General features: G+C 44.5%; 63 protein-coding genes and 5 pseudogenes (2 of these 68 cut by a window edge). 55 read left to right on the top strand and 13 right to left on the bottom strand.

What is annotated here, in order from left to right:
- The 22 genes and pseudogenes from ONZ52_RS12040 to ONZ52_RS12145 form a co-directional block, all read left to right on the top strand.
- On the top strand, positions 1 to 149 hold the 3' portion of the coding sequence (locus ONZ52_RS12040) for a hypothetical protein (RefSeq protein WP_265218864.1). It extends 88 nt beyond the left edge of the window; 149 of the gene's 237 nt are visible here — the last part of the coding sequence; its start codon lies beyond the left edge, outside the window; the stop codon is at positions 147 to 149.
- A complete protein-coding gene (locus tag ONZ52_RS12045; protein ID WP_265218865.1) occupies positions 146 to 898 on the top strand; it encodes a major capsid protein in 753 nt (250 codons plus the stop codon). Before ONZ52_RS12040 ends, ONZ52_RS12045 begins: the two co-directional genes overlap by 4 nt.
- A 49-nt stretch (positions 899 to 947) precedes the next feature.
- Positions 948 to 1,301 carry a head-tail joining protein gene (locus tag ONZ52_RS12050; RefSeq protein WP_265218866.1) on the top strand — a complete coding sequence of 118 codons (354 nt, stop codon included), beginning with the start codon at positions 948 to 950 and terminating at the stop codon, positions 1,299 to 1,301.
- Positions 1,302 to 1,304: 3 nt separating this feature from the next.
- Complete coding sequence (locus ONZ52_RS12055) at positions 1,305 to 1,874, top strand: hypothetical protein (protein ID WP_265218867.1); 570 nt, start codon at positions 1,305 to 1,307, stop codon at positions 1,872 to 1,874.
- On the top strand, positions 1,875 to 2,396 hold the full coding sequence (locus ONZ52_RS12060) for a hypothetical protein (protein WP_265218869.1): 522 nt from the start codon (positions 1,875 to 1,877) through the stop codon (positions 2,394 to 2,396). It abuts the gene before it with no gap.
- Positions 2,396 to 3,013, top strand: coding sequence for a phage baseplate assembly protein V (locus tag ONZ52_RS12065; RefSeq protein WP_265218870.1), 618 nt, complete (start codon positions 2,396 to 2,398; stop codon positions 3,011 to 3,013). The genes ONZ52_RS12060 and ONZ52_RS12065 overlap by 1 nt, the downstream gene beginning before the upstream one ends.
- A gap of 23 nt (positions 3,014 to 3,036) precedes the next feature.
- Positions 3,037 to 3,234, top strand: a complete 198-nt coding sequence (locus ONZ52_RS12070; protein WP_265218871.1) for a hypothetical protein — start codon at positions 3,037 to 3,039, stop codon at positions 3,232 to 3,234.
- Entirely contained in the window at positions 3,234 to 3,593 is a 360-nt protein-coding gene (locus ONZ52_RS12075) for a hypothetical protein (RefSeq protein ID WP_265218872.1), read from the top strand. Before ONZ52_RS12070 ends, ONZ52_RS12075 begins: the two co-directional genes overlap by 1 nt.
- Positions 3,565 to 4,437, top strand: a complete 873-nt coding sequence (locus ONZ52_RS12080) for a baseplate J/gp47 family protein (RefSeq protein WP_265218873.1) — start codon at positions 3,565 to 3,567, stop codon at positions 4,435 to 4,437. The genes ONZ52_RS12075 and ONZ52_RS12080 overlap by 29 nt, the downstream gene beginning before the upstream one ends.
- A 90-nt stretch (positions 4,438 to 4,527) precedes the next feature.
- Entirely contained in the window at positions 4,528 to 5,190 is a 663-nt protein-coding gene (locus ONZ52_RS12085; RefSeq protein WP_265218875.1) for a phage tail protein I, read from the top strand.
- Positions 5,177 to 5,553: pseudogene (locus tag ONZ52_RS12090) on the top strand (phage tail-collar fiber domain-containing protein); the annotation flags it as partial. The gene ONZ52_RS12085 and the pseudogene ONZ52_RS12090, both read left to right, overlap by 14 nt.
- A gap of 45 nt (positions 5,554 to 5,598) precedes the next feature.
- The gene (locus ONZ52_RS12095; RefSeq protein ID WP_265218877.1) at positions 5,599 to 6,804 is read left to right on the top strand and encodes a hypothetical protein; all 1,206 of its coding nucleotides are present in this window, start codon (positions 5,599 to 5,601) and stop codon (positions 6,802 to 6,804) included.
- Positions 6,750 to 7,190, top strand: a complete 441-nt coding sequence (locus tag ONZ52_RS12100; protein WP_265218879.1) for a hypothetical protein — start codon at positions 6,750 to 6,752, stop codon at positions 7,188 to 7,190. Before ONZ52_RS12095 ends, ONZ52_RS12100 begins: the two co-directional genes overlap by 55 nt.
- A gap of 15 nt (positions 7,191 to 7,205) precedes the next feature.
- Positions 7,206 to 7,526, top strand: a complete 321-nt coding sequence (locus tag ONZ52_RS12105; protein ID WP_265218880.1) for a hypothetical protein — start codon at positions 7,206 to 7,208, stop codon at positions 7,524 to 7,526.
- A 207-nt stretch (positions 7,527 to 7,733) separates the two neighbouring features.
- Entirely contained in the window at positions 7,734 to 7,925 is a 192-nt protein-coding gene (locus tag ONZ52_RS12110) for a hypothetical protein (RefSeq protein ID WP_265218882.1), read from the top strand.
- A gap of 65 nt (positions 7,926 to 7,990) precedes the next feature.
- Entirely contained in the window at positions 7,991 to 9,094 is a 1,104-nt protein-coding gene (locus ONZ52_RS12115; protein ID WP_265218883.1) for a phage tail sheath protein, read from the top strand.
- Positions 9,094 to 9,252, top strand: coding sequence for a hypothetical protein (locus ONZ52_RS12120; RefSeq protein WP_265218884.1), 159 nt, complete (start codon positions 9,094 to 9,096; stop codon positions 9,250 to 9,252). The genes ONZ52_RS12115 and ONZ52_RS12120 overlap by 1 nt, the downstream gene beginning before the upstream one ends.
- The gene (locus ONZ52_RS12125) at positions 9,240 to 9,602 is read left to right on the top strand and encodes a phage major tail tube protein (RefSeq protein ID WP_265218885.1); all 363 of its coding nucleotides are present in this window, start codon (positions 9,240 to 9,242) and stop codon (positions 9,600 to 9,602) included. The genes ONZ52_RS12120 and ONZ52_RS12125 overlap by 13 nt, the downstream gene beginning before the upstream one ends.
- Before the next feature lie 83 nt (positions 9,603 to 9,685).
- Complete coding sequence (locus ONZ52_RS12130; RefSeq protein WP_265218886.1) at positions 9,686 to 10,261, top strand: phage tail assembly protein; 576 nt, start codon at positions 9,686 to 9,688, stop codon at positions 10,259 to 10,261.
- Positions 10,262 to 11,397: 1,136 nt separating this feature from the next.
- Positions 11,398 to 11,988 (top strand): annotated as a pseudogene (locus ONZ52_RS12135) (phage tail tape measure protein); the annotation flags it as partial.
- A 16-nt stretch (positions 11,989 to 12,004) separates the two neighbouring features.
- On the top strand, positions 12,005 to 12,601 hold the full coding sequence (locus ONZ52_RS12140; protein ID WP_265218887.1) for a phage tail tape measure protein: 597 nt from the start codon (positions 12,005 to 12,007) through the stop codon (positions 12,599 to 12,601).
- A 212-nt stretch (positions 12,602 to 12,813) separates the two neighbouring features.
- Positions 12,814 to 13,491, top strand: coding sequence for a hypothetical protein (locus ONZ52_RS12145; RefSeq protein WP_265218888.1), 678 nt, complete (start codon positions 12,814 to 12,816; stop codon positions 13,489 to 13,491).
- A gap of 52 nt (positions 13,492 to 13,543) precedes the next feature.
- Here ONZ52_RS12145 and ONZ52_RS12150 read toward each other — a convergent pair whose 3' ends face one another.
- Both ONZ52_RS12150 and ONZ52_RS12155 read right to left on the bottom strand, forming a co-directional pair.
- Positions 13,544 to 15,151 (bottom strand): hypothetical protein, encoded by a 1,608-nt coding sequence (locus tag ONZ52_RS12150; RefSeq protein ID WP_265218889.1) that lies wholly within the window; start codon positions 15,149 to 15,151, stop codon positions 13,544 to 13,546.
- Between the two features lie 6 nt (positions 15,152 to 15,157).
- Positions 15,158 to 15,388: a helix-turn-helix domain-containing protein gene (locus ONZ52_RS12155; protein WP_265218890.1), complete on the bottom strand. Its 231-nt coding sequence runs from the start codon at positions 15,386 to 15,388 to the stop codon at positions 15,158 to 15,160.
- Between the two features lie 89 nt (positions 15,389 to 15,477).
- Here ONZ52_RS12155 and ONZ52_RS12160 point away from each other — a divergent pair, with 89 nt between their 5' ends.
- The 14 genes from ONZ52_RS12160 (at position 15,478) to ONZ52_RS12225 (ending at position 25,730) form a co-directional block, all read left to right on the top strand.
- Positions 15,478 to 16,578: a DNA cytosine methyltransferase gene (locus ONZ52_RS12160; RefSeq protein WP_265218891.1), complete on the top strand. Its 1,101-nt coding sequence runs from the start codon at positions 15,478 to 15,480 to the stop codon at positions 16,576 to 16,578.
- Positions 16,579 to 16,929: 351 nt separating this feature from the next.
- Positions 16,930 to 17,520 carry a Rha family transcriptional regulator gene (locus tag ONZ52_RS12165; RefSeq protein WP_265218892.1) on the top strand — a complete coding sequence of 197 codons (591 nt, stop codon included), beginning with the start codon at positions 16,930 to 16,932 and terminating at the stop codon, positions 17,518 to 17,520.
- A gap of 106 nt (positions 17,521 to 17,626) precedes the next feature.
- Positions 17,627 to 18,202, top strand: a complete 576-nt coding sequence (locus ONZ52_RS12170; RefSeq protein WP_265218893.1) for a hypothetical protein — start codon at positions 17,627 to 17,629, stop codon at positions 18,200 to 18,202.
- A 165-nt stretch (positions 18,203 to 18,367) separates the two neighbouring features.
- A complete protein-coding gene (locus ONZ52_RS12175; RefSeq protein ID WP_265218895.1) occupies positions 18,368 to 19,183 on the top strand; it encodes a potassium channel family protein in 816 nt (271 codons plus the stop codon).
- A 98-nt stretch (positions 19,184 to 19,281) separates the two neighbouring features.
- Positions 19,282 to 19,674, top strand: a complete 393-nt coding sequence (locus tag ONZ52_RS12180) for a phage tail protein (RefSeq protein WP_024022801.1) — start codon at positions 19,282 to 19,284, stop codon at positions 19,672 to 19,674.
- A complete protein-coding gene (locus ONZ52_RS12185; RefSeq protein WP_137169409.1) occupies positions 19,658 to 19,867 on the top strand; it encodes a tail protein X in 210 nt (69 codons plus the stop codon). The genes ONZ52_RS12180 and ONZ52_RS12185 overlap by 17 nt, the downstream gene beginning before the upstream one ends.
- A gap of 32 nt (positions 19,868 to 19,899) precedes the next feature.
- Entirely contained in the window at positions 19,900 to 20,874 is a 975-nt protein-coding gene (locus ONZ52_RS12190; protein WP_265218901.1) for a contractile injection system protein, VgrG/Pvc8 family, read from the top strand.
- 91 nt (positions 20,875 to 20,965) lie between these two features.
- Positions 20,966 to 21,739: a hypothetical protein gene (locus tag ONZ52_RS12195; RefSeq protein WP_265218903.1), complete on the top strand. Its 774-nt coding sequence runs from the start codon at positions 20,966 to 20,968 to the stop codon at positions 21,737 to 21,739.
- Positions 21,740 to 21,892: 153 nt separating this feature from the next.
- Positions 21,893 to 22,045, top strand: coding sequence for a hypothetical protein (locus tag ONZ52_RS12200; protein WP_265218904.1), 153 nt, complete (start codon positions 21,893 to 21,895; stop codon positions 22,043 to 22,045).
- Between the two features lie 1,077 nt (positions 22,046 to 23,122).
- Positions 23,123 to 23,881 (top strand): hypothetical protein, encoded by a 759-nt coding sequence (locus ONZ52_RS12205; RefSeq protein ID WP_265218905.1) that lies wholly within the window; start codon positions 23,123 to 23,125, stop codon positions 23,879 to 23,881.
- A 410-nt stretch (positions 23,882 to 24,291) separates the two neighbouring features.
- The gene (locus ONZ52_RS12210) at positions 24,292 to 24,522 is read left to right on the top strand and encodes an antA/AntB antirepressor family protein (protein WP_265218906.1); all 231 of its coding nucleotides are present in this window, start codon (positions 24,292 to 24,294) and stop codon (positions 24,520 to 24,522) included.
- 23 nt (positions 24,523 to 24,545) lie between these two features.
- Entirely contained in the window at positions 24,546 to 24,905 is a 360-nt protein-coding gene (locus tag ONZ52_RS12215) for a hypothetical protein (RefSeq protein ID WP_265218909.1), read from the top strand.
- 253 nt (positions 24,906 to 25,158) lie between these two features.
- Positions 25,159 to 25,437 (top strand): type II toxin-antitoxin system RelE/ParE family toxin, encoded by a 279-nt coding sequence (locus tag ONZ52_RS12220; RefSeq protein ID WP_169459543.1) that lies wholly within the window; start codon positions 25,159 to 25,161, stop codon positions 25,435 to 25,437.
- Positions 25,437 to 25,730: a HigA family addiction module antitoxin gene (locus tag ONZ52_RS12225; protein WP_265218910.1), complete on the top strand. Its 294-nt coding sequence runs from the start codon at positions 25,437 to 25,439 to the stop codon at positions 25,728 to 25,730. Before ONZ52_RS12220 ends, ONZ52_RS12225 begins: the two co-directional genes overlap by 1 nt.
- Positions 25,731 to 25,782: 52 nt before the next feature.
- On the opposite strand, the gene ONZ52_RS12230 is transcribed toward ONZ52_RS12225, so the two are convergent.
- Entirely contained in the window at positions 25,783 to 25,935 is a 153-nt protein-coding gene (locus ONZ52_RS12230) for a hypothetical protein (RefSeq protein WP_265218912.1), read from the bottom strand.
- A 692-nt stretch (positions 25,936 to 26,627) separates the two neighbouring features.
- A complete protein-coding gene (hglS, locus tag ONZ52_RS12235) occupies positions 26,628 to 28,034 on the bottom strand; it encodes a 2-oxoadipate dioxygenase/decarboxylase HglS (RefSeq protein ID WP_265218913.1) in 1,407 nt (468 codons plus the stop codon).
- 442 nt (positions 28,035 to 28,476) lie between these two features.
- Between hglS and ONZ52_RS12240 the strand changes: the two genes are divergently transcribed.
- The 8 genes and pseudogenes from ONZ52_RS12240 to ONZ52_RS12275 form a co-directional block, all read left to right on the top strand.
- A complete protein-coding gene (locus ONZ52_RS12240; protein ID WP_265218914.1) occupies positions 28,477 to 29,385 on the top strand; it encodes a Bug family tripartite tricarboxylate transporter substrate binding protein in 909 nt (302 codons plus the stop codon).
- A gap of 153 nt (positions 29,386 to 29,538) precedes the next feature.
- Positions 29,539 to 30,030, top strand: coding sequence for a tripartite tricarboxylate transporter TctB family protein (locus ONZ52_RS12245; protein ID WP_265218915.1), 492 nt, complete (start codon positions 29,539 to 29,541; stop codon positions 30,028 to 30,030).
- Between the two features lie 32 nt (positions 30,031 to 30,062).
- Positions 30,063 to 30,518, top strand: coding sequence for a tripartite tricarboxylate transporter permease (locus ONZ52_RS12250; protein ID WP_265218916.1), 456 nt, complete (start codon positions 30,063 to 30,065; stop codon positions 30,516 to 30,518).
- 67 nt (positions 30,519 to 30,585) lie between these two features.
- On the top strand, positions 30,586 to 31,536 hold the full coding sequence (locus ONZ52_RS12255; RefSeq protein WP_265218917.1) for a tripartite tricarboxylate transporter permease: 951 nt from the start codon (positions 30,586 to 30,588) through the stop codon (positions 31,534 to 31,536).
- 132 nt (positions 31,537 to 31,668) lie between these two features.
- Positions 31,669 to 33,061 (top strand): annotated as a pseudogene (locus ONZ52_RS12260) (FAD-binding oxidoreductase).
- A 31-nt stretch (positions 33,062 to 33,092) separates the two neighbouring features.
- Positions 33,093 to 33,842: an electron transfer flavoprotein subunit beta/FixA family protein gene (locus ONZ52_RS12265; RefSeq protein ID WP_265218918.1), complete on the top strand. Its 750-nt coding sequence runs from the start codon at positions 33,093 to 33,095 to the stop codon at positions 33,840 to 33,842.
- Positions 33,843 to 33,852: 10 nt separating this feature from the next.
- Positions 33,853 to 34,784: pseudogene (locus ONZ52_RS12270) on the top strand (electron transfer flavoprotein subunit alpha/FixB family protein).
- A 41-nt stretch (positions 34,785 to 34,825) separates the two neighbouring features.
- Positions 34,826 to 35,162, top strand: a pseudogene (locus ONZ52_RS12275) (NAD(P)/FAD-dependent oxidoreductase); the annotation flags it as partial.
- 18 nt (positions 35,163 to 35,180) lie between these two features.
- Here ONZ52_RS12275 and ONZ52_RS12280 read toward each other — a convergent pair.
- Positions 35,181 to 36,095 carry a LysR substrate-binding domain-containing protein gene (locus ONZ52_RS12280; protein WP_265218919.1) on the bottom strand — a complete coding sequence of 305 codons (915 nt, stop codon included), beginning with the start codon at positions 36,093 to 36,095 and terminating at the stop codon, positions 35,181 to 35,183.
- An 817-nt stretch (positions 36,096 to 36,912) separates the two neighbouring features.
- Between ONZ52_RS12280 and ONZ52_RS12285 the strand changes: the two genes are divergently transcribed.
- From ONZ52_RS12285 to ONZ52_RS12315, 7 genes are all read left to right on the top strand, one after another.
- Complete coding sequence (locus ONZ52_RS12285; protein ID WP_265218920.1) at positions 36,913 to 37,536, top strand: response regulator transcription factor; 624 nt, start codon at positions 36,913 to 36,915, stop codon at positions 37,534 to 37,536.
- A 6-nt stretch (positions 37,537 to 37,542) separates the two neighbouring features.
- Complete coding sequence (locus ONZ52_RS12290; protein WP_265218921.1) at positions 37,543 to 37,776, top strand: pirin-like C-terminal cupin domain-containing protein; 234 nt, start codon at positions 37,543 to 37,545, stop codon at positions 37,774 to 37,776.
- A 492-nt stretch (positions 37,777 to 38,268) separates the two neighbouring features.
- Positions 38,269 to 39,873 (top strand): glucan biosynthesis protein G, encoded by a 1,605-nt coding sequence (locus ONZ52_RS12295; RefSeq protein WP_265218922.1) that lies wholly within the window; start codon positions 38,269 to 38,271, stop codon positions 39,871 to 39,873.
- Between the two features lie 2 nt (positions 39,874 to 39,875).
- Entirely contained in the window at positions 39,876 to 40,418 is a 543-nt protein-coding gene (locus ONZ52_RS12300; protein WP_265218923.1) for a glycosyltransferase family protein, read from the top strand.
- A 113-nt stretch (positions 40,419 to 40,531) separates the two neighbouring features.
- Positions 40,532 to 40,915, top strand: a complete 384-nt coding sequence (locus ONZ52_RS12305) for a glycosyltransferase family 2 protein (RefSeq protein WP_346433238.1) — start codon at positions 40,532 to 40,534, stop codon at positions 40,913 to 40,915.
- Positions 40,894 to 41,574 carry a glycosyltransferase family protein gene (locus ONZ52_RS12310; protein ID WP_265218925.1) on the top strand — a complete coding sequence of 227 codons (681 nt, stop codon included), beginning with the start codon at positions 40,894 to 40,896 and terminating at the stop codon, positions 41,572 to 41,574. Before ONZ52_RS12305 ends, ONZ52_RS12310 begins: the two co-directional genes overlap by 22 nt.
- Positions 41,549 to 42,028 carry a hypothetical protein gene (locus tag ONZ52_RS12315; protein ID WP_265218926.1) on the top strand — a complete coding sequence of 160 codons (480 nt, stop codon included), beginning with the start codon at positions 41,549 to 41,551 and terminating at the stop codon, positions 42,026 to 42,028. The genes ONZ52_RS12310 and ONZ52_RS12315 overlap by 26 nt, the downstream gene beginning before the upstream one ends.
- An 81-nt stretch (positions 42,029 to 42,109) precedes the next feature.
- Here the strand turns inward: ONZ52_RS12315 and ONZ52_RS12320 are convergent, their stop codons facing one another.
- From ONZ52_RS12320 to ONZ52_RS12355, 8 genes are all read right to left on the bottom strand, one after another.
- Positions 42,110 to 44,212: a TonB-dependent siderophore receptor gene (locus ONZ52_RS12320; protein WP_265218927.1), complete on the bottom strand. Its 2,103-nt coding sequence runs from the start codon at positions 44,210 to 44,212 to the stop codon at positions 42,110 to 42,112.
- 105 nt (positions 44,213 to 44,317) lie between these two features.
- Entirely contained in the window at positions 44,318 to 45,124 is an 807-nt protein-coding gene (locus tag ONZ52_RS12325; RefSeq protein ID WP_265218928.1) for an ABC transporter ATP-binding protein, read from the bottom strand.
- The gene (locus ONZ52_RS12330; protein ID WP_265218929.1) at positions 45,121 to 46,167 is read right to left on the bottom strand and encodes a FecCD family ABC transporter permease; all 1,047 of its coding nucleotides are present in this window, start codon (positions 46,165 to 46,167) and stop codon (positions 45,121 to 45,123) included. The genes ONZ52_RS12325 and ONZ52_RS12330 overlap by 4 nt, the downstream gene beginning before the upstream one ends.
- Entirely contained in the window at positions 46,164 to 47,189 is a 1,026-nt protein-coding gene (locus ONZ52_RS12335; RefSeq protein WP_265218930.1) for a FecCD family ABC transporter permease, read from the bottom strand. The genes ONZ52_RS12330 and ONZ52_RS12335 overlap by 4 nt, the downstream gene beginning before the upstream one ends.
- Positions 47,186 to 48,169, bottom strand: coding sequence for an iron-siderophore ABC transporter substrate-binding protein (locus tag ONZ52_RS12340; RefSeq protein ID WP_265218932.1), 984 nt, complete (start codon positions 48,167 to 48,169; stop codon positions 47,186 to 47,188). The genes ONZ52_RS12335 and ONZ52_RS12340 overlap by 4 nt, the downstream gene beginning before the upstream one ends.
- Before the next feature lie 134 nt (positions 48,170 to 48,303).
- On the bottom strand, positions 48,304 to 49,050 hold the full coding sequence (locus tag ONZ52_RS12345) for a helix-turn-helix domain-containing protein (protein WP_265218933.1): 747 nt from the start codon (positions 49,048 to 49,050) through the stop codon (positions 48,304 to 48,306).
- A 146-nt stretch (positions 49,051 to 49,196) separates the two neighbouring features.
- Entirely contained in the window at positions 49,197 to 51,647 is a 2,451-nt protein-coding gene (locus tag ONZ52_RS12350; protein ID WP_265218935.1) for a YbcC family protein, read from the bottom strand.
- A 37-nt stretch (positions 51,648 to 51,684) separates the two neighbouring features.
- A complete protein-coding gene (locus ONZ52_RS12355) occupies positions 51,685 to 53,259 on the bottom strand; it encodes an NADH-quinone oxidoreductase subunit L (RefSeq protein WP_265218936.1) in 1,575 nt (524 codons plus the stop codon).
- A 98-nt stretch (positions 53,260 to 53,357) separates the two neighbouring features.
- On the opposite strand from ONZ52_RS12355, the gene ONZ52_RS12360 reads away from it, so the two are divergent.
- From ONZ52_RS12360 to ONZ52_RS12375, 4 genes are all read left to right on the top strand, one after another.
- Positions 53,358 to 54,242, top strand: coding sequence for a LysR family transcriptional regulator (locus ONZ52_RS12360; RefSeq protein WP_265218938.1), 885 nt, complete (start codon positions 53,358 to 53,360; stop codon positions 54,240 to 54,242).
- 494 nt (positions 54,243 to 54,736) lie between these two features.
- Positions 54,737 to 55,705, top strand: a complete 969-nt coding sequence (locus ONZ52_RS12365; protein ID WP_265218940.1) for a hypothetical protein — start codon at positions 54,737 to 54,739, stop codon at positions 55,703 to 55,705.
- 20 nt (positions 55,706 to 55,725) lie between these two features.
- Positions 55,726 to 56,226, top strand: a complete 501-nt coding sequence (locus tag ONZ52_RS12370) for a hypothetical protein (protein ID WP_265218941.1) — start codon at positions 55,726 to 55,728, stop codon at positions 56,224 to 56,226.
- A 442-nt stretch (positions 56,227 to 56,668) separates the two neighbouring features.
- On the top strand, positions 56,669 to 56,747 hold the beginning of the coding sequence (locus tag ONZ52_RS12375; RefSeq protein WP_265218942.1) for a beta-ketoacyl synthase N-terminal-like domain-containing protein. Its footprint extends 2,540 nt past the window's final position; only the first 79 of its 2,619 coding nucleotides appear in the window; it begins with the start codon at positions 56,669 to 56,671; the stop codon falls past the right edge of the window.

A 56,747-nucleotide genomic window follows, 5' to 3' on the forward strand; every position in this document is an offset into this window, starting at 1 on the left:
TAAACATGTTTAAAGTGGAAAATGTCGAAAACCGTACTGTTATGATTGTGAAGTCTGGTAAACAACTTCAAGTCTTGATGCCCGTGAAATCGGCCAAAATCCAAACATTGACGAACACGATGCTGAGAACGCAGTACCAGTGCATTTGATTCGTTATCCATTTGATACGCGAATTGTTCCTAGTGACCTGTCACGCATTGGTTCACTTCGTGATAAGAAGATTAAAGCGCAAGAATTAGCGGCTTTGGTCAAGAGCCATATGGGTAAGCACAAAAGCAACCATCGTTATACTGCCGCATTTACTGCCTATTCTGCATTGAAAGGCAAAGTGAAAAACAAAAAAGGCGCGGTTCTGATTGATTTGCATAAAGTGCTGGGTGTGGAAGAACGTAAGCTGGACTTGAAGCTAGGTACTGCCACAACGGATGTGCCTACTTTGTTAAAAGCACTTCGTAAGCAGACGGTCGATAATGCCAAAAAGCATGGTCATTTAACGCTGCAAGGTGTTGAGTGCCGAATTGGTCAGGAACTGATTGAAAAGATCCTCAACCACGACAGCATCAAAAAATTCTACAGTGATGAAATTCATGCAAAACGCGTGGTGGCTTTCGCTGATGATCCAAGTCAAATCAACATTTGTGGTATTAAGTTTATTGCCGACGAAGCGGATGAAGTGGCTACAAAGGGCGCTTCTTACCCAGTTGGAGTCAATGACTTATGGTGCATGTTGCGCGCGCCAGCGGATGTGTTGCATGCCAGCTCCGCCAAAGCCCGTGAGTGTCATATCACGACCAAAGAACTGGACCATGACGAAGGCTTGGAAATCCGCTCCCGCGCGATTTACTTGCCAATCGCTCGTGATCCATCTTTGTTAGCTGAAATCTACAGCTCTAACTAACAGAGCTTTTTCTTTCCCAACTCCTTATCTTTTGACCTATGAGGCGCTTATGAATCTCAGTCATCGTGCTGTCTTAGACGCACTCAAAAGCGACATTGATAAAGAGTTTGGGCAAGACGTGATATGGATATCGCAAACTGGTACTACAGGCACCATAACAGGGACGTTCTCATTCATTGAACGCGACGTGAACACCACGTCGAAATCAAAAACAGCAGGGCAATTGCATGTTGATGTGGTCACCGCGACCTTTTGCGTATCACCCCACCATTGCCCCTGCGAAGAGGGGGATCGCCTCGAAATAGACGGCGTTCCCTATCTGATTTTACCCTTTCAACAGGGTGAATATGAAATCGTGCTTCCCCTAAAAGTGACGCAAAACAAAGACCACAACTGGCGGTAATGTATGAACCTACAAATCGATTTAGGGGAAGGTGTTGCCGAGTTAGAAGATCAATTAGAACTGTCTATCCGTCAGCTTCAGACAGCCGTGACGCGAACGCTTAAGAAAGTGGCGCGCTGGCTAGAGACCCAAACCAAACGTGAGTTAGGAGTGGCTTTGTCGGTTCCTCAGCGAGTGTTAGCAGCACGTTATTACAAAACCTTTTACATCAAAAACGGCCAACGCACGGTGAATGTTTGGTTTGGATTAGCGCCCATATCCGTAGCGGCCTTGGGCAAACCCAAGCAAACAGACATTGGCGTAAGAGTGGGAAAGCATCATTTTGTTGGCGCCTTTATCGCCACCATGAAAAATGGTCACAGCGGCGTATTCAAACGCAAAAATGACTCAGGTGGTAAGCGTTCAAAGCGAGCCGATGGGCAATGGACAGAACTGCCCATCGAAGAAGAGCGTTTCCTTATTAATGACATCGCTCAACCAATCATAGAACGCTATCACGTGCGAGCCGAAGCGCGCTTTCGCCAAATCTTAAAGCAAGAAATCAACTTTGCGATGAACGTCGAGGGGCAATGAGTGCTAACCAATATCAATTTAAGCGATGTACACCAAGCCATTATCGATGCTTTAAAAGGTCGTTTCCCTAAAGTCACCATTGACAGCTACGACCCAAGCGAAAACCTTGAGTCTCTCGCTCCAGCTTGCCTGCTCAACATTGAAGAGCTGCCCAAAGCGCCAGATGTTGGCGATGGTCGTTATCCCGTCGTGGCGCAGTTTGCCATTCATTGTGTGTTGGGCCGTGAAGTCCCAAATCTACAAATGGAACTCCAAGAGTTTGCCGTGGCTGTATCCCAGTTCGTTTATGAAAAGGGCATTTGGTTAAAAGGTTCCGTGTTAGAGAAGCCATTTAACGTCGAGGCGTACCCTGGCAATTTTCGCAAAGACACCTGTGGCGGTTTCGATTCGTGGGTGGTGAATTGGGAACAAAAGCTCTATCTCGGTGCATCCACTTGGCAACCTGAAGCCGTTAAAAGCGGCATTCGCATTGCGACCAACCCAACCAATGAAAACGACCAAGACGAATACCGGAGCCTCTAATGCGCCAACTGATTGAAGCTATGGTTCGGGATATGTTGCAACCGTATCTTGATCGAATCGAAGAGCTAAGTGAAGAAACCGAAGACCTAAGGCGACGCCTACAAAGCATCATTCGCCTTGGCCGAGTGATAGCCGTTCACGAATCTGGCAACTTGATTAAGGTGCAGCACGGCCAACTTAAAACGCCTTTTATTCGTTGGTTTGCTTACGCCGCTGGCGAGACGTCAGATTATCGATGTCCATCCGTGGGCGAACAGGCGGTATTACTTAACTACGGCGCAGGCAATAACGGCACCCAAACCGTCGCGTTGATTGGGTTATTTAGCGATGATTTCCCCGCGCCCAGTAACGACCCAAACGAGATTGTCCGCTTTTATCCAGACGGTTCGCTCGTTTCCTATCATGCGAAAAATCACCTTCTCAAAGTCGAGGTGAAAGGTGATGTGGTCGTCAATGTCGATAAAACTGCCAAGGTCAAAGCAGGTGGTGAAGTCACGGTCGACGGCAGCATGATCAAACTGAACAAAGGCACTGGCGTAGTCACCGGCGCGCACAAATGCATGGTAACAGGCTTACCCCACGCTGATTGTTCATCCACCGTCACTGCTGGCAAATAAGCGCTGGTAAAGAGGTATTCAACATGGCACTCAATCCCGAACAACTCGCTAAAGACATAGAATCCGCCATGCAAGCCAGAGGTTTTCAACCGCTAGCAGACAAAGCCGCAGGGCATGCTTGGTGGTTGGCGTTTGCGGAAGGCATTGTGAATCACATCACTCAAAATGCAGAGGTGCCGGTTAAAGGTGGATCTTCTGCAGGTACATACAAGGTGACTTAATGGTTGGTATCGACCGCAAAACAGGCCGCAAGATAGATGGCTTCGATCAACTTGTGAGCCGTATTACCCAAGTCATGACTACGCCCAAAGTAGGGCGAGCAAAACGCCCCACCTTTGGGAGTGAGGTTCGTCAATACATGGGCGCAAACATGGCCGACAGTATGCTTATTCGTCTGCAAGCGGCTGCGATTGGCGCCTTTTACGAACCAATCAACGGCCTAACGGACTTTGTGCCGTCGCGCTGTGTCGCCAAGCGATTAACCAATGGATTGGCCTTATATTTCGAAGGTCAGTGGAATGGACAGACTATTAAATTTGAGGTGCCGTTAGATGTTTCCCCATCAAAATCCACTGCCTAAACCGGAGATCATCACCACCCCAAATTTTGATGATCTATTCAAAACGGTTAAACAAAGCGTGCTGGCGTACTTGTCAGAAAACGCACCGGACGATGTGGCAGGTGTGAGTGAGACCTTTGAAAACGAAGCGGAGTTGTTAACCAAGTTCACCGAGGCATTCACCGTCATATTGCAAAGCCAATTTAGGCAAATGAACGCCCAGGCGTTACAGATGTTTGGCATGTATGCGACCGACGATGCCATGGTGGATTTGATCGCCAGCCAACTTGGGGTAGAGCGGCAAATAATCGATGAAGGCGACCCAAACGCCTTTCCCCCAGTGCCACCGACCGTCGAAAGCAACGAAGCGTTACTGACACGTTACTACCTAGCCGCCTATGCATTAGCAACAACTGGCACACGGTCGGGTTATCGATTTAACGCCATGACCTTAGGCGGACGCCCTAAAGTCACCGTGGAGAGCCCAAGTAAAAGCAAAGTCGTGGTGACATATGAATTCGAACCGCACGAGATGGCAGGACAAACAAAAGATGCTCAAGCACGACGCGTTGCACCAGGGGAAGTGGATTGCTTCATCTTGGCTCATGCAAATAACGGTGTCCCTGCTGAGGCATTGATTGCGGCAACACAGCAATACATGCAGCGGGACGACATCGCCCAAGAGACCGATTTACTCACCGTCAAAGCGCCAACCATCAAGCCTTGGTCTTGTGAAGCCGTGCTTTATATCCGAACGGAGTCCCGATGCCGATATGGTCAAAGCCGCCGCAGAAAAAGCCGTGCGAGAGTATGCCGAGCAACAACACAGACTGGGCGGCAGTATCGAGCTGTCTATGTTGTATAGCGTGCTCCTAAAAACAACCGGATCTACATCGAGGCGACATACTGCAACCCACAGAGCCATTGCGTTGCCAATTCAACGAGGCGCCTTACCTTGAGTCAGTCCAAATTACCGTCAACACTGAAAACCTATAGTGTTTTACCGGATAACCGCAGCCCGCTCGAGCGAGCATTAGAGCTTGCCTTGAGCGAAGCCCTGTACTCGATTGATCATCCATACCCAGAATTGCTGGATGCACAGAAAACACCAATTAAAGCAATTGCCACACTAGGAATTGATCGACAAGTACCCGTGTGGGACTCGACAGACACCGAACAAGTCAAGAGAGATCGTACACAACAGGCATGGCGAAACAGGCAGCTAAGCGGTACGCGAGCAGGGTTTATTAAAGCACTTGGGCAAATGGGTTTTGGGGCTGATGTTACGCCATGGTTTAAAAAGCCCAATGAGTTAGAACCGTATTACTTTCAAATTTGGGTTTATGCTTCCGATCGTGTATTGACGCCAGAGATCAATGCTCGAATAGATCAGCTTCTTACAGAAATGAAGTCAGAGCGAGATTCCTATGTTATGGATCTGGCGCGTGAGTCGATTGCCTCGCCGCGCATTGCCGTCGCCGCCGAGATCGGAGTCACCATCACCTCCGCGCCCTTTGTGCCAAGTGGTGGCGGGTCTAACGCATTAACGCATACGGGCATTGCCCAACACCTACGAATCATTTCCACATCGGAGCCAGCAAGAAATGAGCGACTATAGAACCTATGTGACGCAAACAGGCTTTGGCCTTGAGCGTGATGCAAAATTTAATAACAGCCACGTTGATTTAGCTGTTTTGGTCATTGGGGATGGTGCGTTAGCCGATTCCGCTTCGCCTGCCGAAAGAACCGACTTGATACATCAAGTTCGCGAATATGGATTAACCATAGAAAAAGATGAAAAAGACTCTAATGTCTGGATTGCCCGAGCAGAAATTCCAGCCAGCGATGGTGGTTTTTTATTAAAGAAGCGGGTGTTAAAACCAAAGATGGCTATCTATATGCCTATGCTCGACAGGCGGGGGATTACAAGCCTCTGCTAGAAGAAGGGCAGGGCAAAAGCTACACCATCCGACTCAAGTTTATTCCGGGTAATGCAGATTCAATTCAAATAAAAATTGATCCTTCTGTGCAGTTTGCTACACCTACGGACCTAGAAAATCTAAAAAAAGAGCACTCCGAAGACAGAGATCCTCACCCGCAATACGAAACGGACGAAGGTGCCGCAGCTAAAGCAAATAGTGCACTAAGTAGTGCAAAAAACTACACGGATAGTAAGACTGCAGAAATGTTAAGTTCTGCTAAATCCGATGCAACGACAAAATCAAATAATGCTATATCTAGTGCGAAAAGCTACACGGATAGCAAAGCCACTGAAACATTAAATTCAGCCAAAGCCGATGCAACGACGAAATCAAATAATGCTTTATCTAGTGCGAAGAACTACACAGATAGCACAGCAACTGAAACATTAAATTTAGCCAAAGCCGATGCAACGACGAAATCAAATAATGCTTTATCTAGTGCGAAAAGCTACACGGATAGCAAAGCCACTGAAACATTAAACTCAGCCAAAGCCGATGCAACGACGAAATCAAATAATGCTTTATCTAGTGCGAAAAGCTACACGGATAGCAAAGCCACTGAAACATTAAACTCAGCCAAAGCAGATGCAACGACGAAATCAAATAACACCTTATCTAGTGCGAAGAACTACACGGATAGTAAATCGGCTGAAGTGTTAAACTCTGCTAAAGTCGATGCATCTACAAAAGCAAATAGCACATTAAATAGTGCGAAGAACTACACGGATAGCAAAGCAAGTGAAACGCTAAGTACGGCTAAATCAGATGCTACATCAAAAGCAAATACCGCTTTGTCTAGTGCAAAAAGATACGTAGATAGGTTGCGGGGGCAAAAGCTGTTTTTCAGTGTATTAGGAGATGAAAACCATATTATTTTAATAAGCAAAGAAGGCGTAACTCCAATCACAGAGCTAAACGATTATGACGAATTTAGTTTTATCGTATCAGCAACAAATACAGCACCCACAGTAACCATCAAATTTGATGGTTTAGATCCTATAGCTGTTGCAAGTATAACAAGCGATACACAGCTAATAGAAACAGCATTAGCGACCGTGTGTTATATCGATGGATCATTACACCTGACAGGACAGATCAATCCAAAAACTGGAAATCCGGTTTCTTTAATTGGTCGATTGATTACGTCCCCATTTTCATTTCCGGTGCATGTAAAATGCAATATGACGGTGGTGAATTGCGTCGTGATTTACATCCTATTTTATTTGCGTTGGCGCGGAAAGATGGTCTAGTCAATCAGGCCACAAAAGATGCTGATTTAAAAAAGTATGGCGCACGGTTTGGTGATGGTGATGGTGTTACGACATTTACCATTTTAACGTTTGGAGGGGCATTTATTCGTTTTGGGAATGGCGATTTAACTGGGCTTGATAACGTTCGTGAAATTGGTAGCTACCAAGAACATGCTATAGAAAAAGGATCTTTTACTATTAGAAGTGACGCTGGAGGATCGAGTTTGGTTTCATTGTCTACTGGCTCTATTAGCATTACCTCATCATCTGGAAACATTTCGCTACTTGGACATTCAGGAGCGGCGACTCAAAACCTTGTGACTATAGGCTCTGAAATTGAAACACGTCCATCAAACTACTCCCAAAACGCTGAGTTTTTAATTTAAGGAGCAGGTCTAATTATGTCGGAACTAAATGTATTTGATAGATCAAAAATGATATGGCCATATGTCGGAAAGGTTCGACAGCAAATCGATCCGTTCGATCCAGAACAGAAGCCTGTCCCGCTTCGTAATGCAACAGATAAAAAACTGTTGCCGGAAAAGAAAGGCTTCGTTCAAGGCTTTGTTTCTGGCAACTGGGAATATTACCCAGCAAGCCAGGAATACTGGTTATCGGATGGTTCAAAACATAAAACGGAAGATGGCGAAGAGCTTCCCGAGGGCGCTTTATTGAAAGAACCCCCAAGCCAGAACCAACTTTTGACGAACGTCTGGCGTTAGCAATAGCTCAACGCGAAGCCACGTATAAAGCCGAATCCGACCCGCTCTACATGGAATGGCAATACGACAAAACGGACGAAGCAGAACAAAAGTGGCGCGATAAAGTCGCCGAGATCAAAGAGCGCTATCCCTTGCCAACGGAATAAAATCCTTACCAACCCCACTAAATAGCCGCGAAAGCGGTTTTTTTACGTCTGGAGAAAGCCCATGACCACGAAACAGCCGCCTAATCCTCGGCAAAAATACACCGTTCTCTCGCCTTACCAATGCCCGAACAAGAAGCATTGGCATGAAAAAGGCGCCACGGTCGATTTGCTTCCTTGCGAAGCAGAATACTTAATCCTCAGCGGTAAAGTCGCCCTTGCGACAACGACCGCTAAACCAAAAGGAGAGGCGTAATGCCAGAAATTGCATCCTTTGTACATAACGGAATCAGCGTCGAAACTCACTCCGCGCCGCCACCAATGGGGCCGTTGGGCAGTGTGGTCGTCGGTGTGGTTGGCACCGCGCCAGACGCCGATCCACAATGGCCAAAAAACAGCCCAATCCGCATTGCCAATATGGCCGCGGTTGCCAAGCTAGACATGGCAGGCACAGAACGCGGCACGCTTTACCGTACTTGTTACGAGCTGCTCCGCATTGTTTCCGTGCCGGTGTACGTCGTCATCGTGGAAGAGGGTACAGATACAGCCGACACCATCAACAAGGTAATAGGTAAAATCGATCCCGCCACAGGCCAACGAACCGGCATCCAAGCCTTAAGCGATTGCCAAGAAGTGCCAACCCACATTGCCGCACCGGGCTTCAATACCAAACCCGTAGCGGATGCACTCGCAGCAATGGGCAAACGCCTTTACGCGATCCCCGTTGGCGATGGTCCAAACACCAACGACAACGCCGCCATCGAATACTCAAAGTCATTAGGTGGCGAAGGCACGGGCTACGACGCATTCTATGTGGTCGATCCGTTCGTATCGGTTTACAGCCAAGCGGCCAAAGGCAATGTGTACTTTTCAGGCGCAGCCATTGCCTTGTCTTGCTTTGCACGAGTCAAACCATGGGAAAGCCCCGCCAAAGGCGGCATGGGCGCCTTGATCCAAGGCACAGCGCGAACAATCGACTACAACATCATGGACAAAGCCACCAACGGCGACCTGATGAACCGCTTCGGTATCTCGTATTTTGCGCGTACCTCCATGGGCGGCTTCTCGTTGATTGGTAACCGTTGCGTCATGGGGCGATTCGTCTCACAAGTGGGCTTGGAATACGCCATCATCCGCAAGCTAGCGAAAACCGCCCAGCGAGCCATGGCGCGCAACCTAAGCGAATCTTTCATGAACCAAGAGATTGAAAAGCTCAACTTCTGGCTCAAATCTCTTCAAGCCGACGAAACTATCATGGGCGCGCAAGTCTATCTGCACCCCACGCTCAACAACGTCGAAAACTACACCAACGGCGAATGGCACATTGCCATCAAATACCACGGTTACGCGCCAAACGAACACATGGTGTATCACCTAATTGAAGACGTTGGCATCGTCGAATCGTTCTTAGAAGGAGTTTTATAATGGCCGGACAACGTACCCGCATTACCCGCATGGCCATCATCAACGGTGAGCCACTAATCAAAGAGACTCGACGAGTTCACCCCGCCCGAAGTCAAAAAGACCATGCAAGACACCCGTGGCGGTTCCTTCATCCACTGGTGAAGTCATGGTGGGGCTAGAAAAGCTCACAGCAAAGTTCAAAATCAAAGGCGCGAGCCAAACCTTGCTGTCTGCGTTTGGGCTAGCCAATGGCGAAATGTGCCAAATCAACGTCAACGAATCCCACCAAGACGAAGACGGCAACAAATTCGCCATCAAATACAGCGTCACAGGCGAGATCACCAGCGTTACCGAATCCGCCAGTAAAATGGGCGAGCTACCCGACAACGAAATGGAAATGGCCGTCAGCGCCTACAAGAAAACCGAGTCCGGTAAAACCATTTACGAGATCGACCGCAACGCGCAAATCCTCGACCTCGGCAATGGCGACATCCTCGCCGAACACCGCCGCAACGTTGGTTTGCCGTAACGCTTAATAGTCAAAAAGCTTGAAGCCCCTTTGCCCGCTCCATCAAACGAGCGGGCTTTTTTATCTAATTGAAGAGAATCCAAATGTTTGAACCCAAAAAGCACACACTCGTCTGGCCTATCCAAAGCGACAAAAGCGAGCCAATCCAAACCGTCACCATCCACACCATCACCATGGGGCAACACCGTGACTTTTCCCAGCAAAACAAAAGTGAAAAACACAAAGCGAACAACGACACCAAGCTACTTCGCGCTTGTATTAGCGAAAGCACGGGCCTCACAGAAAAAGAACTAAAAACCCTCGTCACACCCGACTACACCAGCATTCAAAACCACGTGCTAGAGCTGATGAACGCCACCGCCAGCCAGCTAATCGAAGGCGAGTTCGACAAAGCCGCGCCGACGTTGCTCATCCCCATTCAAGGTGACGATGGCCAACAAAAAACCAGCTACAAACTCCGTCCGCCCACCGTCGCCACCACCGACCTAATGGACACCCACGAAGACGAATGGGAACGCACCATCTTCATTAGCTCAAGCTGTTCAGGTTTCACCAAAGCCGAACTAGCGCGCCTCAGCCTGCCAGATTGGAACCAGCTACAAGAGCGCCTTATCGATTTTTTGGAACAACCGGCGGACTACTTTCGCCCAAAGACGTAGAAGTCCTAACCGACATCATCCCGCTGGTTTACCACGTTCCACCGTCTGAAATACTAAACTGGCGCATCGACGAAGCCATGCGCCGCTACCACCTAGCCGCCGCCAAACTGGGTATTAAAAAGGGGTAAGCCATGGCCGACAAAAAAATATCCATCGCCCTGTCAGCGGTCGACAAATTCAGCAAACCGTTCCACAACGCCATGCAGACCGCTGGCAAACTCGAACAGAAAATCGTAGAAACAGACAACAGCCTAAAAAAGCTCGGTGACCAACAAAAAACCATTACCCGTTTCAAAACCCTAAGCACCCGCCTAGACGAAACGCGCAACGCCATGGCAAAGGCAACCCAAGAGACAAACCGCCTAAAACAAAGCGAGCAAAGCGCCAAAGTCGCCCTAAAGCAACACGCCACCGAACTGGCCAATGCCCAAAAAAACGCCCTAAAAGCGGCTGAAGCCTACGGTGTGCAATCGCAACAAGTCAGTGACGCTAAGGCCAAAGTACAAGCACTCACCAAAGCCAAATCGGCCGCCACAAAGCAACACGCGGCGGAACTGGCAAACGCGCAAACACAAGCCTTAAAAGCCGCCAAAGCCTACGGTGCCGAGTCTAAGCAAGCCAAAGCCGCCACGGCCAAAGTACAAGAACTTACCAGCGCAAAAGCCATTGCCGCTAAGCAACATGCCACCGCACTGGCCAACGCCCAAAAGAACGCCCAAAAAGCGGCAGAAGCCTACGGTGCGCAATCGCAGCAAGTCAAAGCCGCCACCGCCAAGGTGCAAGAACTCACCAAAGCCAAAAAAGCCGCCGAACAAAGCTACAAAAAAGAAAAAGTTGCCGCCAAAAATGCCGAAATCGCATCGAACCAACTAAAAACGTCTTACAGCAAACAAGCCCGTGAACTAGGTGGCTTACGCAAAGACATGAGCGCCGCAGGCTTAAAAGTCAACTCACTCGGTGCCCAAGAACTCAAACTCGCGCGCCAAACCGACCAAGCCAGCCAAGCCCTAGACCGCCAGCAAGCCAAGCTAAAAAAGATCCAAACGCTAAAAGGGCGCATTGCCGATCGTAACGCCCAAAAAGGCGAACTCGTCGGGCAAGCGGTCGGCCTAGCCGTTAAAACCGCGCCACTCATCATGGCCGGTAAACGGGCCGTCGAATACGAAAGCACCTTTGCCGACGTCAAAAAGGTTGTCGACTTTTCCGACAAAAAGGAAGAAGCCCAATACCGCACCGACATGATGAAACTCGCTGGCCGCCTTGGCGTACAGCAAGAAGGCATTGCCGACATCGTCACCGCTGCAGGGCAATCGGGCATAGAAAAAGACCAGCTCTTACAGTTTGCCGAAGCCGCCACAAAAATGAGCGTCGCGTGGGACGTATCCGCAGAAGAAGCCGGTTCAACCCTCGCGACATTCCGTGCGGCCATGGGCTTAACACAAAAGAACGCCCTAGACCTGGCAGACAGCACCAACTACCTAAGCAACAACATGAACGCCAAGGCAAAGGACATTGCCGCCGTCATGGTACGCCAAGGCTCCACCGCCATGGGCGCAGGGCTTAGCTACAACCAAACCGCTGCACTGTCTGCCAGCCTCATCGCAGGCGGTGCCACGGAAGAGGTGGCCTCGACCGCGTTGAAAAACATCACCGGAAGGCTCACCGCAGGCTTTGCCGCCACAAAAAGCCAACAAAGCGCCATGGGGCGCATTGGCTTCGATGCGGAAGAGGCTCGCGGAACTGATGCAGCAAGACGCCCAAGGCACCCTTGTGGAAGTCATGCGCGGCCTACAAAACGTAGACGCCACAGACCGAGGCGCGGTGATATCGCAACTCTTTGGGGAAGAAGTAAAAGGCGCGGTCGCCAAACTCGTCACCACACTGGACGATGACAAAAACGGCCTTGTTTCCGCCTTTGCCAAAGTCGCCAACCAAGCCGACCGAGCCAACAGCGTCAACGACGAATACGCCAACCGCGCCGCCACTCGTGGCCATATGCTTGGTCAACTGAGCGCCAAATTCGACCGCATGACCATAGTGTTAGGCGATCGCCTTTTGCCCGTGCTCGATGCCGCCTTACCACCACTAATGACCGCCATTGATTACGTGGCTGATTTAGCAGAAAGCAGTCCAGAACTGGCCACAGGCTTAATGGGCGTTGCCGCGGCGATTGCTGTCGTAAAAGCCGGAGCTATCGCCTTCAAACTCGCCAAACTCACCCTTGGCAACGGGCGCGATCGCTTCAATCTTGGCAAAACCAAACTCACCAATTCCACCGACCAAACCACCCAAAGCGCCAACCGAGCATCACGCTCCTCGACCGACTCAACCGCAAACTAAACGGACTCGGAGCAGGCGCACGACAAAGCCCCACGTCTTACGGTGGCGAACGACTCAGCAAAGAGGAACGCAAACGACGCAAAAAAGACTACCTGCAAGGCCGCACAACACAACGCGCCACACCCACAAGACCATCCCGACTAAGCGGACGCTTTCGTCTTGGCAAATACGGTCGACTCGCTGGCTTACTCGGCAGCGGCGCGGCCTTGTCCATGTTCTCAGGGTCAGCCAATGCGGGTGGCTTATCTAACGTAGCCGACCTTGCCATGACAGGGGCAGACCTAGCGGGCGCCGCAGGGGGATTGTCTTCTATGCTTCCCATGGGCGGCATGGCGGGTGGTGTACTAAAAGGCGCAGGGAAACTATTCAGACCATTAGACATCGCCCTACAAGGCGCAGGCCTTGCCTCCGCCATATCCCAAGGCAACAGCACCGAAATAGGCGCCACCGCAGGCGACATGGCAGGGGGCTTGGGTGGCGCGGCGGCGGGCGGCTTAGCCGGTGCCGCCATTGGTTCCGTCGTGCCCATAATCGGCACCGCCATTGGGGGAATCGTCGGCTCCATCGCAGGCGGCATGGGCGGTGGCTCTTTGGGCGAATGGATCGGCGGCAAAATTGGGGGATGGTTTGAAGACGACAAAACCGACCAACCCGCACCCGACGCCATCGCAAAGCAAAGCCAACAGCTACAAAACAACAACAAAAGCATGACCTTCGCGCCAACCATCCACCTAACACCGACAGGCAATCCAAGCTATGATCAACAAGTCAGCGACCAAGTGATAGAGAGACTCAAGGCCGAATTTGCACAGGGCATGATGGGCAACATGGACGTCGCCACAAGGGCAGATGGGAGCTTGACGGATAAGAGGGGAGTTAGGCGTAGGTGAAAAATATGATTCACTTACGCCTAAGTTTATCTCTTTTAAAAATGATTAAACATCATACCAGTAAATCTAGGAGTGTTTGCCTTACATAGGATGGCGTATTGTTTCTTGAAAGAGGTGCCAATAAGTGTCTATCTATTACTTCATTTATTGGCGTTTGTGTCGTCTGAGCAATCAAGTCATTATATGAAATAAAGGTAATGTTGAATGTTACTCCATCAATATTGATTTCTGCAGGAGGCTGTACATTGAACCTATGCGCCACAAAAATAATATTTACGTGCCAATCTGAAGCATTAGAAAAAGTCTTCCACTCATCTATTCTCGGCTGTGCAGACTTAGGTAGTGTTCTTAAATGTTCGTTCAGGTAGGTTTGGGTTAGCTCTCCACCATGAGCCTCATAAGCAACAGCTCTTCTATTTGCAATATGTTGAAAGTCGCAATCACCTAGTTTCTTTTTACTCAAATTAGAGGCATTTACAGAGTCACCGATGCCTCTTCCAACCCATCCATCACGTCCTAAATGCATTATCCCAGCTAAAGAGTCAACCAAGCGTTGTTCAATTATGCCTCTAGTTGATGTGTTTTCTCTCGCTATATTGTTGATAAGTGGAGAGTACAAATTGGCATCAAGGGTGTTAGGTAGGGGAGTATCAAGTGGTTCAGCAGTAACCATAAATTTATGAATAAAACATCTTATCCATAATGCTAATTCTTGTCTTGCTGCATAGCCCATCTCATCCAGTCCATCCAATATAGAGAATAGGGCTGAGGCGCCAGGGAACTCGTTATTTTTTTTGGCGGCTGCCCATGGAAAATTAATTTGCCCCACAGACTTTGCATTGTTAAGAAAAGGATTTCCTGCTTTTAGCATTGCGCTGGGGTAAGAGCTGAATAATCGTGCAGCGGCTTGCCCTCTTGGAGAAAACTCATAAAAGTCTTTCACGTTATGATCGTAGTATTCTAAAATTGAACATTGGTAGTGTAGAATTTGAACGTAAGGAGTAAATTTATCTAACTCTTCTTCAGTAAGTAAAGAAGACATGTATTCATTTAACTCACCTTTGAAGCCTAGATTATAAGCTACTCTACTTATAGTGATTGCACATTCATCTAATGTCGCATCACCAAAAAACTCAGAAATTAAGCTTTTATCGGTCTCAAAAAGATCGGTGATATTTGCAGTTGTTATTGATGGTGCCATCTTCATTTTTTTCAGAATGGCTTCAACAGAGCGACGTCCAAAGCCTGCTGATGGGTTCATTGCATCTAGGATTTTTGAGATTTGAGCACAGGACATCTTCTCTTCATCAGCAAGCCTAGTTATAAGTAGTAAATGACTTAAAAAGGACCTTGCTAACTTCGATGGTACAAGTTGATTGCTTACTAATTCTGTATGAGCATTAAAATAACTTTCACTTATTTTAGTAGCGTAATCTTGATTTCCATTTTCTAGTAAATTGTTTATTAATTCTTTTAATTGGATCGATGCGTTGCCTGTTTCATCCCAACTATTAACTTGACCATCTAGCCATACTGTATGATCATCGCTTGATGTTCCTGCAACTTGATTGAAGTATTGAGTCATCGTTTCAATGCAGTTTTGCTCTAATCTTAGATCGATAGGTAGTAATAATGTTCTTAGTAGACGTCTATATATCATTTTTGATTAATCCTCTTCCTTAAAGAGCAGCTCAGGTGAAACCTCAAGTGCTATGGCTAGTTTGTAGATGTTCTCAAGTCCAATGTTCCTGAGTCCTCTTTCACACCCACTGACATATGTCCGGTCTAAGCCAGCAGTTAACGCAAGACTTTCTTGTGAAACTCCCTTTTCTTGGCGGAGTTTTTTAAGACGCTTGCCGAATAGAATTTTATGGTTACATTTGATATTTTCACTCATGTGATGCATCATATGTTTGTGTTGACTATGAGACTACGGACTATGAGTCACATGTCTGGAAAGTCTATTTAATAAACTGAGGGTGTTAAGTGAGAGAAGTGTATTCAGCAGTTTCTTTATTTAGTGGCGCTGGTGGTATGGATGTTGGGTTTGCTAATGCTGGATTTGATGTTGTGTTTGCAAATGATATTAATAAAGCCGCTTGTGACACGTACAACCTGAATCACAGTATAACAAGCCTTTGCGGAGACCTTCGTGATTATAAAGATCACTTGTCTAAGTTTAGAAATGTGGATTTAGTCTTTGGTGGCCCACCATGCCAAGGTTTTTCTGTTGCTGGAAAAATGAACCCAGAGGATGAAAGAAGCCAGCTAATCTGGAGTTTTTTTGATAAAATACAACTTCTAAAACCAAGAGCTTTCGTTTGTGAAAATGTTAAAGCTTTGGCCGTTAACAAACGATGGAGTTTGGTTCGCGATGGTTTGATCGAGAAGTCTAATTCATTAGGTTATATAACAGCACTTATAGTATTAAATGCCTCTGACTATGGCGTTTCTCAAGCTCGTGAGCGTATGTTTCTCGTAGGTGTTGAGAAAGGAAAGGCAAAAGTGTCTTCATTAGAGTTTCAAGCTGCATTGATGGCTTCTCTTGATCTAAAAAAAGAATCTCCTATTGTTGTTTCAGACCTTATCAGAAGTTTGGGACCAGCTGGAAGTTTAAATAATAGCAGAACGTGCTCTGCTATTATTACATACGCTAAAAATCCAGTTCTAAGGAAGAGTCCTTATGCTGGAATGCTTTTTAATGGTGCAGGTAGACCAATAAATCCTAATGGAGTTGCTTTGACTTTAGCTGCATCTATGGGAGGAAATAAAACCCCTATTATTGATGAAGCTGAAATATTTAATGGTGAACCAAGTTATGTAGTTAATTATCATGGGCAGCTGCTAAAAGGCTTAGCTCCAAGAACAGGTATTGCTCCATCTAGATTGCGAAGAATTACCGTTGATGAAGCGCTAGCTATACAATCATTTCCACATGACTATAAAATGGCAGGAAGCCAGAGTGCCATGTACAGACAGATAGGTAATGCAGTGCCATGTCGTCTTGCCGAAGTAGTGGCTAAAACTGTTAGCGATGTATTAAGTGTTGGACTAAAGGGTTTTATAGGTAAAAAATTAGTCGCTTAATTTTGTGTTTTAATTTTATATATTTGTAATAACTTCATTAATTTCCAGTTATTTATACTCAGAAATCATGTCAATCTGATGTCTAACATTGACCCCACTCCAATCTTGATCTAACATTCTCCTTGCACTGGCAAAATCCAGTGCCGGGATTAGTACCCCGTTTACACAGCGGCCTAAAACACGCAGAGCGTGTTTTTTTGTGGCCGAGATTTGCCTGTTATGGTGGGTCTTTGTTGGGCTAGCTTCGGCTAGGCCGTTCCTGTGGCGGTAGTACTAACCTGATTTAGATCCACCACCTTACTGAGATTAGTACCTCACAAGGTGGTCAACTTCATACACAGGAGGCCAAACATGGCTACGGACATTATCTCAAGCATCGACGCACCCGTTGTACAAATCACCAACGATCAAATTACCACCACTTCAACTGATCTCGCCAAATTCTTTGGCAAACATCACAGAAACGTTTTACGCAAAATAGAAAGCCTTGAATGCAGTGCGGAATTTAGCGCGCTCAATTTTGAGCTGGCTGAATACAAAGATGAACAAGACAAGACTCGGCCTATGTATCGCATCACCCGCGACGGCTTCGTCTTCTTGGGCATGGGCTTCACCGGCACCAAAGCCGCCCAGTTCAAAGAAGCCTACATCAACGCCTTCAACCAAATGGAAAAACAGCTCAACGAGCAAAAACACCTTCCCGCCACCACAGACAACCTAGCCATAGCGGAAACCGACAAGTATCAACTGCTCAACAACATCGTCAAATCCATGCAGATACAAAGCGACCCCGTCGTCGTTCCATCAAAAGAACTCATCGACCTAATCCAAGCCGTCCGCATGTACCAACAGCAAATAGCACGACTACAAACACCAGACTGGGTAAACGACAACATCACCCGCGTCAAAGACTACGCCCAACGTAGCTTTGTAGACTTCTAAGCCGCAAGCAACTAAAGCTCACTAAGTTGGCTTTAGTTGTTGTTTTTATTGGGGTAAAGGGATAAGTTGAAAACAATTAACTTTTTTGATTAAGGACATGTTTTAAATGAGTTATGGCATTAGATCAAAAGATTACCTATTTCGTGCTAATCAGCTTTTAGCTGAAAATACTATTCCTTCTCTTTTCTATGCTGCATTTGAGATTCGTTGTGGTATAGAAATGCGTATGAGCGAATATTTAGAAGCTCAAACTCATATATCTGAAAAAAAGAAGAGTGGCTGGCAAGTAGCAAAACTAGCCAAAAATTTAGAGCAAGCTTTTAGGCTTGGTGAAAAAACTGCGGTAATTGAAATTATAGATCCAAACTCAAATGAACTGATTTTGAAAACTATATATACACCAGTAAGAAAAAAAGGGAGAGACGTAGCGCAAAAGCTTGGTGATTATCTGCATAAAGCAAAAAAATATCATCCTGATGATGATCAATATTGGAGTGAATTTAGGCGTTTGTTGAATGATGGTATTGCTGAATTAGAGTTTTCTAATTCAGGAGATCTACTAGGACCGCCAATACAAAAACTAAAAACTAATCAATATTCTATGTCTATGGAGGGTGGAGAAGAGATTCTTGAGTTATTAAATGGTGCGAGTGAGATACTTATGTCCGTACATTATGAGTAGACAACTAAAGCCCCAGTGTGGGCTTTAGTTGTTTTTTAGACTGGTAGGAAACGATAAAGTCTTTTAGTATCAAGGAATAGGAATTTACAAAGCTGAGATAACGCTTTGTGGGTAATTTTGTAAGCGCACTATCAAACTTTTAGCTTTCAAGGATGTACTACAATAATGATTTATGTTTTTCTTTTAGGTTTTATGAGTCCAACATTGTTTTTGGCAGCTTTTCTCAAGAAAGGATCAAATAAAAATAAAGTTATTAGAAGCTTTAATTGGCTTTACTTTGGTATATCAATAGCATCTTTTTTGATTATGCTGATATTTATGATCATTTACAGTGTGGAAGAAGCTAATAAAATAAGCACTTTATACCCTTTATTTGTCTGGTTATGGATGGTTTTTCTACTATCAAGGTGTTTTGAGATATTTTATGCTTTTCTGAGAGATGCTCTTGATAAAATCACAGGCAAAAGTTCTGTCGGGCGTGTAAATTTTCCAACTATCACCAAGTATTATATACTCTGGATAAAATTATCCTCTGATAAGGGTGAAGTAAGTAAGTTAGATTCCTTCCTCCGGTATTTATTAAATTTGAAAATTAGATTTTTGAGTTGGTTACCGTTCAAGGATAAAGTAAATGGAGCTGATCTTCGAAATCATGATCGGTTAATTCTTTCATTTCGAAGTTACTTTGAATTGATTTTGAATTTCGCTTTGATTTATAGTTTACTGCCAGCAGATAATTGGTCTGGTGAGAAAATTTTAAATATCATTCAAGCTACATACTTTAGTGGAGTCACAATTACAACTTTAGGGTATGGTGACATATATCCAAAGCAATGGTTCTCACAATTTTTGTCAATTTTTGAGGTGCTTTGTGGGTTCACTTTGATAGTTGTATGTTTAGCTATATATCTGAAAGACGATCCAGATCAGCAAAAAAAGGATTCATTAACGAGTCTGGAGCCAGATAAAAATCAACCCTGAACCTTTTTAAATAACCAAACCCAAACCCAAACACCCCAAGCCCACCCTTCGATGGGCTTTTTCGTTTCTGTTCTTCCATTTTTATCTAAGGAGTAATCATGCGTCAGATGATGTCGCTCGGTGGTTTTGTGTTTTCGCTGAGCGAAGGCACGCCATACGAGGGTTTGCAGCGCACTAGCGACGGCGGTTGGGTCGCGGTGGCGCGTTACGGTCAAAAGCCCATGAGCCAAAACACGGGCCAACAATTGGAAAACATCACGGTCACAGGCACGTGGTTTCAAGGCGATGGCATGGCGAATCTCAACGCCTTACGCGCCTTACAAAACCAGCGAGCGCCGTTGGTGCTGGCCGATGGCTACGGCAATAACTTAGGCCAGTGGACCATCAAACGCTTGCAAGAGAAGCAAGACAAGATAATCGACGACGGCACCGCCTTCGTCCTCGCTTTCACCCTAGAGCTAGAAGAGTACGCCAATGACAACCATCCGTAGCCGCGACGGCGACACCATTTCCAACATTCTGTGGATCGCCCTAAAACGCAACGACGACCAAGCGGAAGAAGCCTTGTTTGAACTCAACCCCGGCTTAGAAGCCTACGGGCCAGTGCTTCCCGCTGGCGTTGTTATTGAAATCCCCACCTTGCCAAACAAAGCAGCCGAGACGGTAACCAACATATGGGACTAGACAAACCATCCAACTACTTGCCAAGAGTCCGCGTGAGCGGAGCAGGCGAGCGCATCATCAACAACCGCTTGACCTCGTGGGAGCGCATCGACGCCGCAGGCACCCAAAGCGACCAACTCACCTTGCATATCGATACCACAGGGCAAACAGGCTTGCCGAAAGAGGGCGCGGTGCTCACGTGGCTAGAAGGCTACGGTGATAATCTGATCGATAAAGGCCAGTTCAAAATCACCCGTATCGTGCCGAAACTGTTTCCGCCCAGCGTGACGATCGTGGCCACCGCCGCGCCGTTTCAGGTGGAAGATAAGACGGGCTTTAAAGAGCGTCGCACACGCACCTTCGAAAACGTCAGCCTTGCCGACCTGTTCCGCCAAGTCGTCACGCCCCACGGATTCAGCCCACGGGTGGCCAAAGAGTTTGAAAGCGTCGTCCTCGAGCACATGGACCAAACCGACGAAACCGACAGCGCCTTTTTAACCCGCATCGCACGGGAACGGGACGCCATCGCCAAACCCGTCAACGACCTGTACGTGCTCGCCAAACGCGGCCAAGTAAACACCATCACAGGGCAAGCCATCCCGCCCGTTGTCGTCGGCGTACCGAGCCAGAACAAACCGAGCGAAGGCCAATTCATCAACTGCCAACTCGACCGACCCAGCCGCAGCGCCATCACCGGCGTTAAAGCCAACTGGACAAACAACAACACAGGGGAAGAACACACCGTACACGTCGGCACCGCACCTTATAAGAAACTCCGCCAAAGCTACGACAACCCAACCACCGCCCAACAAGCCTGCCAAGACGACCTCATCAAAAGCCAACGGCAAGGCACCAGCGTTACACTCGACTTACCAGGCAACCCCAAACTCGTCGCAGAAGGCATCCTCACCCTAAACGACACCTTCCCACCCGAAATGAAAGGCAACTGGAGCATAGACAAAGTCACCGCACGAGGCGACAGCAAAGCAGGGTACAGGTGTACCGTGGTGGCGAGTGAGGTGGTTTAGCGGTAAGTCTTAGTGGTTTTTTTCTTTGGTTTTATCCTAAAAGGTGTTAATTTCTCTTATATTCTCATATGTTTTAATAAGGATGTGGTAAATGTTTAGAAAAGTTTTAAATGATATTTATAATGCGAAAAATTTAGATTCATATATTCTTTTTATTACTGTCATTGTTTATGCTTTTTTTAAAGTAATCGATTTTTTCGAATTTATTGATATCGACATTGATTTTTCTAAATACGATTCAAATTTGATTCTTTCTTTGTTTGGTGTTATGGCTATATCTACTCTTAAAACACGACGGGCTGATGAAAAAATTCTAGATAGAATTAATTGCAATGATGAAATTTTTGTTCATTCATTTTCCCCGTATTTTAGAGAGAATATTAAAAAATCTGATAAAATACGAATAGTCTCAGTGACGTTAGATTTAATTAATCTTGATGAATTTGAATCGATCTTCAATGATAAACTCAAACTTGGTCATAAAATTGAGGTTTTACTTGTAAATCCTTTTAATGAATCCGCTTTGGATATGGCGTCAAAGAGAGCAAGGTGGGAGTCACAGGAAGCTCTTAAAAATCGAATTATAAGTAATCTTGATATATTGTCTGCAATTAACGAAGAAAATGAAGTTAAAATTTCCATAAAAGTGGTTGATTTTCCATTGTCATATTCTGCAATACTTGTTGAGCCTTCAAAGAGAAAAATTTCTAATTTAATATATATGGCTCATTATCCATACAAAACTGAAAAAGTAAGAGAACCAAAGCATACTCTACAAGAAGGATTTGATTCTTATTTTAATCTTTTTAACGAAGAGCTGAATAATCTTTGGGAGTCAGGAATGATATGGGAGGGTGCTAAGTAATAATTTTTGAGAGTTTGAGATTGATGAAAAATAACACTGAATCTTCATTGATCTCAAATAACTACGCTAACCCAACAAGCCTGCCAAGACGACTTCATCAAAAGCCAACGCCAAGGATCCAGCGTCACCCTAGACACACTTATTGGAAGGTACGTGCAACCTAAACTCGTCGCAGAAGGCATCCTCACCCTAAACGACACCTTCCCACCCGAAATGAAAGGCAACTGGTGCATAGACAAAGTCACCGCACGAGGCGACAGCAAAGCAGGGTATCGGTGTTCTGTGGTGGCTAGTGAGGTGGTATGAGTTGAGCGCTCTGTATTTAATTAGAGCGCTCAGGTTTGAGTGGGGTTGGGACTAAATCATTACAGAGCGAGATCGAGATCTAATTCGAGTTAGCATGTCCTCGATGTTATTTGATGTGTAGGCAAATGTTAGACCCATAATGAATATATAGACAGAAAGTTTAATATATTGAACGCTGATATTTTCATTGAGAAGGAAAAAAGGAGAAAATATAAAAACTAAAGCAGTAGTTTTAAATATATTAAGGGAAATTGTCGTGCACATTTCAGGTATTTTCAAAAAATCAGATGTCAAGAAAATATTCTTTTTCTCTGGTGATATTCTCCACTCACAATATAATAGTAATAATCCGTAAATAAACATTCCTGAGAACATTGTATATAAAAATCTCTCGCTATATGATAATAAATTTTTTATATCCTGTAGGAAGTCCGAATAACTTAGAATGTAGTAGAGCACAAAGTTTGAAAAGAGCGTCAGCCGATTTTTTGATAGGAAATCCATTAAAAAAATTTTCATTATTTCACTCCAGAGTGTTAGACCAATTTTAGTATACAAATGATACTAGCCGATTTTGATAGGAGGTTTCATGCGTTTAACAGGAAAAAATGGGGGTTAAGTGGATGTTAAGTAAAAAAACAACAGAATTTGGGGGCTGATGAAAAATAACCCTTAAACTTCATCGACCCCAAAAACTACGCCAAAGCTACGACAACCCAACAGGCCTGCCAAGACAACCTCATCAAAAGCCAACGCCAAGGCACCAGCGTCACACTCGACTTACCAGGCAACCCCAAACTCGTCGCAGAAGGCATCCTCACCCTAAACGACACCTTCCCACCCGAAATGAAAGGCAACTGGAGCATAGACAAAGTCACCGCACGAGGCGACAGCAAAGCAGGGTATCGGTGTACCGTGGTGGCTAGTGAGGTTGTTTGAGGTGGTACTTGGAAAATGTGTGCGCTTTGTACTGGTAGTAAATAAGAAAGTCTTTTAGTATCAAGGGATAAGGATCAACAATGCGGAAGTAAAGCGTATGCGCACTATTATAATACCATGTGTTTTTTTGGAGGTTGAGTGGAAATATTTGATGCTTTGTTGCAGTGGTTAAATATTAATTGGCGGGCAGTGATAGCCACTATAAGTCTAATTTTATCTGGGTACTTTGCTTATCAGAAAATAGGAAACAAAATTGGCTTAACATATCAAGTCACCATTGGTGGCTATTCCGACGAGCAAATTAGTAACTTAGTTATATCTAATAGAAAAGACAAGACAATATCTATTTGGTCAATTTATGCCGTTTTAGAAAACGACATAAAGTTTGAAGTATATAAACCTGTAGCACCCCTAATCTTGAAGTCTGGAGAGTCTGTCAGTGTTTCACCTGAAAAATACTCATATCTACACCTAGACGGCGATAGGTTTCTCCCTAAATTCTTATTCGGGAGAATTGATTTCTATGCAAACCTTGGTAATAAGATGGTTAAGTGTATAGACGAGAAAATCTCGGATAAACGAAATAGCTTATATCGAGTTGCTACTAAGTCCAAGGTTTCTCTTGATGGACATCTATATAATGAAAACGTACGTTTTGTCTTAATCTACTTCTTTGAAGGTGAGAAACAATTTGCTTTCTTCGAGACTAACGGTTTTATTGGCCATGAATGGGGGAAAACCCCAAATCATATGGGTGTAGATAACTATGATGCTAATAGCATCAAAGTAATGTTGGAGCATTACGGTTACGACCAAATGTTTTCTAATTATGTATGTCTTGAGAACTGTGGTCCTAAAGATGGCTTTAAAGTAGTATTCCGAAAAAGAAATACATAACAAGCTAGTTCATTTGACGCAGTTAAACGGTGCGGTCGCAGTTTAGAGTTTTCCACACATTTTATTTTCCATCGCTCTGCGCAATTGGCTGGAGCGTTAATTCTTCCCATTCCTCAAATAACTCATGTTTTGTTTTCTCCATTGACCCCACCTCAATCTTGATCTAGTATTTCTCTTGCACTGGCAAAATCCAGTGTCGGGATTAGCACCTCGTTTGAACCGAAGCGGCCTAAAACACGCACCGCGTGTTTTTTGTGGCTGGAGTCCGCCTGTTATGGTGGGTCTTTGTTGGGCAACCCTCGGGTTGGCCGTTCCTTCGGGCGGTAGTGCTAACCTGATTTAGACCCACCACCTTAATAGGATTAGCACCTTAATAGGGTGGTCAATACATTGACCGAAGGAGGCCATAGATGGCTACTCAACTTATTACACTTCACACTCGCTCTATCAACGAGCAAACCCTCGATACCGTAAACGCCCGTGAACTTCATGCTTTCCTAGAAGTAGGCCGCGACTTTTCCAATTGGATAAAAGCTCGTATTAACCGATATGGTTTTATTGAAGGTGAAGACTTTATGTGCGTTGAAAATTTGAGCCTCGCCAAAACGGGCGAGACTCAAAATCTAGGACGCAAAAAGTAATCGAATATTTCGTCACCCTAGACATGGCAAAAGAACTGGCCATGGTCGAACGCAACGACAAGGGCAAACAAGCCCGCCGCTACTTCATCGACTGCGAAAAACAACTCCACGAGCAAAAACAACTTCCCGCCACCATGCCCAACACGGCCCCCCTCAATACCAGCTTCCAAGAAACAGAAAAGTACCAAGTCCTCAATGACATGATCAAATCCCTGAAACTGGAAAGTGACCCTGTGGTTATCCCTTCAAAAGAGATTGTAGACATGGTTCATGCCATCCGCATGTATCAAACCCAAATCGCCCAACTCCGCACACCAGACTGGGTAAACGACAACATCACCCGCGTCAAAGACCTCGCCAAACGCAACTTCACAGATTTCTAATTGATAGATCGTTTTTAAGTGGTTGAATTATCATCTCCTCATTTTTGAGGGGGCGGTAATAGTCATTAAAGTGCCATAAGCTCAATTTTGAGCCTATGGCACTTTAGTAAACGTCACCACAATATTTTACGCAAGATAGAAAACCTTGATGCAGCGCGAATTCCATGCCCTCAATTTTGAGGTGATGGCGCATTAAGCCCACAAAGGTGGGCTTTGTATTGATTGTTGATGCGCACCACGCTACACTTCTTTTATGATCAAAACATTCAAACACAAAGGCCTTAAGAAATACTTCGAAACAGGAAGCGTTTCCGGTATTCAAGCAAAGCATCAGCGTAAAATACGTATGCAACTTGCTGCCATTGATACTGCCCATGAGATTGATGATATCAATTTACCTGGCTTCAACTTGCACCCTTTGAAGGGCAATCGAGATGGTATTTGGTCTATTACCGTGAACGGGAATTGGCGTATTACTTTCGAATTTATTGATGGTAATGCTTACATTCTCAACTATGAGGATTATCACTAATGAATATGCACAACCCTCCGCACCCAGGCGAATTTATTTACGATGTTTATCTTGAGCCAGCGGGTTTGAGTTGCCGCTTTTTGGCTAAGCAATTGGATGTCGCCTCGTCCACGTTAAATCGTGTCCTGAAAGGGCAGAGCGCGGTGTCGCCTGAAATGGCATTGCGTTTGTCTAAAGCGCTTGGTAGAACACCAGAAAGCTGGCTGGCCATGCAAGATGCCTACGACCTTTGGCAAGCCAAACAGCATCTAAATTTAGCGAATGTTCATCCTGTTAACTTTGCAGTGGCCTAGACCATTAATTCAGATCAAGTTTTTTGACTGGCCTAATGGTCTACCACCTAATCTAAATATCGCCTTTCTCTAGTACCGCTTTCAGCTCATCTTGAAGCTGCTCTAAATACTCGGCAATAACGTGCTGATTGGCCTCTGGTATCGCTGAGATATCAGCAAGGGAAATGCATTCTAGATCGGTGAGAAGTTGTTGTAAGTGTTCCATTTGAGAAAGTCCTTTTCTTTAATGTGGTTAATCTGATCGATTATAGTGACATAGACACTCAGGTGAATCAATCCGAAAAACCATGGCAAAGCCACTCAAAAAAAGATGCGTTATTCGCATTAAAAAGCTAAAATTTGATTTCCTTAAAGCTTGTAAGTTATTGATTTATATAGAAGTGAATCGATTGGAAAAACATTTATTTCACGTAATTATTTTGTTTTAAATCATATGGTTAGGCGTGCAATATATGGACTTTGACATGGTAGAGGTCAGCAGTTCGAATCTGCTTAGTCCTACCACCTAATTAAGTAATAAAATCAAGGGCTTACGTTAATTCGTAAGCCCTTTTTTTGTGTCTGTTTATCCTTACTTTATCCATTTCTTATCCTTTGTTATCCGTTTTTTGGTAGTGTTTTGCGGCTTTTGGGTGTGTTTTGTGTGCTTGAAAAGTTGTCGTTATTGCTGTCATTTTCGTGCAGGCATAAAAAAAGAGAGCGGTTAGCTCTCTTCTTCGTCTATTAGTACTAAATTGCAATTAGTTTAGAAGATACTTTTTAGTCAGATTTTCTAGCCGGTTTTTAGCACTAATTAGGATATATATATCATTTGGTCAGTTCTGTAGCTATATTAGGGAGGACTGTTTGCAATGTTCATGAATGCATTGCAAACAGATAGTTTGAGTTTATTTGAGACTAAGCCTTAAGCTCTGTAATATTGAGTGTTTGACCACATTTGATTATTGATCGCTTTTGCGTATTAGCGTAAAGAGCTAGCTCGTTAAGTACTTCTGCTCCAAGAAAATTTTGAAATTCTGTCTGATTGGATGAAATTTTGTAGTCTGTTTGAGCGTTATCTCCGAGATTTGACTGGAAGATTCCGGCAGCACTAACTGGTAAGAAGTCTTCATATACTAACGGTTCATACTCGATGTAGCCGGCATCAATTAAGTCCTTTAAGTTAGTTGGAAAAGTCGTATTGTTTAATGCTTCATAGCATTTATCCGTTACAAAATAGCGGAAGTAGGCGAGGTTCTGATCGTGCATTTCCTTAAGATTATCGGGAAACTGAGAGAAGTGTTTTTCTAGTATTTCTGTGTAGCGTTGTGCGTTTTCCTCATTAGGAAACTCTTTTAATTCAGACCGACTAGCATTCAGCAATTCATCATATAGCATTCTTCCCTTTGGAGTTAAAGCCGCACCACGTTGTTCAATCTCACCGAAACGTGCAGTGTGGCTGCCAGCTTCACTGTCTTGATCGCTGAACGCTACTTTTTCTTGTAAGGCTTTGAAGCTAGTTTGGCGTAGTAAAATAGGGCAATTACGACGTGGTGGGCCTTCAACAACAGCTTTCGGCGTAATGCTTCGAGTTGGCATTTGAGTTTGAACTTGGTCGATATCTAGTGTGCGGGGAGTCAGGTGGTTGATGTGAGGTCCCTTGAAGGCAACCACATCCGCAATTAATCTGTGCTGATCATGCAGTTTTATATATTCATCACTTGTGACGGTTGCGGTCTTGTGCCAGCGAAACGTTTCTAACGCTTCATTAATGAAAGTCTCAGAATCAACTTGGCTCAGTCCACCATTGAGTTCACACTGCTCGATTAGTTCTAATACTCTCGGAGTGAATATTTGTCGTTTAGCCAAAGTGTTTGCTGCGAATTTTTGTGTCTCTGCGTTATCTATCAATTCGAGTCTAAGTAACGATGTGAACACTCGAAAAGGACTGATTTGTAAGTCTTCCTCATGAACTGCGCGAAACGCTGTGGAGTGCACAGGTACACCCGCAGGTGTTAAATCGTAGTATCCAACTGGTTCCATTCCCATGACAGCAAAAAGACGACGAATCGTTGAAAGCTCAGATGGCGTGCCTACACGAATAGCACCATGACGTTCCATGGATAGGCGTTTCAACTCGCCTGTTCGTTCTAAATGAGCTTTAATATTTGGTGATTTTTCTAGTACTTCTTGATTGATGTCCTCCACCAAAGAGAGTAGGTCACCATAAAGAGGTACTTCTTCTCGATACATATCAGACATGTGCTTAGAAAACTGTGCACGGATTTCAGATGGGTTAACAAAACTCTCATTTTTTGGCTGCATGGTTAAAAACCTTTTGGAATTATGTAACTGGATTTTTTAATCTGCGGACGAGTACGCTCATTTAAACCTTTAACACGAATCAGTTTGATTTAGGTCAGCTTAAAACATAAAGCGATTTATATGCATAACATCATTCCAAATTTGAATGGAAGGCTTAGAGTTCAAAATTTTTTATTACGATAAGGGCATTGATCCTGAAGTTGTTTAAGTTTGGATAAGAGACTTTTTTGGTGAGATTTTTGTTTTTATTGATTTTTTTAATTTTTCTAAATGTATTTTTTTAGATGAGAGTAACGCATATAAAAATTATGCATTCATAAAACGAATGAAAGGTGTTCATATTTTGATGTTGTCTTGTGCTTTTCTTTTTAAGAGTATGTGTATGCGTATTGAACATACAAATAAAAACCCAAAGCCGAAATAAAAATAAAAGAGGCAAGAAATGAAGATTAAAAATGCAGTTATCGCGATTTCCCTTGTTACTTCAAGTGTTGTGATGGGGTTGGGGGCAAGTTCTGTTTATGCTGATTGGCCAACCAAGGACATCCACTTAGTAGTGCCGTATTCTGCGGGCGGCAATACGGATGTACTGTCGCGTCAGGTGGCGGATTTACTGCAAAAAGAACTGGACGTAAACATCATAGTAGAGAACCGACCAGGTGCCGGTTCAACAGTAGCGACGGGGCGACTTGCTCGTGGTGGTCGCGATGCTGATCACACTATTTTGATGGCATCCCCTGGGCATGTAATTGGAGCCTCCATCTATCCTAACCTTCCTTATGACGCTGTAAACGATTTTAAATTTATAGAAAAACTGCTTGATGCTCCAAATATTATGGTTGTGCCTTCTAGTAGTCCGTACAACACCGTTGCTGAATTTATTACAGCGGCTAAATCTAAGCCTATGACCTTCAGTCATCCAGGCGTTGGCAGTTCCATACATATGTCTGGGGAGTTATTTAAAACACTGACTAAAACAAAACTCACTGCTGTTCCATTCCCTGGCAGTGGTGCAGCACTTCCTGCTCTTTTAAGTGGTGATGTTGATGTTTCATTTGAAAACGCTTCTACCGTTCTTCCTCATATTCAGTCTGGTGGATTAAAAGCTCTTGCTGTCACTACAAAAAATCGTTTCAAGGCATTACCTAATGTGCCAACGGTTATAGAAACTGAAGGTTACGATTTAGGTGGATTTGTGACAACGGTGTGGAATGGCGTAATTGCGGGAAATAACTTCCCGGATGAAGGCGTTGAGGTATTGCAAGCGGCATTGCAGCGCGTGAAAGAAAGAAAAGAGTTTACTGAATTCATCGACAAAATGGGCGCTGAGACGAGGCTCTATTTCTGGTGAGGAGTTTAAGTCGTTCATCGCCTCAGAAGTTGAACGTTGGAAAATGGTTGCTGAAGAAGCTGGTGTTCGTCAGAACTAATATGGCTACCGAGCGAGAGAGGTAGGTTTTTTCTTACCTCTCTAAATATTAATAAGCTTAATAAGGTACCTAAAATGTTCAAAGGTTTTAAGCAATCATCTGCTGATATTTCGACAGTCTTGGTTGGCAGTGTGATGCTGGCCTTCGCTTGTCTGTTACTGTTTTATCTTGTCCCTCAATATGTGACTGAGCCGGCCATGGTTCAGAATCCTATGATGTCTCCAAGCTGGCTACCTCGTTATATGGGGTGGTTGATTTTTCTAATAGCGATTTTGCTCATTATCCAAGGTTTATTCCGTAATGATAAAGACAATAAGGAATCCGCTGGTTCTGAACGAGGCCCCGTTTTACGGTTTTTGTTAATGGCTCTGGCGTTGGTAGTCTATTTGTCTTTTTTTGAGTTAATTGGCGCCATATTTAGTGGCGTCCTAGCTACTCTTATACTTTTTGCTGCTCACCCAATTCGAAAAAAATGGGTATACAGCCTCGCATTTATTATTCCTGTTGTTATCACTTTATTGTTTACCAAGGTTCTAGGTGTGCCATTACCTGTAATGCCTTATTAAATAAGATTCTTGAGTATATTTAGGATTGTTTTATGGAAAATTTTTCAGAAGTTTTGTCACTCTTTTTAGTTTGGGATAACTTCATTGCAATTGCTATCGGTGTCTTTTTAGGTGTTGTAATTGGTGCTATCCCTGGGCTTACAACAACCATGGCTGTGGCGTTAGCGTTGCCTTTTACATTCTCTATGGAGCCTGTCTCAGCGATACTGCTACTAGTGGGGATATATAAAGGTGGTATGTATGGAGGGTCGATAACAGCAATATTGATCCGTACACCAGGCACACCGGCTTCAGCTTGTACGCTACTTGATGGCTATCCTATGGCGCAAAATGGCGAGGCGAAGAAAGCGCTAAAAATGTCCCTATATTCTTCAGTGATAGCCGATATTATATCTAATATTTCATTAATATTTTTTGCGGCGTATCTTGCGAAAATCGCTTTAAATTTTGGTGCTCCGGAATTTTTTGGCTTATCTGTTTTTCCCTGACCATCATCGTGTCTTTATCAGGAGCTTCTGTTCTCAAAGGCTTTTTAGCGGCTGCATTAGAGATACCATGATTTCCTTAGTAGGTTTAGACCCTGTTTATGGATCTCAAAGACTCACTTTTGATGACTACAATTTGATGGATGGGATTTCGTTCATACCCTTGCTAATTGGTCTTTTTGCTATCCCTGAAGTAATTGATTTTTACCAACGAAAAGTTGCATCAAAAATTGTTATCAATGCAAACGGTAAAGAGGTTTCTTGGAGTGAGTTCAAAAGATGTTTTAAAACGATTGTTCGAGGTAGCTTCATTGGTGTCATCATTGGTGCTATTCCAGGTAGTGGTGCGACCGCAGCAGCCTTTATTTCTTACAGTGAGGCGAGAAGAAAATCTCCAAATAGAGAAAATTTTGGTAAAGGTGAAATAGAGGGTGTTGCAGCAGCCGAAGCAGGAAACAATGGTGTAGCAGGGGCGACTATGATTCCTTTGCTTTCTCTTGGGATTCCTGGCGATGTGGTGACGGCGATTATTCTAGGGGCATTCATGATTCATGGACTGACACCTGGTCCTTTAATGTTCCAAGATAATCTCTCACTCATTTACGCGCTCTTCATAGGAATCATGGTCAGCTCCTTATTTTTATTAGTAGTTGGGCTTGGCGCTATAAAGTATTTCTCAAAAATCGCAGATGTTTCAAAGGAAATATTATTCCCAATTATTGTGATGTTTTGTGTCTATGGCGCCTATGCCGTCAATAACAACACGTTTGATATTTGGTTAATGATGGGCTTTGGTGTTCTCGGTTATATATTCAATAAAACTGGGATCGCTTCTGCTCCTTTTTTAATCGGATTCATATTAGGCCCTATGTTCGAAGATAATCTTAGGAGATCATTGTTAATTGGTAATTATGATATGTCTATTTTCTTTAGAGGGCCGATTACATGGTTCTTTATCGTGCTGACACTCGGGTCAATCTTCTTTTCTTTTAAACGATGTCTTGCTTATAGGAATAAATAGAAAGCTATTATTCTGATTTAAAGACTTAATTCAAAATTTAAAAAATATTTATTTCCTTCATTAGGCAAGGGTTAACTTTGTCTATTGATAAAGATTTTTACATTCAAACTTATTATAAGGTTGAGGGTTCATATGGATACTTTGTTGGATTTCATAGAAAAAGTGGTGGGTGCAAAAAATATCCTTCGTGGTGAGGATGTCCGTGCTCGATCTACAGATTGGATTACAAAAGAGCCGTGTTTGGCGTTAGCGCTTGTTAGACCAGCTAGTGCTGATCAGTTATCGCAAGTAATGGCTTTGTGTTACGAAGCGGATCAGCCAGTTGTGACACATGGTGGTTTGACTGGGTTGGTGCGCGGTGCTGTAGCAGCATCGAATGAGTTAGTTATCTCGCTTGAGCGTATGGCTGAAATTGAATCGGTCGATCCTGTGGGCGGCACTTTAACCGTTCAGGCTGGGGTGCCACTTCAAATCGTTCAAGAGGCTGCGGAGCAAATCGGTATGCAGTTTGCGTTGGATTTAGGGGCTCGAGGGTCTTGTACTATCGGTGGCAATATTGCGACGAATGCAGGTGGTATAAGAGTTATCCGCTACGGCATGATGCGTGATCAAGTGCTCGGCCTTGAAGTGGTTCTGGCTGACGGTTCAGTGGTCAGCTCAATGAACAATATGCTGAAGAATAACGCAGGTTATGATTTAAAACATATATTCATTGGGAGTGAGGGAACACTTGGAATAGTTACCCGTGCGGTTCTTAAATTGCAACCACAGCAGTCTGCGTCACAAACGGCCCTAGTTGCTTGCGACAGCTTTGAAAGTCTTGTTGGGTTACTGCAGCACATGAGACAAACATTAGGAGGAGAGCCTCGGCGCATTTGAAGTGATGTGGCGCAGTTATTATGCATTATTGACGAAAGAAAGCGGTCGTCATAATGCCCCTCTAGATACGGATGCGCCTTTTTATGTATTGATAGAGAGTTTGGGTAATGATCAAGCTGAGACAGCGCAACGATTTGAGCAGGCGATTACATCGGCTTTTGAAAAAGAGCTTTTAAGTGATGCCGTAGTAGCAAACTCCGATACACAACGTGATCGTCTTTGGGCTATTCGGGAGGATATCGAAGGGCTTTCTGAATTAATTGCTCCACGCTTTGTTTTTGATATTAGCTTACCGATTGTAGACATGCATACCTATGTTAATGAATTAGAAGTGTCGGTAAGAGAAATCTGGCCAGATGCCAAAGTCGTTGTATTTGGGCATTTAGGTGATGGTAATTTGCATGTCTCAATTTCGACAGGGGATTCCAATGAAGAAACGCGTATTAAAATTGAGGGTTTAGTTTATAAGCCACTGCAGGAAATAGGTGGATCTATTTCAGCAGAACATGGAATAGGATTAAAGAAAAAAGATCATCTAAGCATATCTAGAAACCATGGTGAAATAGCACTAATGATGAGGCTAAAAGAAGCGATGGACCCAAAGGGTTTATTGAATCGTGGAAAAGTTTTGCCGAACAAAAACTAAATTACTTAATAAATAATATCGAGACCTATTTATGAAAATAATTGTTAGCGTCAAGCGCGTTATTGATTACAACGTAAAAGTACGTGTGAAGTCTGATAATTCAGACGTAGATTTGAGCAATGTGAAAATGGCTCTTAATCCCTTTTGTGAAATTGCCGTTGAAGAGGCAATACGTCTAAAAGAAGCTGGTATAGCTTCTGAAATAGTGGTGGTTTCAATTGGTCCTAATGTCGTTCAGGAACAGCTACGTACTGCCATGGCGCTTGGTGCGGATCGCGCTATTCATATCGAAACTGACAGCCAACCTGAGCCACTAAATGTCGCTAAGCTGCTTGCCAAAGTGATGGAAGCTGAGGAGCCTGGGCTGGTGATCCTAGGCAAGCAATCGATAGACTCCGATAATAATCAAGTTGGCCAGATGCTTGCCGCTTTAACTCGTCGTCCTCAGGGCACTTTTGCCTCGAAAGTAACTGTTGAAGGAGACAAAGCCCTAGTTACCCGCGAAGTAGATGGTGGTCTACGTACCTTATCAATGACACTACCAGCGATTGTTACGACAGACCTTCGTCTGAATGAACCACGTTATGCCAAATTACCAGACATTATGAAAGCTAAGCGAAAGCCTCTAGAAGTGAAGACTCCAGCTGATTTTGGTGTGGAGTTCAAGCAGCATATTTCACAATTAAAAGTGGAAACACCAGCTCAGCGACAAGCAGGTACTAAGCTGGACAGTGTAGATGCGTTGATCGATAAGTTGAAAAACGAAGCCAAAGTTATTTAAGGAGAATGGGATGAGTATTTTACTGATTGCTGAACATGATAATAGCACACTCAATCCAGCGACTCTTAGTGCTGTGACGGCCGCGAGTCAGCTTGGCGGTGATATTTCAATACTGGTCGCAGGTAGCGGTTGCCAGAGTGTTGCTGATGAAGCTGCACAAGTTATGGGTATTAGTAAGGTTTTGTTGGCTGATAATGCTTGTTATGAGAAGGGGATGGCTGAAAATCTAAGTGTCTTGATTGTTGAGCTGGCGGCTGATTATAACCATATTATTGCAGCAGCGAGCAGTACCATTAAGGATACGATGCCACGCGTTGCAGCCCTACTTGACGTAGGTCAGCTCACAGAGATTGTTGCTGTGGAATCAGCAGATACATTTAAGCGCCCGATTTACGCGGGTAATGCTATTGCAACAGTGCAATCTTTAGATACGGTCAAGGTTATAACCGTTCGGGCTTCAGCTTTTGAGAAGGCTAAGGCGGAGGGTGGAAATGCAAACACTGAGGTTGTAGATGTTGTCTTCGATATAGGGGGCTTCGCGTTTCGTTAGTGAAGAGTTGGTTAAGTCAGGCCGCCCAGAGTTGACCGCAGCAAGTACAGTAATTTCCGGCGGACGGGGGCTGGGGCTCTGCTGAGAACTTTAGCTTGCTTGAAAAGGTTGCTGACAAACTAGGAGCCGCGGTCGGTGCGTCCCGTGCAGCGGTGGATGCAGATTTTGTAAGCAATGATCTGCAAGTTGGTCAGACCGGAAAAATAGTGGCGCCAGAGTTATATATTGCAGTGGGAATTTCTGGTGCGATCCAGCATTTAGCTGGAATGAAAGAATCTAAGGTGATTGTAGCTATCAATAAGGATGGAGAAGCGCCAATTTTCCAAGTGGCTGATTATGGTTTGGTAGGTGATCTGTTTGAGGTTCTACCTGAACTAGAAGCAAAGCTCTAAAACTGCCGTCAGAATTTCTAATCATACGTTTTAGAATCAATGTGGCCTACGGTGCTCGAGCTATAATTAAGGGTAGGTTTAATTTTCTACCAAGTATGATATTTCCTAGTGGCTTATTGATCGGTTGCAACGCCGGCACTCTCAATTTCAGTAAGATTAAAGGGACCCATACAGCCATGAAATCGGGCATGTTGGCTGGTGAAGCTGTGTTTGAAGCAATTGCTGAGGGGGAATGAAGGCGGCTCTGAACTGAATAGCTTCAGTGGCAAATTTAAGCCTAGTTGGGCTTATGATGAACTGTTTCGCTCTCGCAATTTTGGAGTATCGATGCATAAATTCGGACTGGCTCTCGGAGGCGCTTTTTATTTTGTTGGCCAGTACAACTGATGGGATTAATTATTGGGTCGACAGTTCTAGAAGCCACTCCCGTAAAGCCGACACAGTAGGAGATTGGTCTTGGTGAGGGGTGATGTGTAGAGAGTAATCATATTTCAGTGTATCTACTTTTGACGGACTGAAAGGCATAATTAATGATCCGTCTGTAAGCTCATCTTCAACAAGACAAGAAGGCACCAATGCAATTCCAATTCCAGCGATAGCGGCTTGGAGTACATGAGAAGTCATTTCGAATTGAGGGCCAAGACGTATATTGGTAGTTGAAAGGTCGTGGACAGAAAACCATTGGAACCAATCGTCAGGCCTTGTTGATACTTGTAAAAGCGTATGTAATCCGGCATCAGATGGTGTGTTAAAAGGCACTCTTTCATGCAATGCTGGGCTAATTACTGGAACTAGGTAGCCCTTGACTAGAGGGTAAGATGCCATTCCAGGCCAAGCTCGTCCACCACCACTTATAGCACAGTCCATTCCCTCTAATTCCATATTAAATTGGCGAACTTTTGCATGTATGTGTACTAGAATATTGGGATGTTTAACATAGAAATCGGCCAAACGCGGCATTAACCATTTTGCGGCGAAAGTTGGTAAGCAGGCGAGGTTAATTGATGTGGCCGTGGATTTATATGTGTTTAAATTTTGTGATGCATTACGTATTCGCTGAAGTCCGCTGCTCACTTCTCGCATGTACATCGCGCCAGCTTCGTTCAATTGTAACTGCTTGCCATTTCGGTGAAAGAGTTCAACTTCCAGTAAGTCTTCCAAAGATTGTATGTGCCTGCTTATAACGCTTTGTGTGAGAGAAAGCTCTTTGGCTGCTAATGTAAAGCTAAGATTTCTTGCTGCAGATTCAAAAGCTAATAGCCAAGGCATAGATGGAGTAAGTCGGCGTGGGTTTGTTGATTTATTAGTCATATATTTACTCTACAGAACTCTGTTCCATTTCCTAACGAATCTTGGGGAAGTTCAAATGTAATGGATTCCCCAGAGTTTATTAACTATTTTCTAACTCGAAAGTCCTCATTAAGCCTTTGCAAATGCGCTCTTAGCTGTTATTTGTGCACTTGTTGCATTGGTAGGTTACTCAAAGCATTAGGCTAAAAGCTTTTGGTTTTTTTTCCATAGTATCATCCAATAAAACTTTATTTTTCGGCATGAGATATCGGCTTTAGTTGTCCAATACATGAGACATCGTACCATGCTTTTGCTTTTGCCTTTGCAAGGTTAGGATGAAAGTGTTGTTTAAACGGTAAGCGCCCTTAAATCAGCATTATTGTAGCTTAACCTATTTTGTGTAAGTGCAATGAATAAGTCACACTTTTACCTTGGGAAATGAGCCATTATGACCCGTTTCCTGATACCAAAAAAGGAATGGCAGGACGGCATTAGGCAACTCGTTCAGCAGCTAGAACACGGAGCCTATTTATGAGTAAGTTTGTGGGGATACCTCAGAGTTTGATTAGAATGTTGTGAGTAATAATCTTATCACCACCTTTATGAAGACTAAGTTAGTGAAAGTCGTTACAGGGGGAATTGAGCGTGAATAGGGGCGTTTCCAGCAAATTATTTCGTGACGTGGTCTACAAAATATTACTTTTAAAGTGTTTTTTTGTAGACCTCTTATGATAGCAAAATCAGATTAATCCTATGGTTGTAATTAGAGTGATCTGCATATGCTCTCTGGTCCGTAACTGTCCATGCTGTATAAGATAAATTATCGCTGGAGTAAAACATGTTACCCATCTCTGTTGCTGTCGTGGATTATCATCCGTTTTTACGTTTGGCAGTAAAAGCTGTGCTGGAGCGGTATAACTTTGTGGTACTGGCTGAAGCGGATAACGGCATAGACGCCATTCAATTACTCAAAAACACCTCTTGCCAGCTGATGATTTTGGATTTGGATATTCCACAGATGAGTGGCTTGGAAGTGATTCGCCGCGTCAAGCAGCGTTACCCTGATACCCGTATTTTAGTGCTGACGGCTCAGGATCCATCGATGTATGCCGTGCGCTGCATTGAAGCTGGGGCCTATGGCATTATCTCTAAAGCGCAGCCGTTGGAAGAATTAGCAGAAGCAGCACGTTTGGTGCTGAAAGGCAAAAAAGTATTCCCACAATCAGAGTTCTATGGTGAACAACTGGCAGGCTCTGAGAGCGTATTATTAGCCAGTTTAAGCAACAGAGAGCTGCAAATCGTTGAGCTCTTATGTAAAGGTCATGCCAATAAAGATATTGCAGAAACGATGGCCATTAGCCATAAAACGGTAAGTACCCACAAAACCAATATTCTTGCCAAACTAAACTTAGGCTCGTCTATGGAGCTGTTTGATTTTGCCAAAAGGCATAATTTGTTATGAGACACTGTGATACCTGAGTTTGCCATGGTTATTGTGACGGCCGCTGATGACATAGTGGTTGAAGCGACAGCGGATTCACGAATCGCGCTGATCGGTGGTGAAAAAATCGGTAAACGCCTTATTGAGTGGAATTTTATCTCTAGCCGTAAAGAGCGCGTCGAGCAAGCAAAACGAGACTGGCAGGCTGGGGCCTTTCCGAAAGTCATTGATGACGAAGAGGAATTTATTCCGTTACCTTAAACGCTAAGTTTCGTTATTTTAGCAGGCTTTTGGGGTTTTCATCGCCACTTAAGGTATTGGAATCAACCCGTACAAACCTCAGTGTCACAGGATAGCCAGCGGTTATCCTGTCTCATTGAGAATCCATATCATATGGTTGAAAATGGTTGTTACTTCATCGTTTTTTTTAAGGTTTTTATAGGGCAATTTGTGGTCTAGTTGCACATGGTTCTTATCTGGGTTAAATCAATGAATTATTTCTATATTTAGTATGATGATAGCCATGTAACATTTGTATATCTTCTATTATGATAGGCGCGGCTGGCCTAGTTGAGCGACGATCGAGTAGTGTGAAACCTCTTCAAACACAATTTCTCCTTAGTTTTTATGAATTCCTCCGACTTTGCTGCCTTAATCTCACGCAAGTTTGATTATATGATAAGTGTCAAATTTATGACGTCATCCCTATGTTGGGGCTTGGTTAAGTCCAATTAAGCAACGAGAGAGCTTCTTTTGAAATTATTTACTTCTTTATCTCACATGCCTACCCATTCACTTTTTCTGATAAAATTGCCGTTGTTAACCTCGCTGTTAATCAACTTTATTGGATATGCGCAGGCGGAAGAACCCAATGTTAAGGTGGATGCTGTTCCTACGGTGGAAAACGTTCAGCCAGATCAAGAGGCAAAAGGTTATGCTTTTACTAACCAGACAGTGATTGAATTAGCCAGGACGTTGGCACAATCGCCTATGACGCCAGCGGAAAAGGCGCCTCAAGCGTTAACAACGATGGACTATCCAACCTACCAGCAAATTAACTTTCAGCAAAATCAGGCCGTGTGGGGAAATTCGCCAACCAAATTTTCCGTACAGCTATTTGCTCCAGGATTTATTTTTAAAGATCTCGTGTCTATCGATGTGGTGGAAAGCGGCCGAGCTTTTCCGTTGACCGTGTCAGCAGACTCTTTCAAAACGCCTAACCCAGAAATAAGCGCGTTGATTTCTCAGGTTGGCAAATACGCTGGATTGCGTTTGCATTACCCAATAAACAAAGCCGATGTGAGTGATGAGTTTGCTGTTTTTCAAGGCGCCAGTTATTTTCGCGCAGTTTCCAAAGAGCAGACTTATGGTTTGTCTGCCCGAGGGCTTGCGGTTGATGTGGCACAGCCTAAAGGTGAAGAGTTTCCAATGTTTAAGCACTTTTGGATTGAGCGCCCTTCATCTAGTCAAGACGCCATTGTGGTTCATGCTTTGTTAGACAGTAAAAGGATTACAGGCGCTTACCGTTTTGGTATTTATCCAGGAAAACCAACCCGTATCGATGTGAAAGCAACGTTGTTTCCAAGGGCTGATCTGAAAAATGTGGGTATTGCCCCGTTGACGTCCATGTTTATGCATAATAGTTCTCTTGATGTATCGGACGTGCCGGATTACCGTCCCGCGGTGCATGACTCGGATGGACTTCAGATTCTAACAGGCAATGACGAAATGATTTGGCGTCCATTAAACAACCCCAATTCATTACAGGTGAGCGCTTTTAGTGATACCTCTCCAAAAGGGTTTGGTTTAATTCAGCGGAAGCGTAAATTTGAAGATTATCAGGACTTAGAAGCCAATTATCACACGCGGCCTTCTGCTTGGATTAAGCCAACGAATGATTGGGGTGAGGGCCATGTTGAACTGGTGGAAATACCATCAAAGTCAGAGACCAACGACAATATTGTTGCTTATTGGCAGCCCAAAGACGGCCTTAAAAAAGATCAATCTTATACTTATCAGTATTTGATAACCTGGTCTAATGATACGCCCGTATCCTTGGAGTCTCCTCGTGTTGTTCGTAGCGCTAAGGGCGTGAAACTGTTTAAGACTAACCCAGAGGTGGTGATCGATTTTAATAAAATGCCGGATGTAAATGTCAATGATTTAAGCGTTGATGCCAGCATCAGTAATGGGGAAATACTCGAGACTATCGTGGTGAAAAATCCTCATAAAAACGGTGTGCGTGTTTACCTCTCTTTTGACCCACAAGACGCCGACTTGGCAGAGTTACGGGTTCAACTTAAACAGGGAGATACTGCCGTTGCTCCTACTTGGCTATATCGTTGGATTAAGGAATAACCATGTTATTAAAGGATAGTGCTACTCAGTTCGCATTGCCGCAAACGTCCCCTTTGAATATGCCGCGTCATGCGGTTAATGAAGCGTCTCAACCGCGTAAGAAGAGGCAACAAAACTTTGCACTAACGACGTTTTTTGCACGTTTGTTTGTTCTATTTGGTACCGCTGGTTTGTCTTGGTACGGCGCGACAGAAATGTACAGCGTACTGAATACCAATGCCATTGCGGGTTTGCAGTGGGCATTTTTGGTTTTATTCTGTATCAATTTTACTTGGATCTCTTTTGCCTTTTCGCAAGCAACACTGGGTTTATTGTTTCAGTTATGGCCATTTTCACGTCGCCGCAAAGAGCAAGATGTTGAGGGTGTAACAGCGATTTTGTTGCCTGTCTATAACGAAGATCCGTTGCGTATTCGCGCGAATATCCAAGCCATGCGCGAAGATTTGTTGGCGCGTGCGCCGGCAAATTTGCTTTTTTCATTCTCAGCGATACTAATAAAGCCGATGCTTGGATTGCTGAGGAGCAGGCTTTTTATCCACTGTTAAATGATGACGCTCAAGCGTGCCCAATTTATTATCGCCGCCGTTATAAAAACGCTGAACGTAAGGCGGGTAATATTGCTGAGTGGGTCACCGGTTATGGTGGCGATTATGAGTGCATGATTGTGTTAGACGCCGATAGTTTGATGGGTGCAGATTGCTTGGTTTCTCTCACTCGTCGGATGGCGGCTGAGCCAGGTTTAGGGTTGATTCAAACCTTGCCGACGATTATTCGTGCTAATACTTTGTACAGCCGTATTCAGCAATTTGCTAACCATTGCTTTGGCCCTATATACGCTTCTGGCTTAGCCGCATGGCATGGTTATTCTTCGAACTTCTGGGGGCATAACGCTATTATTCGGACTAAGGCCTTTGCTGATGCCTGTGGTTTACCTATGCTAGAAGGGAAAGCGCCTTTTGGTGGTCATGTCATGAGTCATGACTTTATGGAAGCCGCGTTATTGCGTCGAGCAGGTTGGGGGTGCGTTTTGATACCGATTTAAAAGCCTCTTATGAAGAGGCACCTCCATCGTTGGTGGACGTGATTGTTCGTGATCGTCGTTGGTGCCAAGGTAACTTGCAGCATAAGGCGTTTGTGTTTGCCAAAGGTTTTCATTTTGCGACTCGCTTGCATTTGATGTCTGGCATTATGTCGTATCTCAGTGCTGTGTTTTGGTTGATGTTGATCGTCGTGGGTTTTGCTTTGGCGGTTCAGGCCTATTTTGTGCGTCCTGAATATTTTGCCAATCCATCGCTGTTTCCAACCTGGCCAGTGTTTGATTTTGAAAAGGCGCGTTCGTTGTTTATCGTGTCGATGGCTCTGGTATTAGCGCCAAAAGTTTATGGGTGGTTGGCGGCGATGCTGAACATTCGTCGCTGTATGCAATTTGGTGGGCCGATCTTACTGACGTTAAGCACTTTAGTGGAGACAGTGTTGTCGGCCTTGTATGCACCGATTTTAATGCTGTCCCAATTTCAAGTGGTCTATGATGTGTTTAAAGGGCGCGATAGTGGTTGGAAGCCTCAATCTCGTGACGACGGCGCTACCTCTTGGAAGGTGGCAGCTCGTGCTCATTGTAGTCACACAGTCTTGGGGGTCGTGTTAGCGTCAGGAGCCTCTGTTCTTAAGTCGAGAGTTGTTTTATTGGTCGTTGCCAATTAGCTTTGGTTTGATTCTGTCTATTCCATTGTCTTGGTTGAGTGGTGGTGCTAAACGTGGCAATGTGATTCGCTACTTGGGATTGATGCGTGCTCCTGAAGAGAAAAGACCTCATGCGATCGTTGCGATGCAGCATAAGCATAGTGTTGAGCAAAAATCTTTACAGTTTGATGCTTCTCTGTCATCCCTTAAACGTTTAGTGTCCGATTCCAAACTTTTCTATTGGCACCTAGCGCAGATGCGAAAAGATCAGCCTAATAAAGAGTTTTGTCGTGCATGGATTTGTGCTGAGTGGCAAATTCTTAACAGTGACAATATTCAAAACTTGCTTGATCATCTCAATGAAAAAGAATGTCTGGCGATTTTGGAACACCGTGAATTGATGAGTATCATGCAGAAGTATCTGCCTAAAAACGAGCGTGTTAGTGAACCTGGTGAAGCCTTGATGGGGGCTTAGTTAGACGCTTGCTTTGAGCAGATATTGAGCCAGAATCATCGTGATTCTGGCTCAATGGGGTATGTTGAGACGAGTTTTTACTTACCAGCTATGGTCCAGCTTCAGGCTGATATTGCGACCAGGGTTGTAATAGTTTGCGGTCCCTGAACCAACAACATACTGTTTGTCTAGAAGGTTGCTGATGTTCAGTGACAGCGTAGTCTGTTGTGTTAAGTCATAGCCGTAGGACGCATCAAAAAGAACCACCGCCTCGCTTTTTGCCGTGTTAGCGGCGTCAAAGTAATAAGAACCGAGATAACGGGCACCCAGTCCAACCGTCATGTCTTGTCTTGGTAGCGTATAGTGGCTCCATAACGACGCGGTATGAGTGGGCGCTGCAACAAAGTCATTCCCTTCGTAGTTGTCGTCTTCTACGACTTTTGAATCCATATAGGAATAGCCGCCAGTGATGCTTAGGCTGTCTGTTAATTCGGCTTTTACTTCCAAATCAACCCCTTTAGTGCGGTTTTCGCCAATAATTTCTCGTTCGATAGAGCCATTAGTTTGTACTATCGCAACGTCGACATTGTTTTTCGTTAGGTCATACACAGCGACAGAGAAGATGGCGTTCATATTGTTTGGTGAATATTTTGCACCCACTTCCAGTTGTTCGCCACGCACAATTTCTGTCCCAGAAGACGGTGGGGAAACCGATTCAACTTGGCTGATATAGGCTGAAACTTCGTCGTTAAATTTGTACGTGAAGGCCGAACGGAAGGAGTTTTCTGAAAAATCGTTACGCGTGGTTGTATTGGTTAGATAATTGACTTCAGTCAATTCTATATCATCATTACGAGCGCCTAGAGTCACAATGTATTTATCGTCGAATGAGAAATTTTGCTGTAAAAAAGCTGCTCTTGTTAGAGAGTCTGTTTTCTTATTACTATAAATATTAAGACTACTTGGAGCGCCACTATAAACAACATTATTGATATTAATGCTGGATGTTGAGCCGTAAGCGCTGGCCGCTGTAGAAGAGGCGTTTTGATATTCGACGCCAACTAATGTGCTGCTATCAAAGCGATTAAAGCTGGCATCGTACTGCCCAACAATATTACCTACAAATTGCTCAGCGTTCGTTTTACTAGCAAAGTAATAACGGTTTACATCTGTTCCTGTACGATTGGCGTTGTCTGAAAGGTAGACATAGCCAAAGTCGTCCGTTGCGTCACTGTATCTTAGGTTGCCTCGAAGCTTGAAGCCATTATTGAGGTCATGACTGACTTGGGCTGTGATATTGGTCCGTTCGACATCATGGTTGTTATAGTCAGGTTCGCCAAAGAAATCACTACGATCGTATTCTTTGTCGAGTGGATAGCCACCGCTATTGGGGGTGGAATCTGTTTTCAGATAATCGACAATGAGTGTGGCGCTGGTGTCATCAGTAGGCTCCCATGTGAGACCTCCCATCAAAAGTTGTGAGTCATCTTTTGAATAATCGTATTCGCGATCACTGTCTTTGATTTTGCTGGTAAAGCGGTAGGCGAGAGTTTTGTCTTCATCCAGTGTATCGCCAGTGTCAACACCGACTTCTTTGTGGTCATTGGAACCATAAGTCACATAAGCATTGCCAAACTCTTCAAATTTAGGGCGTTTGCTGACAAAGTTAATGGAACCGCCAGGCTCAGCGGGACCGAACAGAGTGGAGTTTGCGCCGCGAATGACTTCGACACGCTCAAAGGCGTAAGCGTCTTCTCGTACACCGCGCATTGATCCAAGTGTCAATCCATCACGGTAGGTTGTGGCATCAAAGCCACGAATTTTAAAATAATCATTACGGTCATCTGTGCCGTAGTAATCGGTTATTAAGCCAGGCGAATATTGAAGGACTTCTTCTGTGGTGCTGGCGTTGCGTTCGGTGATTTCTTTTTCAGTAATGACGGAAACAGAAGCCGGTGTATCTTGAATACTGGTGGCCACTTTGCCACCTACCCACAATTCTTTGGCGACCACTGATTCGGCATCATTGTCTACTTCTACGTAATCATTGACGAGAATAGGGGAAAGACGAAAGGTTTCGCTTTCTTTTGTCTCTTCTGTTTCTGCATTTGCCATGATAGGTGTCATGATTGAGCAGCAGAAAAGGGCCGTAGTGGCGTAGTGGTGTGGTTTTAAGGTTGACGAAAGAGTGCTTTTTTTCTTCATTTTGGGTTCCTCTAATGAATTATCGCATGAATCTATTTAAAAACGCTGTTGTTAATGATTATTAATAAAAAATTTGATTAAACTGTTCCAATGGCCTTAAGCTTATTAAGGTGTGCTTCTTTTGTGACGTCCAATTGGTAACACCATGGGCGTCTCTGATATTGGGTCCGTTATTACTTGGTTGTTTAAGCCAAACACTGTATGAATTGTCGCTTCAGTGATGACCTCTGTTGCCGTGCCATAGGTAAAGACGCGCCCTTGTTGCATGGCAATAAGCTGGTCTGAATATCGGGCCGCGAGGTTGAGATCATGTAAGACCAGAACAATGGTCGTGCCTCGACTTTTGTTTAAATCAACGAGCAGGTCTAATACCTCAATCTGATGCGCCACATCTAAAAATGTCGTGGGTTCATCAAGCAGTAAAATCTCGGTTTCTTGTGCCAACGCCATGGCGATCCATACGCGTTGTCTTTGTCCGCCAGAGAGTTCATCAACATCTTTCTCCAGTAGCTCCGTGGTTTGGGTGGTTTCGAGCGCCTTGGCGACGGCTTCATCATCCGCTTTACTCCAGCGCGACATGAGTCTCTGATGTGGATAGCGTCCTCGGCTTACCAGATCGCCCACCGTAATGCCTTCAGGCGCGGTAGGCGATTGTGGCAACAGACCAAGTGTCTGTGCCAATTGTCGCGTTGGGCTTTTGTGTATGGATTTTCCGTCTAGTAATACCTGACCTTTGCTGGGCGTCAGTAAGCGTGACATGGTGCGCAGCAAAGTGGATTTTCCACAGGCGTTGGCACCGATGATCGAGGTGATTTGGCTTGGGGCAATCTTTAGCGTTATATCTTCTAGAATGGTTTTATCACCGTAACCTGCTGACAGCGAGTCCACAACCAGTTGATGTTTTTGTGTCATAGCGCGTTTCCTTTTTGATTCACGCGAATAATCAGATAAATAAGATAGGGCGCGCCTAAAGCTCCGGTAATGACGCCAACGGGATAACGACTTGGCAGAAGAAACTGTCCAATATAGTCGCCCACCATAACGAGGCAGGCGCCAACCAGACCGGCTGGAATAATCAGAGAACCATTATTTTTGATGAGGCGCATGGCAATAGGTCCGGACAAAAAGGCGACAAAAGCAATTGGTCCGGTGATGGCAACACTGACGGCGATGAGTCCAACGGCGGCGACCATGACGGTTATACGTGTCATGCCAGTGCGTACCCCAAGCGCTTGGGCGGTATCATCGCCCATTCGCAAAGCGTCGATCTCCCGTGCGCGGCTCAATAGCAGTCCCCCAAAAATGCATAAAGAAACCAGTAATGGATAAGCTTGATCCAATTGCGCTGAATTGACGCTGCCTGTTAACCAGCGCATGGCTTCTTGTCTATCCCAGGATTGAGCTTGGGAGAGCAAATACACAATAACGCTTTCAATCATAGCGGAGACACCGATACCGACCAAAATAAGTCGTGTTCCTGTGACGCCACCATGGCGGAATGCTAAAACGTATACAACAAGCGCGATTAATAGACCGCTGATAATGGAGAAAAAAGCCACGCTGCTGCCGCTCATATTGAGCATAATAATGGCAAAAACAGCCGCCGCAGAAGCGCCAGAGCTGACTCCGATAATATCTGGGCTAGCAAGCGGGTTTCTCAGCATAATTTGAAACGCGACGCCAGCCATGCCAAAACTCATGCCAACCAGCATGGAAATGACGGCACGCGGTAAGCGAAGGTGGCCAACGGTAAAAGAGGCACCCGGTACCGTTTCTCCTAGTAGTACCCGCAAAACCTCACTTGGTGGCGTAACGGATTGACCAATACTTAGCGTGATCGTAAAAACTGTCATGGCCAAAACACATAGGATGGTAACAATGCTGGTCCACTGTTTTGATCGTCGTTGGCGTCCTGTTCTGACTCGATTAACGGTGTGGTCTAGGTGATTTGTCATAGTTCTTTCACCCGTTGGCGTCGCACAATCCAGATGAAAAAGGGTGCGCCAACAAAGGCGGTCACCACACCAACCGATAATTCACTGGGTCTGGATATAATGCGGCCAAGGACATCGGCGATTAATAATAAGCTGGCTCCGCCCAACGCGGAAAACACCAACAACCAACGATTATCAACGCCTACCAAGAGTCTACATAAGTGGGGAATAACCAAGCCAACAAAGCCTATAGGCCCGCAGATAGCGGTGGTTGCACCACACAGTATAACCGCGGACAACCACGCCATAGATCGAGTCAAGACTACTTTTTCTCCCAAGCCTGCAGCGATATCTTCACCTAGTGCTAAGACATTGAGTTTTCTTGCCACAATGACACTCATGAAATAGCCCACGAACAGAAATGGCAGTATGAGCTGTATGCTGTCAAACGTGGCACCGCCAACACCACCGATTTGCCATGATTGTGCGCCACCTGCGATGTCATTTCTGGGTAAAATCACCGCCATGGTAAAAGATGACAGAGCGACAGAAGTGGCGGCTCCCGCCAGTGCATACTTCAGTGGTGTCGATTTTCCTCGGCCTAAGGAACTGATGAGATAAACAAAGAGTGCGGTGCTTCCAGCGCCTAGAATGGCCAGCCAGATATAGCTGTTGAGTTGATCGATACCGAACCATGCAAGCCCGATGACCACAAAAAATGCGGCCCCTATATTGACGCCCAAAATACCTGGGTCAGCCAAAGGATTACGGGTAACGCTTTGCATAATCGCACCTGATAAGCCTAAAGCGCTGCCAGCTAATACGGCTAACACAGTACGAGGAATACGCATGGTCACCGAGGCTTCCCCCATGGTGTCCATCTTACCTTGCAGAATTCCAACTATCTCTTGCCAAGACACGTCTCTGGTGCCAATGGCAATCGAAAGAAAACATAAGGCAGCTAATACGGCTGCAGCGACAACCAGAGCAAAGAGGTTTTGTCGGAATAGCGCGTCTGAGTTGATAGTAGGGTATTTATTCATTGTGATTTTCGTGCGGCTGCCGCGAGCGCTTTTAGGTAATCATTGAGCACCCAAGATATCGATAAGGGGGTTGGGTTAGCGGCGGTCGCCAGCGGACTGTTGCCAAGCATAACAATGGCGCCGTTTTTAATGGCGCGCATTTTTGACATGAGTGGATTTGCGTTCAGCGGTGTTAGTAGATTGTCATTGCCGTAGGTGACAAAAATATCAACATCATTAAATTCGTCTATTTGTTCAATGCTGCTTTCACCAGAATATTGCCCATTGCGGCTAATTTTTTTGACACTATCAGGAGAGTGCAGACCTAGATCATCAAAAAAGCTAACGCGTGCGTCATGGGTGCTGTAAAAGCGTATGACGCTTAAATCGGTGGGATCAAGGTGGGTGATAAACATGGCGGATTTATTATGAAGTTCTGGATAGCGCGCCACTTGTTCGGCAATGTCTTTTTCAATCTTCTTGATCAGTGCGTCGCCTTCTTTTTTCATTCCTAGACCAGCGCTGTTAATACGAATCATACTGCGCCAGTTTGTTGACCAAGGCGCATCTTGAAAAGCAACGACAGGCGCTATCATGCTGAGGGTGTCGTAGTCTGATTGGCTTAGGCCAGAGTAGGCCGCAAGAATCACGTCTGGCTGTGTGGCGGCGACCGCTTCAAAATCGATCCCGTCTCCCTCATCAAATAAGACCGGTGTTTTGGCGTTTAACTCTCTCAGTCTCGCGGCGACCCAAGGCAACACGCCATCACCGTCATCGTCGCCAAACTTGGCCGCAGCAAAACCAACGGGCACGATTCCTAACGCCAATGGCACTTCATGGTTTGCCCAAGCGACAGTAGCAACACGTTTAGGTTGTTGTTTAATAATCGATGTGCCAAAAGCATGCTGAATGGTGATGGGAAACTGAGACTCTTCTTGCGCTAAAGAGACACTAGAAAAGATAAAGGTAATGGTAATAATGATAATCGATACTAAATTCATTTTTTCACCAAACATTCAATAGGTTCATTATTGGGTGCAATGGGATGTATTTGATTGTAAAACAAGGCTTTGATGTCGCGACAACGGGAGCGTTAGAAGCTAATCATTTTATGCAGCGATCAATGATAGAGGGATTATTTAGAGGATAATTGTACAAATCGGTCGTTTTTGTCTTGGGCTATTTGCTTAGGCGTGAGGCTAGAGTATTTTTTGACTAGCTTAATAAAATGCGATTGGTCGTTGAAGCCATTTTCAGGAAACAGCTGACCCACTTCTAAAAATTCGAAACTGCTACGAAACCGCAAAATATCACAGTAGCTCTTCAGCGGCAGACCAAGCCATTTATTGAAATAGCGATTCATTTGACGACTACTCCAATTTGCCGCCGCGGCGATATCGGTTACTGATATGTCGCCCTTAGATTGATAAATTAATTCAGACATGATTTTTTTGCGCGGGTCCATTGGTGTTGTCATCTGCGCTGTAAAATATTGGCTTAGTTTGTCACAAAAAAGAGGGAACTCTAGTAGATCATTGATTTCTATGCCCGCAAAACCGTTTGCTAGAGTAACGCGATCATTGATTATGTCCGCTACCGGCCTATGCAACAAATATTCTGCGGCGAGAAGTTTTAGTCGAACCCCAAAGAGGACGGAGTTGGCTGGCATGTACCCTTTTTGCGAATGGGTTTCCAGCCCTACCAAAGAAACATGGAGCGGATACTGCTCGCTGTGAAAAAAGTATAAATCGATCCCCCCGTCAGGAAAGGTGACAAGCTCCTCGTCCTTATTCGTTGGATTTTTGATCATCCAGTAGCTTTCGATAAAGGGCGATAACTCATCATTTGGCGCCAACGACGCAAGTTTAATCGTCGATTTCATTGTTCAACTTTCACTGCTTAAACCACACCATGGATGATAAATTGTTAGCACAATAGAGTAACTAACAAACGGTCATATCTCTACAGTAAAAGCATTTTTATTGCGATTTTCTGAACGCGACGTCATTTCTATAAAATGGTGTCACGTTATACCTGCATCTCCCATGTTTGTTGGTAAAAGCGTTCAATTGTGCCTTTTTCATCCCAGCGTAGTAGGTAGAGCCATTCGTTGTCGATCAAATAACGCACGTTATCGTGTTTTGCGGTGACCTGTTCGATGGCCTCTCTTGGCGCGGCGATATACACAGTCAGTCGTTGTGGCTGGTGCATCCATTTTTCGCCATTGTGTAAAGATTGCAATGAAAGGCCAATGCGCAGGTCGCCACCATTGCCTTCAAATACGCCTATGTTTCCTCCAACGGCATTGTGTAATACCTTGTTGCCGCTGCCGTATTTTAAGGGATCAGTGACAGAAGCGTTGTATTGCATATTAATCCAATTGGTGACGATCATCGGGGCCGTCATGATGAGTTCGAGCACGTTAAACCCTGTATCGTTTTGCCATTGGTAATCGTGAAGAAAGCTGCGACCTTGTAGGTCTACTTGGCGAGTCCAGTTTCTTGGTGCAACAATAAACGCAGCGTTATTGGCTAATCCCCATTCGGGGCGTACTTGCGACCAGTCTTGGCTGCGTTTTAGATACGCTTTATTGAGTTTGTCATCATTAGCGTTGAGTAGCGTTGGATCTATTTGTAAGATGCGTTCTCGTTGGGCTTTTTTGGTGGCCGCGTTGAGCCAGTGACACACGTTTTCCTCTACATTATCATCAAAGCAGCTTATGTGATCTGTGGTGGTGTTGTGTAGCGCCGCAACAAATCGGCTGCTGTCTGGGATGTCAACACCAGATGTTCGTAGCTCCGCTCGAACCGCTTGGTCGTTGAGTAGTTGAGCGAGCACTCGTACATTAATTTCCCCCGTCTGTCCGCCACAGGCACCGCAATCTAGCCCAGCCGCATGGAGATTATTCGTCGAGTGGCTACCGTGTCCAACCAATAAAATAGTCTTCGCAAAATGCGTTAAGCCCATGGCGTGCAAGATGCCTTTTGCCAAGCCCGCTTTTTCTTCTAAGGTTAAGAGTTTGTCTTCTTTTGTCAGTGTCCATTTGTGATGATGACTGAGACGGTTCAGTGGATTTTCTCCACTGCTGGAGAAAAACGACTTTTTCAGCATTTTGAACGCGTACAGCCAACCCATGGATTCCACCATGGAGAAGGTGGACGGTGCCGCTTGCGACCAGCCGTGCCAACGAGCGCGTTTATTGAGTCCAACCGCCGTCTTTATGACGGATGAAGAGTTGAACGACTGGTTGTCTGATGCGATGGCTTCGGTGGCGCGAATCGCCGGTTTTAACAGCCCTGGTAATTGTGGGCGAGAGAGGGCGCTTGCTTGGGGTTGGTATTCCAATGGCAGGCCAAAAAATCCCGCGAATCCTAGCGTTTGAATATGATCACTTTGCGCCTCCAACGCACGACGCATGACTTCAGAACGCACATCAATACAAAACGCCGCTTGAAGTATGGGTGTTTGAACGGCAGGCTGCGGTTTTGCTGTCAGTAAAGTGTGATTGAGCCGTTGTTGATAGCTTATTTCCGCGGCTTTGGCCCACACCCATAACAGACGTTGTGCGTTTTGTTGTTGGCGAATTAGGTCAGGCAGCTGATGCTTTTCTCGTGTCCATAGAACTTTTAACAGTTCGGCGGTATCTGGATCTTTTGCCTGATAGTAACGCCAGATGACCAGCTCCCACGCCATACGAATGGCTAAGAGCGCCAACATGTCGTCATGTGGCTGATCATAAAGTTCACCTTGCCAACGCAAGTAAGCCACCCACGACCCCCAACCATTAATATCGAGCAATAATGCATGGGCATAATGGCTGAGTAGATCGTCACTGAGTGTTAAGGTCTCTATGGCTTGGGCGATGACTTGCTCAGGTGTGTCGGGCAGTTGTTGAAACAAGGCCTGTAACCCTGGCTCGTCTAAGATAATACTGAGGCCTTTGTCCCGACGAGTAACATCTAGCCAGTGTTGATATAGGTCGGGCTGATGGGCGGTGTCCTGACGTCCTAGAATAGGACGTAACTGTTGATAATGCGCTGCGCAAAACTGGCTAATTTGATGCGTGATTTCATCGCGCCAAGCCATTTTGTGCGGATCGCGTTGATTGTCTAACAAGTCTGAAATGTTGTGCCAGTTTGCGGTGGCTGTGTCTTCTTGTAAAAAGGCGACCAGTGCTTCTTCTTTTAAAGGCGTACCTTGTGCCTGTGCCGCCTGTATTAAGGCACTGGATGAAATTTCACCGGATTGATAACCCTGCAAATAATAGGATGATGGCATCAATAATTGCGCACCGCCTAGCGTGCTTAGTATTGCACTGACGCGCTCAATTGGCTGATGACGCATTGGCCAAAAAGGGTTCACGGCAATCATCTGATCCAATGGCCAAGTTGGCGCAATATGTTGTCCAGCTGACTGTAATATCGCCATTTGTTTCTCTGTTAACATCGAGCTTTGAGTGGCGCTGATGGCAGCATTCATCTGGTAATTCCTTCTTAGAAACGTTTGTATGACGTGTTTACTTAATGGACGTTTGTTGTGTTAAGGTTTTGCTGTTAACGCGCGTGGGTAAACGCAATGGCCACACTTTTAATGTCAGGCGAGTTAACCATTCATCAAGGTACAAACCCGCAAACAGCGCCATCGATAAATGTTGCACTGACGGTCGTTGTGCTTGATAACGCAGCAACCAACTCAAGATAAATAAACTGATAAATAGCCCCATAACCCAGAAATCAGCCAAGCTTAACGCAGGCATACGCAACATTGAGTTGATTGGCAATACAAGGCCAAAGAAGGCTTTCATGGTGCTGTAAATGGTCAACAGTATTAGGGTTAAGCCGATAGCAGACATTAGGCTGGCTTTGCGTTGCTGGCTATGACGTTGGGCGATTAACATGGTCAACGCTAACCCAAATAATACCCAAGCACTCCAAACGCCTTGGTAATGAATCACGTACGCCGCACCAGCTACAAGACAAGCTGAGAGCATGGCCGCGACTAACCAATCCCCAGCGGATGGGGCTTTTGCCGGAGCAAGACGACGCTGAAGGTCGTCATGGATGGCATTACCTGAGTTTAAGAAAGCGTGCGCTTTGTAAACTGAGTGAGTCAGCAAATGCAGTAGGGCCAGTTCAAACAATCCTAGTGCGCATTCCAATAACATTAAGCCCATTTGTGCACTGGTCGACCATGCCAAACGCACTTTTAAGCTGATTCTGGTGGTCATAATAAGGGCGCTGATGACTGTTGTTAGTCCCGCGACAATGAGCACTAACCACTGCGCCGTGGCGACTTGGAGTAGTAAAGTACCAAAGAGTATTAATAAGAAGCCGCCTAGGTTAATCACACCTGCGTGTAATAACGCGCTTACCGGCGTAGGCGCTTCAACCACCTGGATTAACCAACCGTGGACAGGCAGTTGCGCACACTTAATTAGTGCCACGATGGCGATTAAGACAGCGGCGACGTGTTCATTCGTGCTTAGCGACAGAGCGGTATTACTTGCTTGGAGGTTAAAAGTGTCCACCAATTCATGGATGAAAAAGGTGTTGTGGGCTTGATATAGACAAATAAAAGCGACCAATAAACACAATTCAGCTGTTCGAGCTAATAAGAACTTTTTATGTGCCGCCAGCGCGGCCCGTGGGCGTTCTGGATAAAAGGTGAGCAGCTTGTGCAGCGCCAGACTGATGCACACCCAACCCAACCAGAAGAGTATTAAATGGTTACTCATCACCACCAAAGAAACCGCAGCTAACGTGAGCAATAACCAGCGCCAATACACGTTTAATCTTGGTTCCGTCGCCATGTAGTTGCGTGAAAAGGTCATTAATATGGTGCCCATAAAGAGCACCAGCGCCAGCATAATCAGGCTAAGGTTTGAAGTACTAAGGTATTGCTGGGTTGGCAGGGGTGATGGCAATAGCCAATGGGCCAGTACACCAGCCGCAAAAAGCCCTATGATAAGAATATTCAAAAAAATAAGACGACGACCTTGGCTTTGGGTTGGTTTGCGACCGACTAACCAGCCTGCCAATACCAAGCTGATGGGTATACAGATGAAAAAAATGGAAGATAACAACGTGCTCATAGCTGGCCCCTTAATTAACTGGTGGCAAGTATGTCAGAACTGGATTGATTAAAAAAATATATATAAAATAACTAAACGTTCACTTTTACAGAATGATTATGAGCCGACTCAATTACCACCATTTGTATTATTTTTGGCGCATCGCCGTCGCGGGCAATCTTACTCAGGTTGCTAAGGAGCTGCACATTTCGCAATCGGCGCTTTCACTGCAGATTAAACAACTTGAGCATAATATGGATGTCGCCTTATTTGAACGCAGTGGCCGTCGCCTTATTTTGACCGACATGGGGCGACGGGTTTTGGCTTATGCTGATGATATTTTTAATAAAGGGGAAGAGCTGGAATCTTTCTTAAACAAAGGCATCCTTGCTGAAACTCAGCATTTGTCCATTGGGGTATTGCCAACGTTATCGAGAAACTTCGTTGAGCACTTTGTCAGCCCACTGCTGGCCAAACCTGAGGTGAGCTTTTCATTGACCGCTCGTGGCATGAGTGACCTGCTAAATGGCCTAACCAATCATGAATTGGACCTTGTACTGACCAATCGTCCTGTTAGTGCCGAAACAAAAGACGCGCCTTGGATTGTGCAACAAGTTTCCCGTCAGCCGCTCGCTATTGTTGGCCCGAAAGAAAGTAAGATACACACACCGTTTCCGCAAGGGTATGAATCGGCTCATTGGATACTACCAGGGAAAAACACCGAAATCCGAACGGCGTTTAACCTGCTTTGTGCCACATGGCAGTATCAGCCTGATGTCAAAGCTGAAGCCGATGACATGGCGATGCTGCGTCTTCTCGCGAGGGACAGCGGTGCCTTAGCCGTGCTACCACCGGTCGTTGTGAAAGACGAAATTCGACAAGGATTGCTGGAAGAATATCAACGCCTACCCGATGCTTACGAACACTTTTACGCCATCACCACACAACGCAAATTTGTGCCACAAGTTTTAATAGAATTGTTGCAAATGAGTCAAAATATTTAGTTTTTGAACGACAACTGTAATTTTTACTATCCTATTTGCTACATACAGTTAGCTCAATCAAATTATTAATGAGTAAGTTAGCCCCAATTTCTTTCAGGTTTGTATTGGTGTGATAGCTATACGTTACTAGGGAAGGTACGAATAAGCCTATCACATTCGGTAATCGCCTCGAATAACAGGTTTTGTCTACATGCTGAGACAAAAAGGTTTGTTCACGCCTTCTCTAGAGTGCATTCACGCCAAATAACCACTGCGTACCACTTACTTTCATAGTCGTTTTTCAAAGACATCTAAAGCGTTCGTGTAACGATGTGTAATATAACTTTTTTGTTTAAGCCAGTACTTTATTTTTTATAGCTAAAAATGATGAAGCCTCAGAAGAGCCTTTATATTACAGGTATCTATTTTAAAAATTTATTTATTGTTCTTAGTTCTTAAAAAACACCTGAAAATTGATAATAGAATACAGACAGGTATGAAGTTGGAGATATACTATGAATGAAGACCCAAAAAAAGTGAAATTTGATCTCTCTATTTTTAATGCAATAAATCATGGCCCCTTGAGACAGGGTAAATATAATACAACTATTGAATTAGAGTTAACCACTGGTAAGCATTTGTTTACGAGTGTGCCTGCGGTAATTGGTTCGTTTTTTCACTATAAAGTATATGGTCATATATCCATTCCATATAGTTATGACTCATCAACTGGGTATATTACTATTTGTGGGCCTGATGCAACTAGTGGAGAGCAACTGGTTATTCATACTTGCCTTGAACAACATACTAAGATGACCAGTCAGTATAATAGCAAGCGTTTTGATACCACCGAAGCTACTCCTAACATGTGGACGAACTTTATCGATAGCAATCCTACGGTTAAGCAAATGTATCAAACAACTATTCGACAAGTTATTGATACACTTGTAAATCAGTTGTTGGATGCAGGGGTGCAAGGAGTGATTCAAACCGGTTCTGCTCCTGTTGTGAATCCCTATAACTTCCAAGATTATAAAGCCATGTTTGCACCTGAAAAAGCAGATGTGGAACAACCTTCATTGGATGATCTGTTAGAAGTACAAAGTATTGTAGAATCAACCTATTACGGTACTATTACCTGGTCTCTGAATTATGCCTTTGCTAATATCATTGGCTCCACTAGCGATCCTAAGCCCCAAGGATATAGTAGCTGGATTAGACTATGGGCCGATGCCTGCAATAATGGATATGGCACAACTCACTGTTCTTCATTTAATTATGCAGACGGTCATACACCGTTCAATTGTAATACGACGGACTTTGTCGGTGGCCATGTTATTCCTGGGCAGAGCGCCAAAAGTGTTGCAAAAGGTGGTACAGCCTATATTTTTCCTATATGCAAGAGTCATAATAATAATGACAATGTTTACATGTCTAGTCGTTATAACCCAGTTGGTGTCGTGCTTCACAATTATAATCAGTAAATTTCAAATAAGGTGAAACCATGATTAACTACGTTTACAATGGCGTTTATCAGCAGGGCATGTCTGTTAGTGGAATGTTGCAATTGGGGATAACGAAAGGTGGAGGGCCAATTCCTAGGCTTACAGGTGGCGGTCTTTCTACGACGATTCCCCAAGCAACAGGGTTATTCGTTCCTTTCGACGGGACTGCGAATCACAGCATTGCGATTCCGTTACTAGCTTGTGCAGCGGTATTATTTTCCAGTACGGATCCTGATGCTCATTTAGGAACTTATGTTTATCATGCCTTGTCTGGTACGGTGAGTAATAACGCGATTAATACGGCCGTTGCAGCGCTCGGTAATCCACCGCTTGCTTCAATTCTCGTAGTATACACATTTCCAAATCCATCCGATGCCAATTACGTGGCTGCTGCCCAGAGTATTGTCAATTTTGGTATTCCCGCTGGACAAGTATTATTTGCCCCTAATTTAACTACTAGTGATTTCGGAGCAAGTGGTAATACCTTTATTGGGATCTGAGAATAGGTTTTTTTTAATACGATTTAAATGATGTTTAAAATCGTATAGTATTGTTTTTTTATAGGTACTTATCAGAAATCTATTTCGTTTTATATCTAAGTGAATGTCCGCCATTGATGAGTTGATATATCATATTTCAGCTTACTTTATAAATTACACTATATTGTGTGAAGTTTTTAATTTTCATTCATTATGCTTAATAAAGCTATATCAATAATTAGTAAAGTCTTTGAGGGTTTGTTATTTTAAAGAAATATAATTATTGAAAGTATCTTCTATATTAAGGTTAATAGGTGAAGGTAGTGTAACTAGGTGTAATTGCTTATTGGATATCTGTTTTCTATAACGGTAGTCAGTGTGTCATTTCTCGCTAGGCTATGAGATCTGTAGTGCTTAAAGAAATGGCAGAATTCATGCTACGGATATAAGAGTTTGTAAAAATATGGATAATGCAACCTACAACTTATCTTCCATGATATTAACCAGACTCAAAAGTGGGGGAGAAAAAGTTGCATTTACTT

The organism is Marinomonas rhodophyticola (assembly GCF_026113935.1).
In the GTDB taxonomy this organism is placed as follows: Bacteria; Pseudomonadota; Gammaproteobacteria; order Pseudomonadales; family Marinomonadaceae; genus Marinomonas; species Marinomonas rhodophyticola.

Excerpts from the sequence above, each read along its gene's own strand:
- ONZ52_RS12050 (WP_265218866.1), top strand. The coding sequence starts at position 948 with ATGAATCTCAGTCATCGTGCTGTCTTAGACGCACTCAAAAGCGACATT.
- ONZ52_RS12055 (WP_265218867.1), top strand. The coding sequence starts at position 1,305 with ATGAACCTACAAATCGATTTAGGGGAAGGTGTTGCCGAGTTAGAAGAT.
- ONZ52_RS12065 (WP_265218870.1), top strand. The coding sequence starts at position 2,396 with ATGCGCCAACTGATTGAAGCTATGGTTCGGGATATGTTGCAACCGTAT.
- ONZ52_RS12070 (WP_265218871.1), top strand. The coding sequence starts at position 3,037 with ATGGCACTCAATCCCGAACAACTCGCTAAAGACATAGAATCCGCCATG.
- ONZ52_RS12075 (WP_265218872.1), top strand. The coding sequence starts at position 3,234 with ATGGTTGGTATCGACCGCAAAACAGGCCGCAAGATAGATGGCTTCGAT.
- ONZ52_RS12080 (WP_265218873.1), top strand. The coding sequence starts at position 3,565 with ATGTTTCCCCATCAAAATCCACTGCCTAAACCGGAGATCATCACCACC.
- ONZ52_RS12105 (WP_265218880.1), top strand. The coding sequence starts at position 7,206 with ATGTCGGAACTAAATGTATTTGATAGATCAAAAATGATATGGCCATAT.
- ONZ52_RS12110 (WP_265218882.1), top strand. The coding sequence starts at position 7,734 with ATGACCACGAAACAGCCGCCTAATCCTCGGCAAAAATACACCGTTCTC.
- ONZ52_RS12115 (WP_265218883.1), top strand. The coding sequence starts at position 7,991 with ATGGGGCCGTTGGGCAGTGTGGTCGTCGGTGTGGTTGGCACCGCGCCA.
- ONZ52_RS12120 (WP_265218884.1), top strand. The coding sequence starts at position 9,094 with ATGGCCGGACAACGTACCCGCATTACCCGCATGGCCATCATCAACGGT.
- ONZ52_RS12125 (WP_265218885.1), top strand. The coding sequence starts at position 9,240 with ATGGTGGGGCTAGAAAAGCTCACAGCAAAGTTCAAAATCAAAGGCGCG.
- ONZ52_RS12130 (WP_265218886.1), top strand. The coding sequence starts at position 9,686 with ATGTTTGAACCCAAAAAGCACACACTCGTCTGGCCTATCCAAAGCGAC.
- ONZ52_RS12140 (WP_265218887.1), top strand. The coding sequence starts at position 12,005 with ATGCAGCAAGACGCCCAAGGCACCCTTGTGGAAGTCATGCGCGGCCTA.
- ONZ52_RS12145 (WP_265218888.1), top strand. The coding sequence starts at position 12,814 with ATGTTCTCAGGGTCAGCCAATGCGGGTGGCTTATCTAACGTAGCCGAC.
- ONZ52_RS12150 (WP_265218889.1), bottom strand. The coding sequence starts at position 15,151 with ATGATATATAGACGTCTACTAAGAACATTATTACTACCTATCGATCTA.
- ONZ52_RS12155 (WP_265218890.1), bottom strand. The coding sequence starts at position 15,388 with ATGAGTGAAAATATCAAATGTAACCATAAAATTCTATTCGGCAAGCGT.
- ONZ52_RS12165 (WP_265218892.1), top strand. The coding sequence starts at position 16,930 with ATGGCTACGGACATTATCTCAAGCATCGACGCACCCGTTGTACAAATC.
- ONZ52_RS12170 (WP_265218893.1), top strand. The coding sequence starts at position 17,627 with ATGAGTTATGGCATTAGATCAAAAGATTACCTATTTCGTGCTAATCAG.
- ONZ52_RS12175 (WP_265218895.1), top strand. The coding sequence starts at position 18,368 with ATGATTTATGTTTTTCTTTTAGGTTTTATGAGTCCAACATTGTTTTTG.
- ONZ52_RS12180 (WP_024022801.1), top strand. The coding sequence starts at position 19,282 with ATGCGTCAGATGATGTCGCTCGGTGGTTTTGTGTTTTCGCTGAGCGAA.
- ONZ52_RS12185 (WP_137169409.1), top strand. The coding sequence starts at position 19,658 with ATGACAACCATCCGTAGCCGCGACGGCGACACCATTTCCAACATTCTG.
- ONZ52_RS12195 (WP_265218903.1), top strand. The coding sequence starts at position 20,966 with ATGTTTAGAAAAGTTTTAAATGATATTTATAATGCGAAAAATTTAGAT.
- ONZ52_RS12210 (WP_265218906.1), top strand. The coding sequence starts at position 24,292 with ATGGCTACTCAACTTATTACACTTCACACTCGCTCTATCAACGAGCAA.
- ONZ52_RS12215 (WP_265218909.1), top strand. The coding sequence starts at position 24,546 with ATGGCAAAAGAACTGGCCATGGTCGAACGCAACGACAAGGGCAAACAA.
- ONZ52_RS12220 (WP_169459543.1), top strand. The coding sequence starts at position 25,159 with ATGATCAAAACATTCAAACACAAAGGCCTTAAGAAATACTTCGAAACA.
- ONZ52_RS12225 (WP_265218910.1), top strand. The coding sequence starts at position 25,437 with ATGAATATGCACAACCCTCCGCACCCAGGCGAATTTATTTACGATGTT.
- ONZ52_RS12230 (WP_265218912.1), bottom strand. The coding sequence starts at position 25,935 with ATGGAACACTTACAACAACTTCTCACCGATCTAGAATGCATTTCCCTT.
- hglS (WP_265218913.1), bottom strand. The coding sequence starts at position 28,034 with ATGCAGCCAAAAAATGAGAGTTTTGTTAACCCATCTGAAATCCGTGCA.
- ONZ52_RS12240 (WP_265218914.1), top strand. The coding sequence starts at position 28,477 with ATGAAGATTAAAAATGCAGTTATCGCGATTTCCCTTGTTACTTCAAGT.
- ONZ52_RS12245 (WP_265218915.1), top strand. The coding sequence starts at position 29,539 with ATGTTCAAAGGTTTTAAGCAATCATCTGCTGATATTTCGACAGTCTTG.
- ONZ52_RS12250 (WP_265218916.1), top strand. The coding sequence starts at position 30,063 with ATGGAAAATTTTTCAGAAGTTTTGTCACTCTTTTTAGTTTGGGATAAC.
- ONZ52_RS12255 (WP_265218917.1), top strand. The coding sequence starts at position 30,586 with ATGATTTCCTTAGTAGGTTTAGACCCTGTTTATGGATCTCAAAGACTC.
- ONZ52_RS12265 (WP_265218918.1), top strand. The coding sequence starts at position 33,093 with ATGAAAATAATTGTTAGCGTCAAGCGCGTTATTGATTACAACGTAAAA.
- ONZ52_RS12280 (WP_265218919.1), bottom strand. The coding sequence starts at position 36,095 with ATGACTAATAAATCAACAAACCCACGCCGACTTACTCCATCTATGCCT.
- ONZ52_RS12285 (WP_265218920.1), top strand. The coding sequence starts at position 36,913 with ATGTTACCCATCTCTGTTGCTGTCGTGGATTATCATCCGTTTTTACGT.
- ONZ52_RS12300 (WP_265218923.1), top strand. The coding sequence starts at position 39,876 with ATGTTATTAAAGGATAGTGCTACTCAGTTCGCATTGCCGCAAACGTCC.
- ONZ52_RS12305 (WP_346433238.1), top strand. The coding sequence starts at position 40,532 with ATGATTGTGTTAGACGCCGATAGTTTGATGGGTGCAGATTGCTTGGTT.
- ONZ52_RS12320 (WP_265218927.1), bottom strand. The coding sequence starts at position 44,212 with ATGAAGAAAAAAAGCACTCTTTCGTCAACCTTAAAACCACACCACTAC.
- ONZ52_RS12325 (WP_265218928.1), bottom strand. The coding sequence starts at position 45,124 with ATGACACAAAAACATCAACTGGTTGTGGACTCGCTGTCAGCAGGTTAC.
- ONZ52_RS12330 (WP_265218929.1), bottom strand. The coding sequence starts at position 46,167 with ATGACAAATCACCTAGACCACACCGTTAATCGAGTCAGAACAGGACGC.
- ONZ52_RS12335 (WP_265218930.1), bottom strand. The coding sequence starts at position 47,189 with ATGAATAAATACCCTACTATCAACTCAGACGCGCTATTCCGACAAAAC.
- ONZ52_RS12340 (WP_265218932.1), bottom strand. The coding sequence starts at position 48,169 with ATGAATTTAGTATCGATTATCATTATTACCATTACCTTTATCTTTTCT.
- ONZ52_RS12345 (WP_265218933.1), bottom strand. The coding sequence starts at position 49,050 with ATGAAATCGACGATTAAACTTGCGTCGTTGGCGCCAAATGATGAGTTA.
- ONZ52_RS12350 (WP_265218935.1), bottom strand. The coding sequence starts at position 51,647 with ATGAATGCTGCCATCAGCGCCACTCAAAGCTCGATGTTAACAGAGAAA.
- ONZ52_RS12355 (WP_265218936.1), bottom strand. The coding sequence starts at position 53,259 with ATGAGCACGTTGTTATCTTCCATTTTTTTCATCTGTATACCCATCAGC.
- ONZ52_RS12360 (WP_265218938.1), top strand. The coding sequence starts at position 53,358 with ATGAGCCGACTCAATTACCACCATTTGTATTATTTTTGGCGCATCGCC.
- ONZ52_RS12365 (WP_265218940.1), top strand. The coding sequence starts at position 54,737 with ATGAATGAAGACCCAAAAAAAGTGAAATTTGATCTCTCTATTTTTAAT.
- ONZ52_RS12370 (WP_265218941.1), top strand. The coding sequence starts at position 55,726 with ATGATTAACTACGTTTACAATGGCGTTTATCAGCAGGGCATGTCTGTT.